We start from the raw sequence: 54,898 nt of genomic DNA, 5'->3' as shown, positions 1-54,898 counted from the left end.
TCGACTGGCGCTGGAACCTCTACATCAACGTCGTGATCGCGGTCGTCGCGGTCATCGGCGCGATCGTCTTCGTGCCGACCATCGACCGGGTCGGCCCGCGCCCGCGGCTCGACGTGCCCGGGACGATCCTCGTCTCGGCCGCCCTCTTCGGACTGGTCTTCGGCTTCGCCAACGCGGAGACCGACGGCTGGGACTCGCCGATGACCTGGGTGCCGCTCGCCGCGGCCGTCGTGCTCCTCGTCGGCTTCGTGCTCCGCCAGCGCAGCACCGAGCACCCGCTGCTGCCGCTGCAGATCGTGCTCGACCGCGACCGCGGCGCCGCGTACCTCTCGGTGCTGATCGCCGGCGCGGGGATGTTCGGGATCTTCCTCTTCGTCACCTACTACCTGCAGGTCTCGCTCGGCTACTCGCCGATCCAGACCGGGCTGTCGTTCCTGCCGATGATCGGGATGCTCGTGCTCGCCGCGCAGCTCTCGACCAACCTGCTGCTGCCGCGCTTCGGACCGAAGATCATGGTGACCTTCGGCATGCTGCTCGGCGTGGTCGGCATGCTGCTGCTCACCCGCCTCGACCTCGACAGCGGCTACGCGGCCGACGTGCTGCCCGCGCTGATGGTGCTCGGCTTCGCGATGGGCTCGATCATGCCCGGCTCGATGCAGACCGCCACCCGCGGAGTCGACATGCGCTTCGCCGGCGTCGCCTCGGCGATGGTCAACACCAGCCAGCAGGTCGGCGGCTCGATCGGCACCGCGCTGCTGAACACGCTCGCGGCGACCGCGGTGACCGACTACCTACTCAGCCACACCCCGACCACGGCGGCGACCGCGGCGGAGGCCGCCGTGCAGAGCTACGCGGTCGCCTACGGCTGGGGCGCGGGCTTCTTCGCCGTCGGCGCGGTGCTCTCGGTGCTGCTGTTCCGCCGCCGCTCGGCGGGCCTGGCGGTCTCGTCCGGGGCGTCCGCGGAGCCGGTGCTCGCGCACTGATCCGCCGAGTCGCGCGGCCCCTTCCACGACCGTCCGACAGGGCGGGCCGGGGGAGGGGCCGCCTCGTCGTGCGGCCGTGATCGGATCGTGAGAACGCCGTCGGCGGGCCGTCGTGCGCGACTGCCAGGATGAGCGGGCCCGCACTTCCGCGGGCGATCGATTCACCGGGGGAACCACATGATCCTGTCCACTCGAGGCCGCCTCGCGGCCGTCGTCCTCGCCACCACCCTGACCTGCGGCGCCGTCGCCGGTCCCGCGCTCGCAGCTCCGCCGGCGCTGCACGCCGAGACCGCCGCCGCGGCCGTCGCGACCGGCGATCGGCTCGCCGTCGGAGCGACGCTGAAGGCCGGTGAGGAGCTCCGGTCGAACCTCGGCAGCCAGGGCGTCTTCCGCTTCGTGATGCAGACCGACGGCAACGCGGTCGTCTACGACCCGAACGGTGGGGCGTTCTGGGTCAGTGGCACCTCGGGTGCCGGCAACTCGCTCACGCTCCAGCGCGACGGCAACATCGTGATCTACTCCGCGCAGGGCGCGGCGCTGTGGGCCAGCGGCAGCAACGGCCGCGGGGAGCCGGCCTTCCTCGCGATCCAGAGCGACGGCAATCTCGTCTCCTACTCCGCCACGGCGGCACCTCTGTGGGCGAGCCGCGGGGAGACCACCCTCGTCGAGGGTCGGCAGCTCGACCGCGGTCAGGCGCTCGCCTCCGCCGATGGCCGCTACCGCGCCGTCTACCAGAACGACGGCAACCTCGTCGTCATCGGGCAGAGCGGGGTCCGCTGGAGTGCCGGGACGAGCGGCGGCACGCGACTCGCCCTCGAGGCGGGCGACCTCGTCAGCTATCAGGGCGGAGCGGCGGTGTGGTTCACCGGCACGTCCGGCTTCAACGGTGCCCAGCTGGTGCTCCAGAACGACGGCAACCTGGTGCTCTACTCGAGCTCGTTCCGCGCTCTCTGGTCGAGCGACGGCGGAAGCCCGGCATACCGCGACTCGCTGGTGCCCGGCGCGCAGCTCTCCGTCGGCCAGTTCCTCCGCTCGCGAGGCGGGGACGTCCGCACGGTGCTGCAAAGCGACGGCAACGTCGTCGTGTACTACGGCAGTCCCTCCGGCGACGTCGCCCTGTGGAGCACGGGGACCTCCGGCGCGGGCAACCGCTTCGTGATGCAGAACGACGGCAACGCGGTCGTCTACAGCGCCTCGGGCCGAGCGCTGTGGTCCTCCGGGACCGGCAGCAATCCGGGATCGGTGCTGACGATGCAGAACGACGGCAACCTCGTGGTGCGCAGCGCCGACGGCCGAGCGCTCTGGGACTGGCAGCCGAACGGGTACGCGGGCATCTCCGGCGCCTGATCCGAGAGGCGTTCGCACGGAGACGGCCGGGGCGCTCCGCAGCAGCGGAGACCTCGGCCGTTCCCCTGCGCAGGGAGATGTCCGCGTGTTGCGCCGTCGGTCGCCCCGGGTCGGGCGCGTGCGTAGCGTCGGGGGATGCCCGAGACCCTCGACATCGTCCACCTGCGCACGCTCGTGGCGATCGCCGACTGCGGCGGATTCGGCCGGGCGGCCGTCGCCCTGCACATCAGCCAGCCGACGGTCTCGCAGCACGTCCGCACCCTCGAGCGGCGGCTCGAGCGCACCTTCATCGAGAAGGTCGGGCGCAGGGCCCGCTTCACGTCGGCCGGCGAGCGCCTCCTGGTGCAGGCCCGCCGAATCCTGGCGGTGCACGACGATGCGCTGGAGCTGCTCGACGCGGCGAGCGAGAACCCGCTCGCCCTCGGCCTGACCGAGCCGGCCGCGGAGCAGCTGCTGCCCCGGCTGCTCGAGACGCTGCACCGCGCCTTCGACGACCGCCCGCTCACCTTCACACTCGACCGCTCCACCCACCTGGCGGAGGCGGTGGCCCGCGGCGTCGTCGATCTCGCGGTCATCCTCGGCGTGGGCGGCGACCTGCCGGGCCGCCAGGTCGCGACGCTGCCGCTCGACTGGTACTCGGCACCCGGCTGGCAGCCGCCGGAGGACGCGCCGATCCCGCTCGTCGCCTACTCCGAGCCGTGCGGGATGCGCCAGCGCGCGCTGCAGCAGCTCGGCGCCTTCGGTCACGAGGTGCGGGTGGCCGCCGAGTCGACGGGGCTGGAGGGCGTGATCGCGGCGGCCCGCGCCGGTGTCGGAGTCGCGGTGCTGCCGACCGCGCACCGCGGCGCGGTCGCCGAGGGACTCGTCGAGCGGCACGACCTGCCGGCGCTCGGCTCGGTCAACCTGCGCCTCGTCTCGCGGCGCGGCCTCGCCCCGGACGTCGAGGACACGGCGCTCGCCGCCCTCGCCGGGGTCTTCGGCACGGTGCGCGCGAGGCCGGTCGCGGTGCCCGCGGGCGCGCGAGTGTGACCTCCGTCGCCGGCCGCCAGCGCGGGTGTGACGAATCGTTACCAACGATCGGGATCGCCGATCGGAACGCATCCGGAATCATCGTTGGACGCCCGGAGCACCCCGGCCGTAGCGTCGGAGCCATGACCTTCCCGCCCGCCCTCACCGCCGCCGCGCCGCTCGGCGCGACCGGTGCAGCGAGCCGCGGGAGCGTCGGCACTCGAATGTCCTCGGACGGGAACCCCCTCGCGCCGGTGCGCGGATGTTCCTGTCCGGTCTCCCGCTGACGCCTCCGCGTCGCCCGACTCCTCCGCCCGACGGCCGGCCCTCGCCGCTCCCGTCCCGGCCTCTGCGCGCCGCCGCCCGCCTCCGCGGCCGCCGCGCGTCCCTCTCTCCGCGCCGTCCCGCGCTCCTCCGGCGTGCCCGCGCGCCTCCGATGCGCCTCCGCACCCTCTCGAAAGGACCTCCCATGACCGTCGAGTTCATCTCCGCGATCAACGTCAACCACTCCAACGAGGTCAACGGCCTGGCCGACCCGGCCATCGACGTCGCCTACCTGCGCCGCTACTCCCGGATCCTCGAGGACGGCGGCTTCGACTACACGCTGGTGCCCTACGGCTCGGCCGGGCACGACCCGTTCACGATCGCCGCCGCGGTCACCCAGTACACCGAGCACCTGAAGCCGATCGTCGCGCTGCGGCCCAACACCGTCTACCCGACCGTCGCGGCGAAGGCGCTCGCCACTCTCGACCAGCTCTCGGGCGGCCGGGCCGTCGTGCACTTCATCGCCGGCGGGAACGACCACGAGCAGGCCCGCGAGGGCGACCGGCTGAGCAAGGCCGAGCGCTACGCGCGGCAGGAGGAGTACCTCCGCATCCTCCGGAAGGTCTGGTCGGCGACCGAGCCGTTCGATCACGAGGGCGAGTACTACCGCTTCGAGGACTTCGTCTCGCGGGTGCGGCCGGTGCGCGGCACCATCCCCATCTCGGTCGGCGGCTCGAGCGACGAGGCCTACCGCCAGGGCGGCGCGCTCGCGGACATCTTCGGCCTGTGGGGCGAGCCGCTGGCCGACACCCAGCAGCAGATCGACCGGATCGCGGACGCGGCGCTCGCCGCCGGCCGCGCCGACACCCCGCGCACCTGGGTCACCTTCCGGCCGATCATCGCGCCGACCGAGGAGCTCGCCTGGGAGAAGGCGCACCGGATCCTCGGCATCCTGCAGAGCCGCGGCGGCACGACGAACCCGCGGAAGGGCGAGAAGGGGCTCTGGGTGCAGACGCCGAGCGCCACCGGCCCGGCGAACGTCGGCTCGCAGCGCCTCCTCGACATCGCGCGGCGGAAGGACCTGCACGATCGGGCGCTCTGGACGCCGACCGCGACCGCCACCGGGGCGGCCGGCGCCTCCACGGCGCTCGTCGGCACGCCGGAGACGGTCGCCGCGGCGATCCTCGACTACGTCGACCTCGGTGCCGACCTGATCTCGATCCGCGGCTACGACAACCTGAACGACGCGGTCGACTACGGCCGGTACGTCATCCCTCTGGTGCGCCAGGAGCTCGCGCACCGCGAGGCGACCGGGCGCCGCGGCGAGATCGTCGCGCAGCCGCCGCTCGAGGCCGAGCTCGCCGGGGCGATCGCGTGACGCTGCTCACGGGACAGGCCGCCACGGTCCGCTCCGCCGCCGCGGTCCTGCCCGCGCCCGATGTCTCCGACCGCGCGCTCGCCCGGGTCACGGCTCGCCTGGCCGAGACCGCCGAGCACTACGACCGCACCGCCGAGTTCCCCTGGCAGGGGATCCAGGCCGTGCACGAGGCGGGACTGCTCGCCCTCGGAGTCGGCACCCGCTACGGCGGCACGCCCGCCTCCACCGTCGACCTCGTGCGCGTCTTCGGCGCGCTCGGCCAGGGCGACCCGGCGGTCGCGCTGATCTCGGCGATGACCGTGCTGCAGCACGCCGCGCAGGACCGCGCCGCGCTCTGGCCGGAGGAGCTCTACCGCTCGGTGCTCGCCGACTCCGCCGAGCGCCCCGTGCTGCTCAACGCGGTGCGCGCCGAGCCCGAGTGGGGCGCTCCGGCCCGGGGCGGCCTGCCCGCAACGACGATCCGCCGCGACGGCGACGGCTGGCTGCTCGAGGGCCGCAAGGGCTTCGCCACCGGCTCGGAGGGGCTGGCGTACCACCTGGTCTGGGCGGTCGATCACGGCGGGGCGTCGGGCGAGCCCGAGCTCGCGCACGCGATCGTGCCCGGCGACGCCCCGGGCGTCCGGATCGAGCGGACCTGGGACCACCTGGGCCAGCGGGCCACGAGCACGCACGACGTGGTCTACGAGCAGGTCCGCCTGCCGCTGGAGCACTTCCGCGGGACGCCCCGCTCGCAGCTCGCGCCCGAGTCCGGGGCGGCCGGCGGCTTCGGTCTCGCGGTCGCGGCGCTCTACGTCGGCGTCGGACGGGCGGCGCAGAGCTTCTTCGTGCGCTTCGCGAACGAGCGGATCCCGACCTCGCTCGGCCGGCCGATCGCCACGACGGAGCGGATCCGCTCGGTCGCCGGCGAGATCCAGGCGCAGCTGGTGCAGGCCGAAGAGGTGCTGCTCTCGCTGGCCGCGCGAGTGGATGCGGGCGATCCGCGCGCCGCCGAGCGCCTCGTCGTCGGCAAGCTTCTCGCCACCCGCTCGGCCGTCACCGCGGTCGAGACGGCCGTCGCCGCGCTCGGCAACCCCGGGCTCACCCGGCACCACCCGCTCGAGCGGCACCTCCGCGACGTCCTCGCCTCCCGGGTGCACCCGCCGCAGGACGACGCCGCCCTCCTGATCGCCGGCACGCGCTCGCTCGCGGCCGCCGCGCTCTGACAGCCCGCACTCCGACACCCCGCACTCCGACACCCCGCACTCCGACTTCTCTGCACGGGAGACCACCGCCATGACGTTCCACCGCTCACGCCCCCTCCGACGATCGGGCACCGCCGCCGCCGCGCTCGCCCTCGCCTCCGCGCTGGCCCTCTCCGCCTGCTCGGGCGCCTCGGGCGCGGGCACGGCCGCCGACGACGCGACCCCCGTCGACGGCGGCCGGCTCTCGCTCGCCTTCTTCCCCGACAACGCCGCGTTCTCCTGCGTCGACCCGTTCCAGACCTACTGGATCGAGCACCGCACGGTGATCCGCAACGTCGCCGACTCGCTCACCGACCAGGATCCGGAGACCGGCGAGATCCAGCCCTGGCTCGCGACCGACTGGAGCGTCAACGACGCGGGCACCGAGTACACCTTCGACCTGCGCACCGACGTCACCTTCTCGGACGGCACGCCCTTCACCGCGGAGAGCGTGAAGACCTCGTTCGACAACGACAAGGCGACCCTCGCGCAGCTGCCCTCGGCCTACGGCGGCGTCTACCTCGCCGGCTACTCGGGCACGGAGGTCGTGGACGCCGACACCGTGAAGGTCGTCTTCTCCACGCCCAACGCCGCGTTCCTGCAGGGCACCTCGACCACCAACCTCGCGATCTTCGCCGCCTCCTCCTACGAGAGGACGCCCGAGGAGCGCTGCCTCGGCGGGATCGTCGGCTCCGGCCCGTTCACGCTGACCGGCTACACCCCCGGCACCGGCATCACGCTGGACAAGCGCGACGGGTACGCCTGGGGCTCGGCCCTGCGCGAGAACACGGGGGAGGCGCACCTCGACGGGATCGACATCAGCTACGTCGCGGAGGACAGCGTCCGCGTCGGGCAGCTGACCAGCGACGAGATCGACATCGCCTGGCCGCGGAACCCGATCTCGGAGAACGACCAGGCCGTGATCACGGGCTCCGGCGACACGGTCGAGAGCCGCTCGCTGCCGGGCCCCGCGAGCAACTACTACCCGAACGTCGCCGAGGGGAAGATCCTCTCGGACGAGAGGGTGCGGCAGGCCGTGCAGAAGGCGATCGACCGCGACACCTACGCGACGACGGTCTTCGGCTCCGGCTACCCGGCCGCGACCAGCATCTACAACACGACGACTCCGTTCTACGAAGACGAGTCGTCGAAGCTCGCCTTCGACGCCGAGGGCGCGGGCGAGCTGCTGGACGAGGCGGGCTGGAAGCTCGGCGACGACGGCTACCGCTCGAAGGACGGGCGGCGGCTCACGCTCTCGGTGCCGATCGTCACCCAGTTCGGTGCCGGCGATCAGCTGATCCAGGACCAGCTGAAGCAGGTCGGCATCGAGCTCGAGCTGAACGTGATCACCAACGCCCAGCGCGCCGACGTGCTGAGCAGCGGCGACTACGACCTGATCTCGACCTACTACACGCGGGCCGACCCGGGAGTGATCCAGTGGATCATCGACTCCCGCTACGCCGGCTCGAAGGCGCAGGCGACGAACGGCCTCGACGCCGAGCAGGCCGCGACCGTGCAGGCCCTGCTCGACGAGGGCGTGCAGACGATCGACACCGCGGCGCGCGCCGAGGTCTACGGCGAGCTGCAGGACTACCTGATCGACAACGCCCTGGTCTTCCCGTTCGCCGAGCGGGTGCAGCTGGCGGGCGTCTCGTCGGCGGTGCACGGCTTCCGCTTCACCTCGGAGGCGTTCGGCGACTTCGCCGACGCCTGGATCCAGCCGTGACCGCGCTCGGCTCGGCTTCGGCCCCGGCTGCGGCACCGGGGATCGCACCGGGGAGGCCGGGCACCCGCTCGGCCCCCTCGGGCCTCGGCCGCTACCTCCTCGGCCGGCTCGGCCAGGCGGTGCTGGTGCTCTGGGCCGCCTACACCGTGACCTTCGCGGTGCTGTGGCTGCTGCCGAGCGACCCGCTGGCGCTCCTCCTCTCGGCCAACAACGTCGAGGTCGACTCGCTCACCCCGCAGCAGCTCGCCGAGGCTCAGGCGCGCTACGGACTGGACCAGCCGGTCTGGCAGCAGTACGCGACGATGCTCGGCAATGCGCTGCGGGGCGACTTCGGCACCTCGATCACCAAGGGGATCCCGGTCACCGACCTGATCGCCGAGAAGCTGCCCGGCACCCTGCAGCTCAGCGCCCTGGCGATCGGCCTCGCGCTGATCGGCGGCACCGCGCTCGCCTCCCTCGCGGCGTACGTCCGCTGGGCGCCGCTGAAGACGGTGCTCGGCCGGCTGCCCTCCGCGGGTGTGGCGTTCCCCGGCTTCTGGATCGGCCTGCTGCTCATCCAGTTCTTCGCCTTCTCGCTGCACCTGCTGCCCTCCACCGGCAGCGCGACCCCGGCGAGCCTGATCCTGCCGGCGGTGACCATGGCGATCCCGACCTCGGCGATGCTCGCCCAGGTGCTGATCCGGAGCTTCGCGGACGTCGAGGCGGAGGCCTACATCACCACGGCCCGCGCCAAGGGCCTCTCCCGCGGCGAGGTGCAGTGGCGGCACGCCTTCCGCAACGCCTCGCTGCCGACGCTGACGATCCTCGGGATCCTGGCCGGCAACACCGTCACGGGAGCGATCGTCGCCGAGACGATCTTCGCCCGGCAGGGCATCGGCACGCTCGCCCAGGAGTCGGTGCTCACCCAGGACGTGCCGGTCGTCCAGGCGATCGTCGTGCTGGCGGCCGTCGTGTTCGTCGGCATCAACCTCCTGGTCGACCTGCTCTACCCCCTCCTCGATCCGCGCATCACCTCGACACCGAAGGCGAGCCGACCATGACTCTCGAACTCACCCGGCCCGAGGCGCTCGTCGTTCCCGAGCCGCTCACCCGCGCGGCGCACGGCCGGGGCGCCCGCCGCGTGCGGATCCTCCGCCTGCTGCTGCGCCGCCCGGGCTTCGTCCTGGCGCTGGTCTTCGTGCTGTTCGTCCTGGCCTCGGCGATCGCTCCCGCGCTCTTCACCGGCGCCGACCCGACCGCGACCGCGCCGGCCGACAAGCTGCAGGCGCCGAGCCTCGTGCACCTCTTCGGGACCGACGAGCTGGGCCGCGACCTGTTCGCGCGGGTCCTGCACGGCGGGGCGCTGACGGTGCAGGCGACGGTGATCGCCCTCGCGATCGCCCTGGTCGGCGGGCTGACGCTCGGCGTGGTCTCCGGCTCCGCGGGCGGAGTGGTGGACGCGGTGATCATGCGGATCGTCGACGTGCTGCTGGCGATCCCGGGGCTGCTGCTCGCCCTGGCGATCGTGACGGCGATCGGCTTCGGCACGCTGCCGGTGGCGCTCGCCGTGGGGATCGGCATCCTGCCCGGCTTCGCGCGCACCACCCGCGCCGAGGTGCTCCGGGTGCGCACGCTGCCCTACGTCGAGGCCGCGCGCACCGGAGGTGCGAGCCGGCTGCGCGTGCTCGTGCGGCACGTGCTGCCCAACTCCTGGGGGCCCGTGGCCGTGCTGGCCGTGCTCGATCTGGGCACCGCGATCATCGCGATCGCCGCGCTGAGCTTCCTCGGCTTCGGCGCGGCGCCGCCCGCAGCGGAGTGGGGGACGCTGATCTCCAGCGGCCGCAACTACCTCGTCACCAGCCCGTGGCTCTCGCTGCTGCCGGGGCTCTTCGTCGGGCTGCTGGTCTTCGCGCTCAACCACGTGGCCAAGAGCCTCGAGGAGGTGCAGCGATGAGCGCCGGCGTGGTCCCCTCCGCAGGGCCCGCCGCGGCCGGCCCGCTCGTGCGGCTCGACCGGCTCAGCGTCGCCTACGGCGAGCGCACCGTCGTGCACGAGGTCTCGCTCGAGATCGCGCCCGGCGAGATCGTCGCCGTGGTCGGCGAGTCCGGCTCGGGCAAGTCGACGACCGCGAACGCTGTGCTCGGCCTGCTGCCCTCCGGCGGCCGGATCACCGGCGGGTCGATCGCGCTCGCCGGCGAGGACGTGACGCACGCGGCGGAGAAGCGGCTCCGGCACCTGCGCGGGCGGTTCGTCGGCCTCGTCCCGCAGGACCCGATGGTCGGGCTGAACCCGACGCTGCGCATCGGCGCCCAGGTGGCGGAGGCGGTGCGCCTGCGCGGCGTCGACCGCCGCTCCGTCGACGCCGAGGTGCTCGAGGCGCTGCGGCAGTCGGGCATCGACGATCCGGAGCTGCGCGCCCGGCAGTACCCGCACGAGCTGTCCGGCGGGCTGCGCCAGCGGGCGCTGATCGCGATCGCGCTGGCCGGCCGGCCGCGGCTGATCATCGCCGACGAGCCGACCTCGGCCCTCGACGTCACCGTGCAGAAGCGCCTGCTCGATCACCTGCAGTCGCTCGGCCGCGAGCAGGGCATCGCGCTGCTGATCATCACCCACGACCTCGCCGTCGCCGCCGACCGGGCCGACCGCGTCCTCGTGCTGCGCGAGGGACGGGTGGTGGAGCAGGGCCCGCCCGCGCAGATCCTGGTCGCGCCGAGGGAGGAGTACACCCGCGAGCTGCTCGCGGCGGCGCCCGGACTCGGCGGCGAGCTCGTGCCGCGCTTCGAGCACGTCGAGCCCGCTCCGGAGATCGTCCGGGTCGAGAACGTCGTCAAGGACTTCGCGCTGCCGGGCCGCCGCCCGCCGTACCGCGCGCTCGACGACGTCTCCTTCTCGATCCGCGCGGGGCAGACCCTCGCGCTGGTGGGGGAGTCGGGCTCGGGCAAGACGACCGCGCTGCGGATCGCTCTCGGCCTCGAGCGGGCGTCGAGCGGCCGGGTGCTCGTGGAGGGGGAGGACCTCACCGCGGCGAGCGACCGGCAGTGGCGGCCGCTGCGCCGGCGGATCCAGCTGGTGCAGCAGAACCCGTTCGCCGCGCTCGACCCGCGCTTCACGGTGCTGGAGTCGGTCGTCGAGCCGCTGGTCTCCTTCCGGATCGGCGACCGCGCCTCGCGGCTGGAGCGCGCCCGCGAGCTGCTCGACCGGGTCGGGCTGCCCGGCTCCTTCCTCTCCCGGCTGCCGGCCGAGCTCTCCGGCGGTCAGCGCCAGCGCGTCGCGATCGCCCGCGCGCTCGCCCTCGGCCCGGACCTCGTGCTCCTCGACGAGCCGGTCTCCGCGCTGGACGTGTCCGTGCAGGCGCAGATCCTCGAGCTCCTGGTCGAGCTGCAGCGCGACCTCGGCGTCGCCTACCTCTTCGTCTCGCACGACCTCGCCGTCGTCGCCGAGGTCTCCCACGAGGTCGTCGTCCTCGACCGCGGGCGGGTGCAGGAGGCGGGCACCACCGCCCGCGTCTTCGGCGCGCCCGCGGCGGAGTACACCCGCACCCTGCTCGCGGCGATCCCCGGGCGAGCGGCGGTGCGCCCGTGAGCGGCCGCTTCCTCGTGATCGGCGGCGGGGCCGTCGGCTCCGTCCTCGCCGCGCAGCTGCATCTGGCCGGGCAGCCGGTCGTGCTCGTGGCGCGCGGGGAGCACCTGCGGCTCCTCCGCGAGAACGGGCTGCGCGTGCGCCGGCCCGCGGGCGACGAGATCGTGCGGCTGCCCGTCGCCGACGGCCCCGCGGAGGCGGCGCCCGCGCGCGGCGACGTCCTCGTGCTCGCGGTGAAGGCGCAGGACGCGGAGGCGGCGCTCGCCGAATGGGCCTGGACCCCGCTCGCCGGGGGCGGGGCCGGCGCCGGGCTGCCGGTGCTGACCCTGCAGAACGGACTCGCCATCGATGACAGCGCGCTGCGCCGCTTCGCCACGGTCTACGGGGTGTCGATCGGCATCGCCGCCAGCTTCCTGGTGCCCGGCGAGGTCGTCTCGCCCTCCTTCCCGACGGTCGGCGTGCTCTGGATCGGCCGGCACCCCGACGCCGCCGACCCGCGGGCGGAGGAGTACGCCGCGATCCTCCGCGGTGCCGGCTTCGCCGCCCGCGCCGTGCCCGACATCGGCGCCTGGAAGGCCCGCAAGCTGCTGGCCAACGCGGCCAACGGCCTCGACCTGTTCGAGGGCCCGGCCGAGCAGCACGCCGCCGCGCGCGAGCTGCTCGTCGCGGAGGCGCGCGCCGCCCTCGCCGCGAACGGCCTCGCGGTCGCTCCCGACGACGGCACCCGCCTCGCCGTCGATCCCGTGCCCGGCCACACCGCCGGCCGGCTGTCGACCTGGCAGAGCGCCGCCCGCGGCACGAGCAGCGAGATCGATCACCTCACCGGCGAGATCGTCCTGCTCGCCCGCCGCGCCGGTGTGCCCGCCCCCGTCAACGAGCGCCTGCAGCTCCTGCTCGGCCTCCACGGCAGCGCCGCGGCCGCCGCGCCCCTCCCGCTCGCGGATCTGCTCGCCCCCGTCCCCGTGCTCGTCGAGTAGCGCCGTCCTCCTGCTGGTCGAGCAGCCCGGTCCTCATGTTGGTCGAGTAGCCCCGCAGGGGCGTATCGAGACCCACCCCCCTCCGAACACTCACCCGCCCGTCCTTCCGCCTTACCAAGGAGCCCCCCCATGCCCCTCACCCACCCGCCCACCGCCGCCCGCGCCTTCGACGAGCCCGAGGGCATCGCCCAGCGCGGCACCCTCGTCGTCCTCGGCGGCCGCGGCGAGACCCCGGCCGTCTACGAGCGCTTCGGCACCCGCATCGCCCGCGACGCCTACCGCGTCCGCGCCTTCGGCGACGCGACGGCCCCCGGCGTCCGCGACGCCGCGCTCGCCGTCCTCCGTGACCCCGCGACCATCGCGCCGCTCGTGCTCGTCGGCTCCGACGCCGGCGCGGCGGTCGCCCTCGAGCTCGCCGCGACGGAGCCGGTCGACGCCGTCGTCCTCGCCGGCCTGCCCGTCCGCGCCGAGGGCGGCGAGGGGATCGGCGAGCGGACCGCCTGCCCGAACCACGCCGGCGTCCTCGAGCGCGAGACCGACTCCGCCGCGCGCAACGCCGCACTGCCGCCCGAGCAGCTCACCGTCGCCGCCAGTGCCATCACCGTCCCGCTGCTCGCGCTGCACGGCGCGGCCGACGCGATCAGCCCGCTCGCGGAGGCGGTCGCCGTCTACCGCACCGCCCCGCGGGCCGAGATCCACGTCCTCGCCGACGGCCGCCACGACGCGCTCAACGACGCGACGCACCGCTCGGCCGCCGCGACGGTGGTCCTCTTCCTCGAGCGGGTGAAGGCGTCGGCCGCCGCCGCGCCGATCATCGAGCGGATCGCGGAGTGAGCGCGCTCGCCCCCGCTGTCGATCCCGCTGTCGACAACGCCGACGCCCCCGCCCTCGACCCCGCCGACGCGCCCGTCGCGATCACCGCCGACGTCCCCACCGCCGACCGGTCCGGCTGGTCACCCGGCGGTACCCCGCTCGGCGTCGTGCGCGCCCGCACGGTCGACGACGTCCGCGCCGCGCTCCGGCACGCCTCCACTCACGGCATCCCCGTCGTCACCCGCGGCGCCGCCTCCGGACTCGCCGGCGGCGCGAGCGCGGGAGAGGGCGTGCTCGTCCTCGACGTCTCGGGCCTGGACCGCATCCTCGAGATCGACCCCGTCGACGGCGTCGCCCGCGTCGAGCCGGGCGTCATCACCGCCGATCTCGATCGCGCCGCCGCCGTGCACGGCCTCCTCTACGCCCCGGACCCGGGCAGCGTCGAGATCGCGACGATCGGCGGCACCATCGCCACCAACGCCGGCGGCCTGCGCGGCGCGAAGTACGGAGTCACGCGCGACGCCGTCCTCGCGCTCGACGTGGTCCTGGCCGACGGCTCGCTGGTCCACCTCGGCCGCGACACCGTGAAGGGCGTCGTCGGCCTCGACCTCACCGCGCTCGTCGTCGGCTCCGAGGGCGGCCTCGGCGTGGTGGTCGGCGCGACCCTCCGCCTGCTGCCCCGGCCGCGGGCGACCGCGACCGCGGCCGCCTTGTTCGCCGACGTCGCCGCGGGCGCCGAGGCCGCCGTCGCCCTCGCCCGCGCCGGCCTGCGCCCGAGCGTTCTCGAGCTGGTCGACGACCGCACGCTCGAGGCCATCGACGCCCTGCGCGGCTCCACCCTGGCCGGCCGCGGCGGCGCCTTCCTCCTGGTGCAGACCGACGGCTTCGGCGCCGCCGAGGAGATCGCCGAGGTGCGCGCGGTGCTCGCCGCGACCGCGCTCAGCGTCGAGACCACCCTCGACCCGGCCGAGGGTCTCGCTCTCGCGAGCGCCCGCCGCGACGCCCTGCCCGCGATCGAGGCCCGCGGCCGCGTGCTGATCGAGGACATCGCCGTGCCTCGCTCCCGCCTCGCCGAGGCGATCCGCCGCGTGCACGCCATCGCCGCGGACACCGGCGCCGACGTCTACGTCTTCGCCCACGCCGGCGACGGCAACCTGCACCCGATCATCCGCCTGCGCGACGACTCGGAGCAGTCCCGCCGCCAGGCCGACGCCGCGGCCGAGGCCGTCTTCGCCCTCGCCCTCGAGCTCGGCGGCACCGTCAGCGGCGAGCACGGCGTCGGCGCCCTCAAGCGCGAGTGGGCCCGCCGCGAGCTCGGCCCCGACGTCGTCGCCCTGCAGCGCGCGGTGCAGCGGGTCTTCGATCCGCAGGGCATCCTGAATCCCGGTACCGCGCTGTGAGCGCACCCCTCGAGAGGACCGACATGACCGCCACCCTCCGCTCCGACGTGCTCGTCACCCCCGACGAGCTGGAGGCGGCGCTCGCGTCGCCCGAGCCGCCGCTCGTCCTCGACGTGCGCTGGCGCCTCGACCGGCCCGACGGCCGCCCCGCGTACCGGGAGGGCCACCTCCCCGGCGCCGTCTACGTCGATCTCGACCACGAGCTCGCCGCGCACGGCGCCCCCGAGGACGGCCGCCACCCCCTGCCTCCGATCGAGGCGCTGCAGGAGTCGGCGCGCCGCTGGGGCCTGCGTCAGGGTCAGGCCGTCGTCGTCTACGACGACCTGAAGAACCTCTCCTCCGCGCGGGCCTGGTGGCTGCTGCGCGCCGCCGGAGTCGCCGACGTGCGCCTCCTCGACGGCTCGCTCCGCGCCTGGACCGGCTCGGGCCGCGCGCTGGAGTCGGGCCCCGTTTCGCCGGTCGTGGGCGACGTCGAGCTGGCCTACGGCGCCCTGCCGGTGCTCGACATCGACGAGGCCGCCGCGCTCCCGTCCACCGGCGTCCTCCTCGACGCCCGCGCCCCCGAGCGCTACCGCGGCGACGTCGAGCCGATCGACCCGCGTGCCGGCCACATCCCCGGCGCTCTGAACGCCCCCGCGACCGGCAACGTCGACGCCGACGGCCGCTTCCTCGACGCCGCCGCCCTGCGCACCCGCTTCGAGTCCCTCGGCGTCCGCCCCGACGCCCCGGTCGGCGTCTACTGCGGCTCCGGAGTCACGGCCGCCGCCGACGCCGTCGCCCTCACCCTCGCCGGCTTCGCCCCGTCCCTCTACCCCGGCTCCTGGTCCCAGTGGTCGAACACAGCCGACCGCCCCGTCGCCACGGGCCCGGGCGCCTAGGGCGCCGCAGGCTGGTCGAGTTGCGTGCAGCGCACCCCATGCTGGTCGAGTAGCGCGCAGCGCACCCCATGCTGGTCGAGTAGCGCGCAGCGCGTATCGAGACCCACCCTCCGCGGGACTACCGACACCCGTGAGCACGTCGACATCGCGACGAGCCGACACGGGATCTCGATACGCGCCCTGCGGGCGCTACTCGATCAGCATGAACTTCCTGCGCGTGGGCGTCGGCGTCGGGCGTCGCGCTTCTACAAGGCCGCGGGCGCCCCGTGCTGGCCGAGGACGCGGCCGCCCCATGCTGGTCGAGTAGCGCTCTGCGCGTATCGAGACCCGCCCCCGACCAGAACATCAGCCGAGAGCCCTGCTCACCGGTCATCACTCCGCAGAACTTGTCGCAGCGGCCGCTCGAGGACGACGACTTCTGCGCACTCGCGGCCGCGGGCGCGGTCAGCGCCGCCGACTCCTCCGAAGTTGCGGTAGTCGCGCCCGGCTACCGCGACTTCTGCGTACTCGCCGGCGCCGCGTGCGCCCGCGTCGAGTCGGCTCCGCCGCTGACTCAGCAGAAGTCGCGGTGGTCGCGCTCGACTACCGCAACTTTTGAGGAGTGGGATGGGGCGGCGCCGCCGGGCGTCAGCCCAGGCGGGAGTGCTCGCCGAGGTGGTGCCACGTCCGGTTGTGGTACACCAGCGGCGCCGTGGCGTCGGAGTCGTCGGGGACGTGCGCCTCGAGGGCGTGCACGGCGACGATCGTCGACGAGCCCGCCTCCATGCGGTTGATGACGGTGCCGCGGATCCACGCGGAGGCGCCGGGGAAGTACGGCTCGCCGGTGGGGAGCCGCGACCAGATCGAGGTGTCGGCGAAGCGGTCGATGCCGCTGGTCGAGCCGAGGCGGGCGAGATCGAGCTGCTCGGCGCCGAGCAGGTGCACGACGAGGGTCTCGGACGCCTGGATGGCCGGCGAGCTCGACGAGGCCGACGACAGCGAGAAGACGAACAGCGGCGGCTCGGCGCTCACGGAGAAGACGGAGGTAGCGGTCAGCGCGACCGGCCCGGTGCCCGGGTCGGCGGTGATCAGCGCCACACCCGCGGCGTGGTTGCGGAACGCGAGCTTGAAGTCCGCGGGCGAGAGCCCGGCGAAGGCGGCGTGCGGCCGGCCGTCGGCAGGTGCGGACGCAGCAGGATCGGACGCGGTGGCGACGTTCTCACGGCTCATCGGAGACTCCAGATCGATCGGGGATGCGGCGCGGAACGGGCCCGTCATCGCGCCGCAGCACGGCCCCTCCAGCCTGTCGCACCGGGCGGAGTCCGTTCGCCTCATTGCGGAGTATGACACTCCCGCCTCCGCCCCCCGGAGCCCACACCGCTCGTCCGATCTGCAGGCGACGCGACGGCGAGAGCCCTCCCACCCGCGCATGGGGACGGCACAGCCCCCGGATCGCCTGCAGATCGAACATCCACCCCCGCGTCCGCTCCCCGCGCAACCCGTGGCACCCCCGCCCGCACGCGCGCAGACTCGAGACCATGGCCCACCGCCCCCGCGAATCGAGCACCCGCCCCGAGAACAAGACCTGCGCCTCCTGCGGCCGCGAGATCGAGTGGCGCGCGAAGTGGGCGCGCGACTGGGAGAACGTCCGCTACTGCTCCGACGCCTGCCGCCGTCGCGGCGTCGGCCCGGAGGAGGCGCGCCTCGAGGAGGAGATCCGCACCGTCCTCCTCGCCCGCGCCGCGTCGTCCACCGCGTGCCCGTCCGAGGTCGCCCGCCGCGTCGGGGGAGAGGAGTGGCGGCCGCTGATGGAGCCGGTCCGCCGCGCCGCCCGCCGCCTCGTCGACCGCGGCGAGATCGACATCGTCCAGGGCGGGCAGATCGTCGATCCGTCCCGCGCGAAGGGCCCGATCCGCCTGCGCCGCCGACCCGGGGGACCGCTGTCGCCCGACGGCGGCGCCCGCTAGCCTCGCTGACATGCCCAGCAGCGACGCCGTCGTCCTCACCGTCCCCGGACCGCACGGCGACCGGGAGGTGCGCGTCTCCAGCCCGGGCCGCGTGCTGTTCCCGGAGCCGGGCATCACCAAGCGCGAGGTGGCGGAGTACTTGATCGCGGTCGGCGAGGCCTTCGTCGCCGCCAACGGCGACCGGCCGATCTCGCTGCAGCGCTTCTCCTCCGGCATCGACGGCGACCAGTTCTTCTCCAAGAACCCGCCCAAGGGCCCGCCGGAGTACGTCCGCTCCGTCCCCGTCACCTACCCGAGCGGCCGCGTGCACCCGCAGCTCGTGATCGACGAGCCCGCCGTCGCCGTCTGGGCCGCGCAGATGAACACCCTCGTCTTCCACCCGTGGGCGTCCCGTGCCGAGGACTCCGACCGGCCCGATCAGCTCCGCATCGACCTCGACCCGCAGCCGGGCACCGATGTCGCCGACGCGGTCGTCGCGGCGCACGCGCTCCGCGAGGTGCTGCGCGGGGCGGGCCTGGAGTCGTTCGTGAAGACCTCCGGCAACCGCGGGCTGCACGTGTTCGCGCCGATCGTGGCCGAGCACGAGTTCCTCGACGTGCGGCACGCGGTGATCGCCGCCGGCCGCGAGCTCGAGCGCCGGATGCCCGAGCAGGTCACGACGGCGTGGTGGAAGGAGGAGCGCGGCGAGCGGATCTTCGTCGACTTCAACCAGGCCAACCGCGATCGCACGATGGCCGGCGCCTACAGTCCGCGTCCGCTCGCGCACGCTCCGGTCTCCTGCCCGGTGGAGTGGGAGGAGCTCGACGGGATCGATCCGACCGCGTTCACGATCCGCACCGTTCCCGAGCGCCTGAGCACGACCGGCGACCCCTGGGCGCGGATGCACGACGCCCCCGGCCAACTCGACGCGCTGCTCGGCTGGTGGGAGCGCGACCTCTCCGCGGGCCTCGGCGAGCTACCCTTCCCGCCCGACTTCCCGAAGATGCCGGGCGAGCCGCCCCGCGTCCAGCCCAGCCGCGCGAGGAAGCCGGCGGCGGCGTCCGCGGAGGACGCCGCCGAGTAGCGTCAGCCCAGCACGTCGCCCAGGTCGTACGCCGTCGGCTGCTCCAGCTGCTCGAAGGTGCACGAGCCGGCGTCGCGGTCCGGCCGCCAGCGCTCGAACTGCACGGTGTGCCGGAACCTCGATCCCTCCATCTGGTCGTAGCGCACCTCGAGCACCGTCCCCGGCCGCAGCCGGACGAACGAGGTGTCGCGGCTCCCGGAGAAGCGACTGCGCTCGCCGTCGCCGCGCACCGTCTCGCCGTCCGCGTCCCGCTCCACGACGGCGGCGAGCTCGTCGATCAGCTCGACCCGCCGGGCGTCGGTGAAGGCGGAGGCGCCGCCCACCTGCCGCAGCGTCCCGTCGGTGTCGTACAGGCCGAGCAGCAGCGAGCCGAGCCCGGGCTTCGAGGTGTGCTCGCGGTAGCCGATCGCGATCACGTCGGCCGTGCGGTGGTGCTTGATCTTGAGCATCGTCCGCTTGCCCGGCGCGTAGGGCGCGGCCAGCGGCTTGGCGATCACGCCGTCCAGCCCCGCGCCCTCGAACCGCTCCAGCCAGTCGCGGGCGAGCGCCTCGTCGTCGGTGGTCCGGCCCAGGTGCACCGGCGGAGTCACTCCGTCCAGCAGTGCGGCGAGCGCCTCGCGCCGCGCCGAGTACGGCTCGTCGAGCAGGCTCCGGCCGTCCACGGCGAGCAGGTCGAAGGCGACGAGCATCGCCGGGGTCTCGGCCGCGAGCATCGCGACGCGGCTGGCCGCCGGATGGATGCGCTGCGAGAGCAGCTCCCAGTCGAGCCGCTGCGCGCCGCCGGGCCCGGTCGCCAGCACGATCTCGCCGTCGAGGACGCAGCCGTCGGGCAGCAGCCGGAGGAACGCCTCGACCAGCTCGGGGAAGTAGCGGGTGAGCGGCTTGGAGCCGCGGCTGCCGATCTCGCAGACTCCGCCGGAGACGGAGACGATGGCGCGGAAGCCGTCCCACTTCGGCTCGTAGGAGTAGCCGCCGTCGACCGCGTCCTGCGCGGGCACGGCGGCGACCGCCTTGGCGAGCATCGGGGCGAGGGGGAGGGGGAACGGGAGGTCCATCCTGCGATCATCCTCGCCGCGGCCGCCCCGGCGCACCCCTCCCGCAGAGGCTCCTCCCCAGGGTCGAGCGCGTGACGAACAGATCACAAGCGCCACTCCCGGTACCTTTCGCGCCAGCGGATACGGAAGACTGCGCCTCATGAGCATGTGGGGACAGCACTCCGGAACGCGCGCCAGACCAGACCGATCGGCGCGTCCGCTCCGAAGAGGAGCTGTGACCCTCGAATGTCGGAACGACGCCGGACGGAGCCGCCGCTGATGGCGCGCACCGCCGTCTCGGCCGCCCGGCAGCTGTTCTCGCGCTCGCGGCGCAGCGACTCCCCCGGGGAAGGGGAACCCCCGTACGGAGTCGAACCCGACGTGACCGAGTACCTGCCGGCTCCGGCGCGCGACGAGGAGGCTCCCCGCCGGGACGCCCTCCTCGAGCAGCACGCCCCTCCGGCGCACGCGGATGCCGGGTTCGTCTTCGACGTGCCTGCGCCCGCGATCGGCGAGTACTGCGAACTCGACGCGGATGCTCTCGAATTCCCCCATCCGGGGGTCGCCTCCTTCGTCCCCGATCTCTCGCGCCCGGTCCGCGGCGGAGGATCGCACAGTGCGTTCCGCAGCCCGCCGCCGCCCGCCCCGGCGCCCGCTGCGCCGTCGCCGATGATCGACCTCCCGCGCGACTTCGCGCCCTCCGAGGAGATCGAGGAGTCGCACACCCGCGAGCAGCAGGCCGAGGAGTTCGCGCCGCCGGCCCCGCCGTCGCGCTTCGAGCCGCAGCCCGTCGACGCGCAGGTCTTCGACGCGCCGCCGGCGCCGCCCGCACCCCCGGCCCCGCCCGTCCTCGCCCCGCCGCTCGCCGAGCAGCCGGTCGAGCCCGCCGCGGAGGAGACCGACGAGACCGAGTGGTCCGGGGCCGAGGAGCCCGCGGACCTCGAGTTCGACGGCACCCGTCTCGCCGCGCCCCGGCCGCCCGCGGCTCCGCCCGCCGACGCGCAGCCGGTCGACGCGCAGTTCTTCGAGCCGCCGACCTCCGCGCCGTCCGCCCTCCAGCCGCCGGCCCCCGTCGATGCCGCGCCGCCCGTCGCGCCTCCGCTTCCGCCGGTGCCGCCCGTCGCGCCGCCGCTCCCGCCGGCACCGATCGTCGACGCCGCGCTCCTCCGCGGCTTCGCCCTCGCGCCGACCGACACCGACGGCCCCGCCCTCGCGCCCGTCATCGGCGAGGTCTGTGAGCTCGACACCGAGCACCTCGAGTTCCCGCACCCGAACGCCGCCTCCTTCGTCCCGGTCCAGGGCCGCAGCCGCGGCGCCTTCGGACTGCTCCTGCCCGATCCGGCCCGCCGCTCCGCGCCCGTCGAGCCCGAGCGGTACGACGAGCCCGAGCGGTACGACGAGCCCGAGCAGTACGACGAGCCCGAGCAGTACGACGAGCCCGAGCAGTACGTCGAGCCGCAGCAGTACGTCGAGCCGGACCAGTACGACGCACCGCCGCAGTACGACGCACACGAGCGGTTCGCGCAGGAACCCGAGCAGCACACCGCCACGCAGCACCGCACCGAGGACCCCGCCCAGGACCTGTTCAGCGAGCGCTTCCTCGCTCCCGCGCCGTTCCCCGGCCGCAGCGACTCCGACGGCGACACCCGCGACGACGACGACGCCCCCGGCTTCCTCGCGCCGCCCGTGCCCGCCACAGCGCACCAGTGGCACGGCGCTCCCGTCTCCGCCGAGGCCGCGGACGACGAGGGCAGCCCCCGCCCCCGCCGGAAGACCGTCCTGATCGTCGCCGGCATCGGCGCCGCCGTGCTGCTCATCGGCGGCGCGCTCGTCGCCGTCCCGCTGATCACGAACGGCGGCGGAGACGGCGGCAGCGCGACCGGCCCCGTCGCGGCCGCCGCTCCCGGCACCACCGAGGCCGCCGTCGCCTGGGTCGCGGACACGATCGACCCCGCCTCGGTGCTCCTGGTGCAGGACGACCTCGTCGGCGACGTCACCGACGCCGGCTTCCCCGGCGACACCGTCGTGTCGGAGTCGACGCTCTCCGCGGCGGCACCCGACTCGGCCTGGCGCGCGGCCGACTACATCCTCGTCACGCCGAGCCTGCGGGCGAGCGCGACCGGCGAGACCGAGACGGCGCTCGACAACTCGGAGGCCGTCGCGAGCTTCGGCAGCGGCGACACCGCGGTGGAGGTGCGCCGCGTCCTCGACCAGGGCACCGACCAGGCCGCCGCCGCGGCCACCGTCCTGACCGCCGCGCGCGCCTCGGCCGGCGGCCAGCTCGCGGCCAACCCCGCGCTGACCACGACCGACGCCGCCCGCGCCCTGCTCGAGGGGGGCCGCGTCGACTCGCGGCTCCTCCTCCTGCTCGGCCAGCAGCTCGCCTTCACCCCGCTCTCGGTCGCCGACTTCCCCGTCGGCACCAGCGAGGTCGACGGCGTCCGCCACCGGATGATCCTGTCCGGCTACAACGGCGCCGCGCTCCCGGCCGACGCCGCCGCGCTGCAGAGCGCGACCACCTGGCTCGGCAGCCAGTCGGGCGACTTCGTCCCGACCTCCGTCGAGTCGACCTCCGAGGGTCTCCTCGTCACCCTCGACCTCGATGAGCCGACCGGGCTGCTCCCGGGCGCTCAGTAGCACGACCCACCCGAAGGACCCGCCATGAACCCGATCCGCCCCCTCCGTCTCGCGCGCGCCGCGCTCGCCCTCGCCGCGGTGTCCGCGCTCGCCGCCCTCGGCGCCGCGCCCGCCTCGGCGGCCGAGGCGCCGCCGGCCACCGGCTGGGTGCGGGTCGCGCACCTCTCTCCCGACACCAAGTCGGTCGACGTCACCCTGACCGCCCTCGGCGGCGGCGGGGCGAGCTTCGAGCTCGACGGCGTCGCCTACGGCGCGGTCTCGCCCTACTGGACGCTGCAGCCGGGCACCTACGTCGTCGCGATGGTCCCCTCCGACGCCCCCGAGGGCACCGCCCCGGTCATCGAGCAGTCCGTCGACGTCTCGGCCGGCACCCCGCTGACCGTCGCCGCCCTCGGCCGCAACGCCGTGCTGCGCACCACGGTCTTCACCGACGACCTCACCCCGCCCGCCGACGGCCAGGCCCGGGTCCGCGTCGTCCAGGCCTCGACCACCGCGAGCCAGGTGGACGTCGCCACGACGACCGGCACGCTGCTCGCGACCGGCGCCGCGCAGGGCACCGCCACCGGCTACACCAGCGTCCCCGCCGGCCCGTGGAGCCTCGACCTCTCGGCCGGCGCCGTGACCGCGAAGGCCGACCTCGACCTCGCGCCCGGCTCCGTCGCCTCGCTCTTCGTCCTCGACGACGCCTCGAACGGCCTCGTCGTCTCGCCCGTGCTCGACTCGGCCGCCATCGGCGACCTGCCCACGGGCGGCATCCAGACCGGAGGCGGCGCCACCGCCGTGCACGTCGCCTCCACCACGTCCGCCGCAGCGCCGCTCGTCGACGGACTCCTCGGCGTGCTCTCGGTCCTCGGCGTCTTCGCCGCGGTCGCCGGTGCCCTCGCCCTGATCGCGCGCCGCTCCTCGGTCGGCACCGGCCGAGCGAGCTGATGCGCCGCCTCGCCGGAGCGGGAGCCGCCCTCGCGGTGCTCCTGCTCCTGGTCGGCTGCGCCACCGCGGGGGAGGAGGCCGCCCCCGCGGCGACGCCCGCCGCCTCCGCCGCCCCCGCGACCACGGCGCCGGCCACCCCGTCCCCGGGTGACGCGGGCGCGCTGCAGAACCCGGTCGCCGCCGCCGCTCCCGCCCGCTCGGCGGTCACACCGGTCCGCGTCGTGATCCCCGCGATCGGCGTCGACTCCACCCTCGAGTCACTGACCCGCGACGACACCGGGTGGATCCAGCCGCCCGTCCAGGTCGACGAGGCCGGCTGGTACCGTGACGGCGTCGTCCCCGGCGACGTCGGCCCCTCCGTCATCGCGGGGCACGTGGACTCGCGGATCGGCCCCGGCGTCTTCCTGGACCTCACGGCCCTCGTCCCCGGCGACACGGTCGACGTGATCCTGTCCGACGGCAGCACGCGCACCTTCTCCGTCACCGGCTCCGTCTCGGTGCCCAAGGAGGACTTCCCGACCGAGGACGTCTACGGCCCGAGCCCCACTCCGCAGCTGCGGCTGATCACCTGCGGGGGAGTGTTCGACGACTCCTACGGCCACTACGTCGACAACGTCGTCGTCTCGGCCGACCGCATCGCCTGACGGTCCGCCGTGACGGCGCCCGACTCGGAGGCGCCGCGCCGTTTCGAGGCGTAGCGTCGAGGACCATGAGCACCTCTTGGAAGCGCTGGGTCCCCGCCGCCGCCGTCCCCCTGGTCGTCGTCGCCGCGGCCGTCACCCTGCCCCTGTCCGCGAGCGCGGCCGGGGACCTCCCGGAGAAGTCCGCCGCCGACCTCCTGACCTTCGTCGCCGAGAGCGACACCACCGCCTTCTCGGGCGAAGTCCAGCAGACCTCCGCCCTCGGACTCCCCGACCTCTCCGCGCTCGGCAGCACCGGCTCGGGTGCGCAGGGCGCGGACGACGCCTCGGCGACGAGCGCGCTGATGGAGCTCGCGACCGGCTCGCACCAGGCCCGCGTCTTCGTCGACGCCGAGCACGGCGCGCGCCTGCAGGTCCTCGACCGCCTCGCCGAGCGCGACGTCGTCGCCACGAAGGCCGACGGCGTCTGGATCTACGACTCCGCCGAGAACTCCGCGACCCACCTGCTGCCGCCCACCGGCGACACGTCCGCTCCGCCGACCGAGGCTCCCGCCGGCGAGATCCCGACCCCGTCCTCGGTCGCCGAGCAGCTGCTCGCCTCGATCGACCCGACCACCACGGTCGCCGTCGGCTCCGACGTCCGCGTCGCCGGCCGTGACGCCTACGAGCTCGTGCTCACTCCGCGCGACAGCAGCACCCTCGTCGGCTCGGTCACCGTCTCGATCGACGGCGCGACCGGCCTGCCCCTCGGCGTGGCCGTCACTCCCGTCGGCGGCACCGCGCCCGCCTTCAGCGTCGCCTACACGAGCATCGACGTCTCGGCGCCCGACGCTGCGATGTTCTCCTTCACGCCGCCCGTCGGCGCGGAGGTCACCGAGAAGGCCGCACCGACGCACGAGCAGGACGCGTCCACCGACGCCACCGACGTCCCGGCCGCGCCCGAGGGCGACTCCGGCGTCACCACCACGGGCACCGGCTGGGGCTCGATCGTCGAGCTGCCGGCCGGCGACGCCGAGTCGCTCGCCCAGCTGAACGCCGTGACCACGGCCGTCGACGGCGGCCGGGTGCTCTCCTCCGCGCTGTTCACGGTCCTCTTCACGGACGACGGACGCGTCCTCGCGGGCGCCGTCCCTGTCGACGCGCTGACCGCCGCCGCCGGTCGGTGACGACCGGAGAGCTCGCGGTCGAGACCCGGGGCCTCACCAAGCGCTTCGGGCGCCAGGAGGCGGTGTCGGGTCTCGACCTCGCCGTCCCGCGCGGCGCGGTCTTCGGCTTCCTCGGGCCCAACGGCTCGGGTAAGACCACGACCATCCGGATGCTCCTCGCCCTGGCCGCGCCGACCGAGGGCGACATCACCGTCCTCGGCACGGCGATGCCGCGCGGCGCCGCCGAGGTGCTGCCGCGGGTCGGCGCGCTCGTCGAGGGGCCGGGCTTCTACCCGTTCCTCTCCGGCCGCGCCAACCTCCGCCGGTTCGACGCCGCCGAGGCCGGCACCTCCGCGCGCAGCCGCGACAGCCGGGCGGAGGAGGCGCTCGCCCGCGTCGGCCTCTCCGCCGCGGCGGGCAAGAAGGTCGGCTCCTACTCGCTCGGGATGAAGCAGCGCCTCGGCATCGCCGTCGCCCTGCTCTCGCCGCGCGACCTGATCGTCCTGGACGAGCCGACCAACGGGCTCGACCCGCAGGGCACCCGCGAGGTCCGCTCGCTCGTGCGCAGCCTCAACGCCGACGGCACGACGGTCCTCGTCTCCAGCCACCTGCTCGCTGAGATCGAGCAGCTCTGCACCCACGCCGCCGTGATGCGCACCGGCCGCCTCGTCGCGCAGGGCGGGCTCGACGAGCTCCGCGGCGACGCGGCCTCGCTCGAGCTGCTGACGCCCGATGTCGTCGACGCCCAGCGCGCCCTCGTCGAGCTGGGGCTCGCACCTCGGCTCGTCCCCGCCGAGCACCCGATCGATCCGCCGCTGGTCGTCGCCGCGATGCCGACGACCGCCGCTCCGGAGTCCGTCGTCGCATCCCTCGTCACCGCGGGCGTCCGCGTGCGCGGCTTCTCCGTCCGCCGCCCCTCGCTCGAGGAGCGCTTCGTCCAGCTCACCGGGGAGGGCTTCGATGTCGAGCGCTGAGACCACCGCCACCACCGCCGCCGCCCCCGCCCGCACCGGGCGCCGCCTCGGCATCGGCTCGCTCCTCGTCTCCGAGCTGGCGCTGCTCTTCCGGCGCCGCCGCACCTGGGCGCTGCTCGCCGCCCTCGCGGCCATCCCGATCCTGCTGGCGGTCGCCGTCCGGCTGTCCGGCGGCGACGGCGGCGGGCCCTCCTTCGTCGGCGCGATCGCCGGCAACGGCCTCTTCACCGGCTTCGCGGCGATCACGGTCGCCGTCCCGCTCTTCCTGCCGCTGACCGTCGGCGTCGTCGCGGGCGACGCGATCGCGGGGGAGGCGTCGCTCGGCACCCTGCGCTACCTGCTGGTCAGTCCGGTCGGCCGGATCCGGCTGCTCGCGGTCAAGTTCGCCGCCGCGATCGCGTTCTGCCTCGCCGCGGCGCTGACCGTGATGGTCGTCGGCATCCTGATCGGCCTGGCGCTCTTCCCGGCCGGCCCGGTCACCCTGCTCTCGGGCACGACCGTCCCGCTCGCGGACGCCGTCGGCCGCGCGCTCGCGATCGCGGTCTACGCGGCGCTCTCGCTGGTCGGCCTCGCGGCGATCGGCCTGTTCGTCTCGACGCTCACCGACGTCCCGGTCGGCGCGATGGCCGCCACGGTGGTCGTCTCGATCGCGGCGCAGATCGTCGGCTCGCTCTCGCAGCTCGACGCCCTGCACCCGTTCCTGTTCACCGACCGCTGGTTCGACTTCGCCGATCTGCTGCGCGATCCGATCGCCTGGAGCTCGTTCGGCGAGAACGCGCTCCTGCAGCTCGCCTACGTCGCCGTCTTCGGCTCGCTGGCCATCGCGCGCTTCACCACCCGCGACGTCCTGTCCTGAGCCGCCCGGAACGACGGAGGCCGCCCTCCCCGCAGCAGCGGGAGGGCGGCCTCCATCGTTCGAGTGGCTGGGCGTCAGCCCTGCGGCGTGATGCCGAAGGTGACGGAGCCGCCCTCGTCCACCTGCGCGTCGAGCACCTTGTCGCCGAGGGCCACGGAGGCGGCGACGTCGAGGAAGACCCGCGCGCCGTCCTGCTCCACGACCGCATCGGTGGTCTCCGGGGCCGGCGCGACGGCGACGGCGAAGTTGCGGGCGTCGAGGTCGTCGCCGCTGATGCGGAGTCCGCCCTCGACGGGGGTCTCGGTCTGACCGGTGATGGTCTTGACGACGGTGCTGGCGTTGTCGGTGAGCGTGAGCATCGGGTCGTTCCTTCCGTCCGTGATCGATGAGGGAGCCACGATGCCGAGATCCCCGGCCCGTCTCAACCCGGAGCCGCGGACGTGGAGGGGATGCACACCTCCGCGTCCCTCGCCGCAAGCCGCGGCAAGGTTTGCCTTGACGCGGAAAGTTGCCGCAAGCTACCGTGGCCGTCACGCGCACCCGCGCTCTCGACGACGAGAAGAGGACGACCCCGATGAGCTTCCCCGCCCGCCGCGTCACTCTCAGCGACGTCGCCGCGGCGACCGGCGTCTCGGTCGGCACCGTCTCGAAGGCGCTGAACAACCGCGGCCAGCTGAGCGGCGACACCCGCGGGCGGATCCTCGCCGCCGCCGCCGAGCTCGGCTTCGCGCTGCCGACCGCCGCGAGCGGGCCGGCCCCGGAGCAGCGGGTGCTCACCATCGGCCTGGTGACCTCCGACGACATCGGCCGCTTCAGCATCCCGGTGATGTGGGGCCTCGAGGACGCCTTCCCCGCCGAGCAGGCCTCGGTGCTGCTCAGCAACTCCCGCGGCGACCGGGTCCGCGAGCGGCACTGCGTCGAGATCCTCGCGGCCCGCGGCGTCGACGCGATCGTGGTGATGACCAACCTCACCGGCCCGCGCCCGGCGCTGCCCGCGACCAGCGTGCCGATCGTCTACGTGATGGGCTCCTCCGACGACCCGGCCGACATGTCGGTCGTCGTCGACCAGACCCAGGGCATCCTGCTCGCTCTCGAGCACGTCGCCGCGCTCGGGCGCCGCGACATCGCCTACGTCGCCGGGCCCCGCCTCGACTACTCCGCCCGGATCCGCGCCGAGGCGGTCCAGGAGCACGCGCCCTCCTTCGGCCTGCGCCTGGTCGGCGACCGCTCGCTCTACGGCAACTGGACCGAGACCTGGGGCCGCCAGGCCGCGCAGATGCTGCGCCAGCGGGTCGAGCCGGTCGACGCGGTGCTCTGCGGCAGCGACGAGATCGCCCGCGGCGTCGCCGACGGCCTCCGCGAGGCCGGGGTCGGTGTCCCGCACGACGTCGCGATCGTCGGCTTCGACAACTGGGCCGCCGCGGCGATGAACTCCCGTCCCGCGCTCACCACGGTCGACATGAACCTCGAGGAGCTCGGCCGGGCGGCCGGCGCCCGCGCGCTCGAGGCGATCGACGGCCGCGCGCGTGCCGGGATCGAGGCGCACCCCTGCCAGCTGATCGTCCGCGACTCCACCTGATCCGGAGCCCGCCCGACCGCACGCACCCCACCGCGCACACCCGCCCGCACGCACCCGACCGCCCGCACCGACCGAACGACGAGGGATCGACGATGCACTCTCCTCTCCGCCTGCTCGACCCGCACCTGCCCGACCTGACCCGCCGGCGCGCGCTCGCCCTCGGCGGCGCGGGTCTCGCGGCCGCGCTCGGCCTGACCGGCTGCTCCGCCGTGCTGCCCGAGGCCGACGTCTCGGCGCCCTCGTTCGCCGCCGCTCCGAGCGGCACGATCCGGTTCTGGTGCCGCAGCGTCGCCTTCACGCCGGCCCAGCTGATCGTCGAGAAGTACCACGCGGCGCAGAGCGCGGTCCGGGTCGAGCTGACCGTGCTGCCCGAGGGGCAGATGGTCACCAAGCTCGCCACGGCGATCCGCGCGGACGCCGTGCCCGACGTCGTCGCCCCCGACTCGGTCACCACGCCGGTCTTCAGCTCCCGCGAGGCTCTGACCGACCTCACCCCGCTGATCCAGGCGCTGCCCTACGCCGACCGCCTCAACCGGCCGCTGCTCGACGTCGCCTCCTACGACGGCAAGGTCTACGGCCTGCCCGCCCTCTCCAACGTGTCGCAGCTGTTCTGGAACAAGCGCCTCTACGAGCAGGCCGGCCTCGACCCGGAGCAGGGACCGACCGACTTCGACCAGTACCTGACCCACGCCCGGGCACTCCAGCGGCTCGACGGTGTCTCCGGGGTGACCTTCACCGGCAACTCCGCCGGCATCCTCGGCTACGTGATCCAGCCGCACTTCTGGGCCGACGAGAGTCCCTTCTACGACGGCGTCGTCGGCCGCCAGAGCGCGACCGTCGCGGGCAACGAGCCGCTGCGGCGCACCCTGGAGCTCTACCGCATCTTCGAGCAGGAGGGCCTCGCCCAGCCCGGCGCCTCGGCCGACAGCGGCACGGCCTGGGGCAAGGACTTCCTCGACGGCACCGTCGGTCTCTTCCCCGGCTCCTACGACCTGATCGTCGGCGGAGCCACCCCCGAGTTCCTCGGCGACCTCGGCGTCAGCGCGTTCCCCGGCCCCGACGGCGGCGTCTCGCAGTTCTCCGGCGGCGCGGTGCTCTCCATCCCGCGCGGCGCGAGGAACCCCGAGGCGGCCTGGGACTTCATGCGCTTCGTCACCGAGCTCGAGCAGCAGTCCGAGCTCGCCGCGCTCGGCTGGTACCCGGTGCGCGACGACGTGCTCGAGACCGGCTTCGTCGACGACTTCCCGCTGATGGTCCCCGGGATGGAGCGGATGAACGAGGGCTTCGCGGCCCCGACCACCCTGTACACCCAGCTCACCAACACCGTGCAGTCCCCGTGGCTCGCGATGTTCCGCGGCGCGGTCTTCGGCGACGACGACCTCGACGCGGTCCTCGACCGCGGCCAGGAGGAGACGGCCCGCGTCCTGGAGGTGAACCAGGCATGAGCGTCGCCCTCGGAAAGAAGGACGCCCGCACCGGGCTCCTGATGATCCTGCCCGCCCTCGTGCTCGTCGTCGTCTTCGTCGTCGTACCGCTGATCTTCGCGGTGGTGATCTCGGTGACGGACTGGCCGCTGGTCGGCACCGTCGGCTTCGTCGGGTTCGACAACTACGCGACCGCCTTCTCGGACACCACCTTCTGGGCGTCCGTGCTCTTCACGCTCGGCTTCGCCGTCGTCTCGACGCTGCTCGGCATCGTCGTCGGCTACCTGCTCGCCGTGCTGGTGCGCTCGAACCGCCGCGGGGCGGGGATCATCCGCACCGCCGTCTTCGTGCCCTACGTGATCGGACTCACCTCGCTGAGCTTCGTCGCGCTGCTCGAATTCCGTCCCGACAGCGGCGCGCTCGACCAGGTGCTGATGGCCGTCGGGCTGACCGATGCGCCCACCGCCTGGCTGCTCGACGCGACGAGCGCGACGACGCTGATCGTCCTCCTGGGCGCCTACGTCGGCTCCGGCTTCACGATGATCGTCCTGATGTCGGGCATGCAGGGCATCGACGACGCGCTCTACGAGTCCGCGGCGATCGACGGCGCGGGCCGCTGGAAGCAGGAGTTCCTGGTGACGGTGCCGCTGGTGAAGCGCTACCTCGGCCTGCTCAGCGTGCTCGGCTTCGTCGGCGCGATCCTCGCCTTCACCCAGTTCTACGTGATCACGGGCGGCGGGCCGGGCACCGGCACCCTCACCGTCATGCTCTACGTCTACAACAAGGCCTTCGGCGATCTGCAGGTCGGCTACGCGACCGCGCTGTCGTTCGTGGTCGTCGTCATCGCGGCCGCGCTGACGCTGCTCCAGTTCCGCGTGATGAAGGACGACTGATGCCCCCTCGCACTCCGACGCCCACCCGCCCGCTGGCGCCCGCCGCCGCCCCGGTGCCGGCGTGTCGCCGCAGCACCCCCGCCGCCCGGCTCCGCACCGTCCTCTACGTCGTGCTCGGCACGCTCGTCTCGGTCGCGTTCGTCGCGCCGGTCGCCTGGTCGATCCTGCGCTCGTTCCAGCCCGGCGCGCAGATCGTCGCGCCCGCCGCCGAGCAGTCCTTCTCGAACCTCACGCTGGACAACTACACCGGCCTGCTCGGCTCGATCGGCGCGGGCACCTACATCGTCAACTCGCTGATCATCGCGCTCGGCACCGCCGTGCTCAGCGTGGTGGTGACCACCCTCGCCGCCTACGCGCTGGTGCTCTTCCCGTTCCGCGGCTCGAACGTCGCGTTCGGCCTGATCCTGCTGACGATGATGGTGCCGTTCCAGGCGGTGCTCACGCCGCTCTTCCTCGAGATGAACGCACTCGGCCTGACCGATACGCACCTCGGGATCATCCTCTTCTACCTCACCTTCAACCTGCCGTTCGGGGTGTTCCTGATGCGCAACTCCTTCGCGCAGATCCCGCGCGAGGTGACCGAGGCCGCACGGATCGACGGGGCCGGGCCGTTCCGCATCCTCTTCTCGGTGCTGCGGCCGATGATCGTCCCGGGGGTCGCCACGGTCTTCCTCTTCGCCTTCCTCGGCGCCTGGAGCGACTTCCTCGGCGCGCTGACCTTCCTCACCCGGCAGGACCTCTTCACGCTGCCGGTCGCCATCCAGAACATCTCCTCCGGCGCCTTCGGCCAGACCGACTTCGGCTACGTCATCGCCGGCGCGGTGCTGCTGATGATCCCGTGCCTGCTGCTCTACGCCGCCATCCAGAAGTACTACGTCCGCGGTCTCGTCGCGGGCGCCGTCAAGGGCTGAGAGGTCTCCCGTTGCCCCGCACCGTCCCCGCTGTCCGCCCCGCCCGCCGCTTCCCGCTGCGCTCCGTCCGCCTGCTGCCGAGCGCCTTCGCCGACGCCCAGGCCACGGGCCTGCGCTACCTCCTCGCGCTCGACCCCGACCGCCTGCTCGCGCCGTTCCTGCGCGAGGCCGGCCTGCCCGCGGGGGAGGGCTACGGCAACTGGGAGTCGGGCGGGCTGGACGGGCACGTCGGCGGTCACGCGCTCTCGGCGAGCGCGCTGATGCTCGCGGCGACCGGCGAGGAGGCCGCGCGCGAGCGGATGGAGATCCTGCTCGACGGGTTCCAGCGTGCCCAGGACGCGGTCGGCACCGGCTACCTCGGCGGCGTCCCCGGCGGGCGCGCGCTCGGGGAGGAGCTCGCCCGCGGCGAGGTCGACGCCGACCTCTTCACCCTCAACGGCCGCTGGGTGCCGCTGTACAACCTGCACAAGACGCTCTCGGGGCTGCTCGACGCCGCGTCCGCCGGCGGCTCGGAGCGGGCGCTCGCGATGGCCGTGCGCCTCGCGGACTGGTGGCTCGGCGTCTCCGCCGGGCTCGACGACGACGCCTTCGAGGCGATGCTGCACGCCGAGTTCGGCGGGATGAACGAGGCGTTCGCCGATCTCGCGGAGCAGGTGGCCGCCGCGGACCCCGGCGACTCCGAGCGCGCCGCCGCCTACCGCGCCGAGGCCGCGCGCTTCTCGCACCGCGCCCTGCTCGACCCGCTGCTCGCGCAGCGCGACGCGCTCGACGGGCTGCACGCGAACACGCAGATCCCCAAGGCCGTCGGCTACGCGCGCCTCGGCGGCGAGCAGCTGCCGGCCGCGCGCTTCTTCTGGGAGCAGGTCACCGGCGAGCGCACGGTCGCGATCGGCGGCAACAGCGTGCGCGAGCACTTCCACCGCTCGAGCGACTTCACGCCGATGATCCTCGACCGCGAGGGCCCCGAGACCTGCAACACCGCCAACATGATCGAGCTGAGCGGCGTCCTCTTCGAGTCGGGCGGCGACGAGCGCTACCTCGACTACGTCGAGCGCGCGCAGTACAACCATCTGCTCTCCTCGCAGCACCCCGACGGCGGCTTCGTCTACTTCACGCCGCTGCGCCCGGCGCACTACCGGGTCTACTCCGCGCCGCACGAGGGCATGTGGTGCTGCGTCGGCACCGGGCTCGAGAACCACGCCCGCTACGGCGAGCTGGTCTACGCCCTCGTCGGCGACGAGGCGAGCGACGGTGACCGCCCACGGACCGGCGACGACCTGCTGATCGCCCTCTACCTGCCCTCGACCCTCGATGCCCCGGAGCACGGGCTGCGCGCGCGGATCGACACCGCCTTCCCGCAGGCGGACGACGTGACCATCACCGTGGACCTGGAGCGCGCCGCCGCCGTGCGGCTCCGCCGGCCGTCGTGGGCGGAGTCGATGACCGTGACGGTCGACGGCGCAGCGCTGGACACCCCGGCCGTCGAGGGCTTCGTCCGCACCGCCGTCCTGGAGCCCGGCCGCCACGAGGTCCGGGTCGTCTTCGCGCTCGGCTTCCGCGCCGAGCCGCTGCCCGACGGCTCCGCCTGGTCCGCGTTCTCCTACGGCCCCGTCGTGCTCGCGGCGCGGACCGACGACGCCGACCTCGACGGACTGATCGCCGACGGCCGGCGGATGGCGCACGTCGCCGCGGGCCCGCTCCGCGACCTCGCCGCGACCCCGGTCGTGACCGGGGGAGTCGGCGCCGTCGCCCTCCTCGACCGCGCGACCCTGACCGCGGAGCTCCGCACCGACGCCGGCCCGGTCCGCCTCGAGCCGTTCTCCGCACTGCACGACAGCCGCTACACGCTCTACTGGCCCACCGGCTCCGACGCCGCCGCGCGCCGGGCCGAGCTCGCCGCGCTCGACCGCGAGGCCGCCTCCGCAGCCGCGGTGATCGACTCCGTGACCGCGGGCGAGCAGCAGCCCGAGTCGGACCACGCCTTCGTCGGGCACCGCAGCCGCGCGGGCGGCGCCGACGGCGTGCACTGGCGCAGCGCCGAGGGCCCGGACGGCTGGTTCGGCTACACCCTCGTCGATCCGTCGCAGCGCGCCGCGGTGTTGCGGGTCCTGCTCCGCGACCGCGACGGCGGCGGCGAGCACGAGCTCCGGATCGACGGCCGCCCGCTGGGTGAGCCGCTCGCCGTCCGGACGCTCGACGACGCCGTCGAGGTGGAGTACGCGATCACCCCGTCGACGGGTGAGGACGGCGTCGTCGAGGTCACCCTGCACGCCGTCGGACCCGGGCCGACGGGAGCGCTGCTCGCGGTGTCCCTGCTGGCGGGGTCTGCGCCAGCGGGGGAGTAGAGCGATCCGGCGCGTCCGCGCCCTGCGAGACTGTCCGGATGCACCCCGCCGACGCCTGCCCCTGCGGAAGCCGCCGCCACTACGCCGACTGCTGCCGCCCCGCCCACCTCGGCGAGACGCCCTCGCCGACCGCGGAGCGCCTGATGCGCAGCCGCTACAGCGCGAACGTCCTCGGCAGCGCTGGCTACCTGCTGTCCAGCTGGCACCCGTCCACCCGGCCGAAGCGCGTCGACCTCGACGACGACGTCCGCTGGCGGCGCCTGCAGATCGTCGATACCTCGTTCGGCGGCGAGGACGACGCGGAGGGGCTCGTCGAGTTCCGCGCCTCCTACCGCTCGTCCGAGGGGCCGGGGCTCGTGCACGAGCGCAGCCGCTTCCTCCGCGAGGACGGCCGCTGGTACTACGTCGACGGCGAGCTCCTCGACGACGAATCCTGACCACCCCGGCCACTCGGAGCGCGAGCGGCCTACCCTGGGGAGATGGCCAAGGACTTCCGCCGGGCGGACCACGCGTCCCGCTACGAGCTGCATCAGGACGGCGCGCTCGTCGGTGTCCTCGACTTCCACGAGAACGACGAGAGCGTCTCGCTCGTGCGCTCCTTCACCTCGCCGCCGCACCGCGGCCAGGGGCTGGCCGGCGAGCTGGTCGCCTTCGCCGTCGACGACATCGAGGCGACGAGCGGCCGCAGCATCGTGCCGATGTGCTGGTACGTCGGGCAGTGGTTCGACCAGCACCCCGAGCGGGCGCACCTGCTCACCCGCGGCGCGCAGGCGTAGGCCGAGGCTCTAGGTCCTGACGATCGGCTCGACGCCGGCGAGGTCGGGCCCGAGCCCGATGTCCACGAGCCGGATCCGGCCGACGTAGGAGCGCGCGGGCTCGAGCAGCAGCCCCGCCTTGATCGCCCCGAAGGTCACGGTCACGTCGGCGGGCAGGACGGTCTCGTCCGGCACCGCGCCGTCGTCGGGCCCGATCCCGCTCGGCAGATCGACGGCGACCACGACGGGCGCGTCCTCGCGTCGTCCGAGCGCCTCGATCACCGTCGCCACCACCTCGCGCGGTCGCCCGCGCAGCGCGGGCTCCGCCGTGCCGATGCCGAGGATGCCGTCCACGATCACGTCCGCGCGGGCGACCGCCGCCGCGAGGGCGGCCGGGTCGTCGGCGGCCACGCGGCCGCAGCCGTCGTCCAGCGCGACGGCGAGTCCGCGCTGGTGCGCTCGGTCGGCGGTCAGCACGAGCGACACGTCGCTGCCGGAGGAGGAGATCTCGGCCGCCGCGTACAGCGCGTCCCCGCCGTTGTTCCCCGGCCCGACCAGCACGAGCACGCTGCCCGCGCCGCGCCGGTCCTTGCGCGCGGCGAGCGCGGCCCGCAGCTCGCGCGCGAGCCCGTCCGCTGCCCGCTGCATCAGCGGCTCTCGACGCGCCAGATGCGGCGCCTCGGCGGCCCGCACCTGCGCGGAGGAGTATCCCTCGGCCATCCCTCCACTCTGCGCCCCGCCGGCCCCCACGGCAACCGCCCTCACCTGATTCGGAGCCCCACCCGAGGCGCGCAGGGTGTCAGCCTCACGCTGGTCGACCAGCCCGACCCATGCTGGTCGAGTAGCCCCGCAGGGGCGTATCGAGACCCACCGTCACCCGAAGGACGGGTCTGCAGACAGGCCGACTGACGCTGGTGGATCCACTGGGAAGAGGCGCCCGCGGACATGCTGGTCGAGTAGCCCCGCGGGGGCGTATCGAGACCCACCGTCACCCGAAGGACGGGTCTGCAGACAGGCCGTTTGACGCTGGTGGATCTCGATACGCCCGCCCCGGCTACTCGATCAGCATGCAGAGTGCGCACCTCTCTCAGACGCGTCCTCCTCTGCTGGTCGAGCAGCCCGCAGGGCGTATCGAGACCCGCCCGCCGCGACCCGCCCCCGCAGTCACCCCGCCTGCACCGCCCGGTCCGCCTCCTCGACGATCGCGCGCATCGCCGCCTCCGCCGCCTCGCCGTCGCCCTCCGCCACCGCGGCGGCGACCGAGCGATGCAGCCGCACCGCCTCCGAGTCCGCCTCGCGCGGCATCAGCGCGTGCCGCGTGCGCCCGGCGAGCACTTCCGCGACGAGGTCGCCGAGCTGCGCGAGCATCGGATTCCCCGACGCCGCCAGCAGCGTCCGGTGGAAGACGACGTCGGCGGCGAGGTACGCCGCCTGATCGGCCGCCCGAGCATGCCCCGACATCCCGCCCGCCGCCTCGGCGAGCGCGAGCCGCTGCCCGGCCGTCGCGTGCTCCGCCGCGAGCCGCGCCGCCAGCGGCTCGACACCGAGGCGCAGCTGACTCAGCCGGTGCAGCTGCGCCTGCCGGTCCGGCCCGTCGAGGCTCCAGCCGATCACCCGCGGATCCAGCGCGTTCCAGCACTCCGGCGGCTGCACCCGCGTCCCCGCCCGCCGCCGCGAGACCACCAGCCCGAGCGACTCCAGCACCCGCACCGCCTCGCGCATCACCGAGCGGGAGACCCCGCGGCGCTCCGCCCGCTCGTCCGCGCTGAAGGCGCTCCCGGGCGCCAGTGCGCCCTGCACGATCTGCGCCCCGAGCTCGTCGAGCACCGCCTCGTGCAGCGAGCGCGGTCCGTCCATGCCCTCAGTATTCCTGCGCACGCCTCGCCCGACCAGCTATTCGTCGGACATAATCGAGGTCATGACCGCATCGGCCAGTCCCTCCGCCACTCCCGTCCGCGCCCTCGTCGTGATGGGCGTCTCCGGCAGCGGCAAGTCCACGATCGCCACCCTGCTGGCCGACCGCCTCGGCTGGACCTTCGTCGAGGGCGACGAGCTCCACCCCGCTGCCAACGTCGCGAAGATGGCCGAGGGCGTCCCGCTCGACGACGAGGACCGCGCCCCCTGGCTGGCGACGATCGCGGCCCGCGTGGACGCCCTCGTGAGCGGCGGCGACTCCGTCGTCGTCACCTGCTCCGCCCTGCGGCGGCGCTACCGCGACGTGCTCCGCCGCGACGACCTCGTCTTCGTGCACCTCGCCGGCACCCGCGAGCTGATCGCCGACCGTCTCGGCGCGCGCACCGGCCACTTCATGCCGCCCGCCCTGCTCGACTCGCAGTTCGAGGCCCTGGAGCCGCTCGGCGACGACGAGCGGCACGTCACCGTCGACCTCGCGGCCGCCCCCGAGGACGAGATCGCGCAGATCGTCGAGACCCTCGGCCTGCGGGCCGCCTAGCCCAGCAGCGCCTCGAGGCTCGCCGCCGGCAGCCCGAACGCCTCGGCGACCGCCGCGTTCACGACCTGCCCGTCGTGCGTGCTGAGCCCCTTCGCGAGCGCCGGATCCGCCGCGAGCGCCGCCTTCCAGCCGCGGTCGGCCAGTGCGACGACGTAGGGGAGCGTCGCGTTCGTCAGCGCCCGAGTCGACGTCTCCGGCACCGCGCCGGGCATGTTGGCGACGCAGTAGTAGACGCTGTCGTGCACCGCGAAGACCGGGTCGTCGTGCGTCGTCGGCCGCGATCCCTCGAAGCAGCCGCCCTGGTCGATCGCGATGTCGACCAGCACCGAGCCCGGCTTCATCGTCGCCACCATCTCGTCCGTGACGAGCTTCGGCGCCCGCGCACCGGGGATGAGCACCGACCCGATCACCAGGTCCGCCTCCGCCATCTGCGCCGCGATCTCGTAGGTCGAGGACGCGCGCGTCTGGATCCGCCCGTCGAAGCGCGCCTCGAGCTCGCGCAGCCGCGGGATCGACAGGTCCACCACGGTCACGTCGGCGCCCATGCCGAGCGCGTTCGCCGCGGCGTGCTCACCCGCCACGCCGCCCCCGATCACGACGACCTTCGCCTTCGGCGTCCCGGGCACTCCGCCGAGGAGGGTGCCTCGCCCGCCGGCCGCCCGCATCAGGTGGTAGCCGCCGACGGTGATCGAGAGCCGCCCGGCGACCTCGCTCATCGGCGAGAGGAGGGGCAGGTGGCGATCGGGGAGCTGCACCGTCTCGTAGGCGATGGCGGTGGTGCCGGCGGCGAGCAGCGCTTCGGTGCACGCGCGGGAGGCGGCGAGGTGCAGGTAGGTGAAGAGGATCTGCCCGGAGCGCATCCGCGGGTACTCCGCCTCGATCGGCTCCTTGACCTTGACCACGAGGTCGGCCTCGCCCCAGACCTCGTCCGGCCCCGCGACGATGCGGGCGCCGGCGGCGGCGAAGTCCTCGTCCGAGACGCGCGAGCCCAACCCGGCACCCGCCTCGACCAGCACCTCGTGCCCGCGCCGCACCAGCTCGTGCACTCCGGCGGGCGTCGCCGCCACGCGGTTCTCGTTGTTCTTGATCTCGGTGGGGATGCCGATGCGCATGACTGCTCCTTCGCGGTGGACTGCCCCTATCGTGCGAAGATCGTGTTTCGAACGGGAGAACATCCGCAGGATCATCGAGAATCGTAGTGTTCACCGCAGGATCCGCGATCAGAAGGAGCCGTGCCGCCATGAGACCGCAGGATCTGCACGACCTCGGCGACCTCGATCCGATCGACCGCACCCTCGTCCGCCTGCTCCGCGCCGACGCCCGCACGCCGAACAGCCGCCTCGCCGAGCAGGCGGGCATCGCGCCCTCCACCTGCGTCTCGCGGGTGCGCTCCCTCGTGGAACGCGGCATCATCACCGGCTTCACCGCCGAGCTCGACCCCGCGGCCCTCGGACTGACCCTGCAGGCACTGATCAGCGTCAACATCCGCGCCGGTCAGCGGCAGGCGATCACCCGGTTCGCCGAGGAGATCCGCGCGCTGCCCGAGGTCGTGCAGCTGTTCTTCCTCGGCGGCTCGGAGGACTTCCTCCTCCACGTCGCCGTGCGCGACTCGAACGACATCCGCGACTTCGTGGTGTCGAACCTCTCGGCGCATCCGGCGGTCGCCTCGACCCGGACGAGCCTGGTCTTCGACCACCACCGGAAGGGTCCGGCGCTGCCGGAGTGACGCGGTGCGCTCAGCGCGCTCCGGGACTCAGTGCGTGCCGGGACGCAGTGCGCGCCGTGCCTCGGTGTGCGTGGGACTCAGTGCGCGCCGGGGCTCAGGTCACCGCCGCCGCGCTGCGTCAGCCCGGGGATCCGCCGCGCGAGCCCGGCGATGTGCTCCTCCGCGATCTCGATGCGGGTGTCGCGCAGACGCTGACGCAGCAGGGCCTCGACGTCCTCCTCGGGCCGGAGCTCGGCATCGCCGGCGACCTGCAGCAGGATGCCGCGGAGCTTCTCGTCCAGGGGTGCGTCGTCGCTGCCGTGCTGAATCGGGTGGTCCTGCGATGCGTTCGTCATGTCCCCATGCTGCCACCGTCCGCGCGGCCCGCACGGCAGGATGGCCGCATGCCGTTCTCCCGCGCCGAGCTCGCCTCGTACCGCGACCGCACCGTCGAGGACCTGCTCGACGGCGACGTCCGCCTCCTCTTCGTCGGCATCAACCCCGGCCTCTGGACCGCCGCGACCGGCGCGCACTTCGCGCACCCGGGCAACCGCTTCTACCCGGCCCTCGCCGCCGCCGGCATCCTCGACCGCGTGCTCCGCGTCTCCGACGGGATGACCGCCGAGGACCGCCTCGCCCTCACCGACCGCGGCGTCGGCATCACCAACCTCGCGCCCCGCGCCACCGCCCGCGCCGACGAGCTCACGCCGGAGGAGCTCCGCGCCGGCGCCGAGCGCCTGGTCCGCACCGTCGAGCGCGTCCGCCCCGCCGCCGTCGCGATGGTCGGCATCACCGCCTACCGCGCCGCCTTCGGGCGGACCAAGGCGCGCCAGGGCAGGCAGGAGGAGCCGATCGCCGGCGCTCCGCTCTGGGTGCTGCCCAACCCCAGCGGACTCAACGCGCACGACACCGTCGCGTCGCTGGGGCTGGCCTACCGCGAGCCGGCCGTCGCCGCCGGAATAGTCCCCGACCCTCGGAGGTTGCAAAGTCCATGAGTACGCATGAAATCAAGTTCGGTGTCGACACCTTCGGCGACGTCACGACCGCCCCCGACGGCTCGCTCCAGTCGCACGGCCAGGTCCTGCGCGACGTGGTGGAGGAGGGCGTCCTCGCCGACGAGGTCGGCCTCGACTTCTTCGGCGTCGGCGAGCACCACCGCGCCGACTTCGCCGTCAGCGCCCCGGACGTCGTGCTCGCCGCGATCGCCGCGAAGACCGAGCGCATCCACCTCGGCTCCGCGGTCACCGTCCTCTCCTCCGACGACCCCGTGCGCGTCTACCAGCGCTTCGCCACCCTCGACGGCCTCTCGAACGGCCGCGCCGAGGTCATCCTCGGCCGCGGCTCCTTCACCGAGTCCTTCCCGCTCTTCGGCCTCGACCTCTCCCAGTACGAGGTCCTCTTCGAGGAGAAGCTGGAGCTGTTCCACGAGCTCGTGCAGGGCGGCCCGGTCACCTGGCAGGGCACGGTCCGCCCGGCCCTGACCGAGCAGAGCGTCTACCCGACGATGGAGGGCGTCCGCCGCCTGCGCACCTGGATCGGCGTCGGCGGCAGCCCCGAGTCGGTCGTCCGCGCCGCGCGCTTCGGCTTCCCGCTGGTCCTCGCGATCATCGGCGGCGCCCCCGCCCGCTTCCGCCCCTACGTCGACCTCTTCGGCCGTGCCCTCGACCAGCTCGAGCAGCCGCGCCTGCCCGTCGCCGTGCACTCGCCCGGCTTCATCGCCGACACCGACGAGGAGGCGCACGAGCTGTACTTCGGCCACTACAAGGGCATGCTCGACTCGATCGGACGCGAGCGCGGCTGGGCCCCGCTCACCCGCGAGCGCTTCGCCGAGGAGGCGGGCCCCGAGGGCGCGCTGCACCTCGGCTCTCCCGAGACGGTCGCCCGGAAGATCGCGAACACCGTCAGCGCCCTGGGGATCGACCGCTTCGACCTCAAGTACAGCGCCGGCACCCTGCCGCACGCCGCGATCATGCGGAACATCGAGCTCTACGGCACCCAGGTGATCCCGCGCGTCCGCGAGCTGCTCGCGGATCGCTGACCGGAGTCCGGTCGCCGACCCGCATCCGGGCGCCGTGGAGCGTGCGCACTGCGCGCTCCCACCGGGCGCCCGGGCGGCGTCGATATGCTCGGAGACCGGGCGTTCACCCGCCGCCCCCGACCCTCCGGAAGCACATGCCAGACAGCCACGCCGCCCGCACCCCCTACGAGGTGCTGGGCGTCCCCGCGAGCGCGTCGGAGGACGAGCTCAAGCGCGCCTACCGCCGCCTGCTCCGCGAGACCCACCCGGACACCGGGGGAGACGCGGCCTCGTTCCACGCCGTGCAGGTCGCCTGGGAGCGGATCGGCAGCGCCGGCGCCCGCGTCGACTACGACCGTGGAGCGCCCGCCCCCGGAGCCTCCTCGCACGCGCCGTACACCGGCTCGCCCCGCCAGCAGACCGCGTCCTCGGTGCGCGCTCGCTCCTACGGCCACCCGGGCGGCGCCGCCCGTGAGTACTACCTCCGCCTCGTCCGCGAGTGGGTCGGCCGCGGCGTCGAGATCGACGACCCGTTCGATCCCGCCCTGGTGCGCTCCGCCCCCCGCGAGGTCCGCTCCTGGCTGGCCAAGGCCCACGCGGAGGAGGCGACGGCCTCCCTGGTCGGCGCCCTCGGCATCGCCTTCACGATCTGGAACGACGTCGCGGTCGGCGACGGCGGAGTCAAGATCGACCACCTCGTGCTCGGCCCGTCCGGTCTCCTCGCCCTGACCTCGGCCGACTGGGGCGAGCCCGTCCGCCTGCGCAAGGGCGAGGTCGAGGGTGCCGGCCTGGCCGAGGACGAGAAGCCGCTCGCCTCGCTCTCGAAGGCCGCCCGCCGCCTCGGCCGCGAGCTCGGCGTGCGCTTCTCCGCGAGCGTGATCGTCGTCCCCGACGACGCCCTCGAGCAGCCCTACGAGCAGGTCGAGCGGGGCCGCCACGCGGGCGACGTGCTCATCCGCCGCTCCCTCCTCCCGCAGCTGCTGCGCTCCGGCACCGACGACCCGCGCCTCGGCGGCTACGGCGAGTCCTTCGAGGTCCGCACCCGCATCCAGAACCGCGTCCGCTTCGTCTGACGCGCGGCGCGCCAGCGGCTTCGCGGTTCGGCCGCTGTCGCGTATTCTCGAAACGCACGCTGCAGTAGCGGTGTGAAGTGGACTCGGCAGCCTTCCGGACGGTGGGTGAGCCGAGTCTCGCGGTTAACGCGGGCCTTCGTCGAGCAGGGCAGCGATGCTTCGCCGCCAGTTCCCGCCGCGAGTCCAGCACCAGGCGACCGCATCGGGTATCCACAGCAGCGGCTCGCGGTGCGGATCCTCATGGCGGTACTCGACGTGATCGCGGAGCCCCCGCGTGCTCAGTTCGCGATAGAGGATCCGGTGATCGGAGCGCTCGATCGAGGCGTCCCGCTCGAGGACCAGGCCGATGGCGGTTCGGGCTCGAAGTCCGCCGATCAGTGTCACCAAGCAGTCCTCGCGAGCAGGAGCTTCCCTCTTCACGGTCGATTCGATGACGTGGACGCGCACTCCGAGCCGGGTGAGAGCGGTCAGGATGGCGCGGCGTCGAGGGTCGCTCTCCTTGGCGAAGTGCAGGCGGCGCTGCCCGGGAAGGACGAGCGAGCGCAGTTCGGCGCGGTGCGCCGCGAAGTCCTCACGGGAGACCTCCGCCGCCGCTAGGACGTAGTGACGGCTCTTACTCTCATCGATGACCAGCGTCGTCCGCCCGGTGGGTGCTGACGCGCGTGATGGGGAGTGAGGCGGGGAGGGCACTGCGCGAAGGTACTCGATCGGCCCGGCCCGTCTCGTGGTGTCGTCCAGTGAACGGAGGCCGACCGCTAGCCCGCCTCCGCCCGGCGGGCAAGGGGCTGTCGGTGCCACCCGTCCCCGCCCGACGATGGAGCCGAACGATGGACGCCTGCCCTCCGGCCGGCGACGACGACGAGCGGAACGAGGCGGACGATGGTGCGATTCGGCTACACCCTGATGACCGAGCAGAGCGGCCCGAAGCAGCTGGTGGGCTACGCGGTCGATGCCGAGAGGCACGGCTTCGAGTTCGCGGTCTCGAGCGACCACTACTCGCCCTGGCTGACCGAGCAGGGGCACGCCTCCTACGCCTGGACGATGCTCGGCGCGGTCGCGCAGGCGACCTCGACCATCGAGCTCGCCACCTACGTGACGGCGCCGACCATCCGCTACCACCCCGCCGTGATCGCGCAGAAGGCGGCGACCCTCGCGATCCTCTCCGACGACCGCTTCCTCCTCGGCCTCGGCTCGGGCGAGAACCTGAACGAGCACGTGGTCGGCGAGGGCTGGCCCGCCGTCTCCGCGCGCCAGGACATGCTAGAGGAGGCGGTGCACATCATCCGCGCGCTGCACACCGGCGAGCTGGTCACCTGGGAGGGCGACTACTTCCGCGTCGACTCCGCCCGGATCTGGGACCTCCCGGACAAGCCCGTGCCGATCGGCCTCGCCGTCTCGGGCGAGAAGTCGATCGAGCGCTTCGCCCCGCTCGGCGACCACCTGATCACCACCGAGCCCGAGGCCGAGCTGATCTCGCAGTGGACCGCCGTCCGCGGGGCCGACGCCGCTCCGTCGCGCTCGATCGGGCAGATCCCGATCTGCTGGGCGCCGGACAAGGAGCAGGGGATCGCCCTGGCGCACGAGCAGTTCCGCTGGTTCGCGGGCGGCTGGTCCGTCAACGCCGACCTGCCCACCCCGGCCGGCTTCGCGGGCGCCAGCCAGTTCGTGCGCCCGGAGGATGTCGCCGAGTCGATCGCCTGCGGCCCCGACCTCGACGAGCTCGCCCAGAGCGTCGTCCCCTTCATCGAGGCCGGCTTCACCGACATCGCCTTCGTCCAGGTCGGCGACGCCCTGCAGCAGCGCTTCCTCGACGAGGTCGCCGAGGACCTCCTCGAGAGGGCGCGCGCCCTCGCTCCCTGAGGCGCAGAGCCGGCCGTCAGAAGCCGCGCAGCCGCTCGATCTCGCGCCGATCGCGCTTGGTCGGGCGGCCGGCGCCGCGGTCGCGCTCGATGATCGCGGGTGCCGCCTCGCGCGGCGGCGGCGGGGGAGTGCGGTCCTCGAAGCACTCCGCCGCGACGGGCGCGCCGACCCGCTTCACGATCAGGCCGCGGACCACGAGCTCGCGGTCGAAGCCGCCGATGCGGGCGCGGACCTCGTCGCCGACCTTCACGGTCTGCGCGGCCTTGGCCCGCTCGCCGTTCACCCGGACGTGACCGGCCCGGGCGGCAGTCGTGGCGGCCGAGCGGGTCTTGTACACGCGGACCGCCCACAGCCAGGCGTCCACGCGGACGGAGCCGGTCACCGGGATCTGCATCCGTCCAGTCTACGAAGCCATGATGGGGGTGGTCCCATCGACGAGGGATCCGCGGCCCCACCGGCCGCCGACCGAGGAGGTTCACCATGAGCACGTACCACAGCTACGGCGAGGACACCGGCGAGGGCGTCCCCACCCGCGGGGCGCCCGAGCACAGCGGCTCGCCGTCCGAGCTGCGCGAGAGCCCCTTCCCGCACGCCGGACTCGAGTTCACCCTGGTCCCGTCGGGCCACGAGGAGTGGCAGGTCCGCCACCCCGAGGGCCGCGCGGTCGGCGTCCTCGCGATCATCTCGCACAGCGGCGAGGAGGGCGAGGCGGTCTTCGTCACCCGCCGTGTCGGCTCCGACGAGGCCGTCGCCGAGGGCACCGACTGGCGCGGCATCGTCACCGCCGTGATCAACGACGAGGCGGCCGACGAGCGCGTCCAGGGCAGCCCCGACCCCGCCCTGGACTACACCCGCGGCGGTCTCATGCACCACGGCACGGCCGACATCGAGGACCAGGTCTGAGCGGTCCCGCCTGACCGGGCCGGTCCGAGCGACCGCCCCTAGCGCGCGAGGAGCGCCGCGTTGATCCGGGCTGTGAGCTCGTGGTCGACGCGGCGCTCCTGCGCGTCCACCGCGCGGATCGGCGCGGCGTTCCGCGCGCTGGAGACCAGCCAGGCGGCCTCGGCCGCCGCGAGGTCCTCGGCCCGCAGCGGGCGCTCCGCTGTGCCGAGCCCGAGCCCGCCTGCCAGCGCGAAGAGGTCCGCCTGCGTCGTCCCCGGCAGCAGCCCCAGGCTCGGCGGCGGAGTGACCAGCTCGCCGCCCGCGAGCAGCACCAGGTTCGAGGTCGGCCCCTCCAGCAGGAAGCCGTCGCTGGAGACGAACAGCGCGTCGTCCGCCCCGCGCCGCAGCGCCTCGCGCGAGGCCGCCCGGTTGACCGCGTAGGAGAGCGTCTTCGCGCCGGCGAGCAGCCACGGCGACGTGTGCTGCACGTCGGAGCGCAGTCCGCGGTCGAGCAGCACCACCCGCACGCCGTCCCGGCGGGCCGGCCCGAAGTCCGGGCTCGTCTGCACGAAGACGACGCCGGTCGGCCGCCCGTCGCCCTCGACCCCGCGGCTCAGGATCGTCTTCACCATCGCCTCGGGCACCCGCGGGTGGGCGGCGACCGCCTCGTCGATCGCCGTCCGCCAGGCGGCGCGGTCCGGGTGGGGAAGGTCCAGCATCCGCGCCGAGTTCTCGAACCGGTCGAGGTGCGCGTCGAGCGCCTGCAGCCGCCCGTCGACCAGGTTGATCGTCTCGAAGACCCCGTCGCCGCGGGTGAAGCCGAGGTCGGTGACGTCCAGCCCGCCCCGACCGGTCGCATCGAGCACGGATGCGGAGCCCGCGTCGTGCGCCGGAGTGTCGAGCGAGGGGCGGCCGAGGACGACGAGGGTGTCAGCGGGCATGGGCGGTGCGGTCCTTCCGGGGGCGGAGCGGGAGACGGGCGAGCACGACGACCAGCAGCGCACCGAGGAGCGCTCCCGTGCCGTTCGAGACGAGGTCGCGCACGTCCGCGACGCGCGAGGGCAGTGCGAGCAGCTGGATCGTCTCGACGAGCACCGAGACGCCGAGGCCGATCGGCGCGGCGAGCAGCCGGCGCCGCCGCGGCAGCTGCAGCGCGATCAGCGCGCCGAGCGGCACGAACATCAGCACGTTGGCGACGAACTCGGCGACGTCGAAGGTGAACCAGGCGGTCAGCGGCGTGGAGGCGAGGAACGCGATGATCCCGCGGACGAGCGCCGAGGGCTGACCGGCCGGGTACGGCGCCGGTGTCAGGGTTATCAGCGCGATCACGCCGAGCCAGGCGAGCGTCGCGGGCAGGAGGATCCTCGAGCGGCGCATCCGTCGATTCTGCCAGGTGCTCGATTCCAGCCGGTGAGCGACTCGGCGCTGGGCGGCGGGCGGTCCGGGGCGGTCGGCGCGATGTGGAAGGCTGGAGCGCATGACGAGCGACGGCCCGGCCGACGGCGGAGCGCTTCCGCGCCACCCCTTCGACGCCGCGCTCGGCGACGGCTGGGTCGAGATCGGCGACGGGCGCCGCTTCTGGGGCCGCTTCGGCGCCGCCGGGCTGCTGCTGCGCGACTCGGACGGCCGCGTCCTGCTCCAGCACCGCGCCACCTGGAGCCACTTCGGCGACACCTGGGGACTCCCGGGCGGCGCCCGCCACCCCGAGGAGACCGCTTTCGAGGGCGCCCTGCGCGAGTCGGTCGAGGAGGCCGGAGTGCCCGACGGGATCGTCGTGCCCGTCCTCTCCCGCGTCGTCACCATCGGCCCCTGGAGCTACACCACCGTCGTCGCCCGGGCGCTCGAGCACTTCACCCCGCGGATCGCCGACGCCGAGAGCCAGGAGCTGCGCTGGGTCCCGCCGGCCGAGGTCGACGCGCTCCCGCTGCACCCGGGCTTCGAGGCCTCCTGGCGCGAGCTGCGCGCCCTCGACACCGAGCCGTGTGTCCTCGTCGTCGACGCGGCCAACGTCGTCGGCTCGCGTCCGGACGGCTGGTGGCGCGACCGCGCCGGCGCGGCGGAGCGCCTCGTCGCGGCGCTCGGGCGCCTCGCGACAGCCGGTGTCCCCGGCTCCTTGTTCGCCGTCGAGGCCGACACGGTCTGGCCGCGGATCGCCGTCGTCCTCGAGGGCGACGCCCGGGCGGCACGCACCGCCGACGCGGTCGGCGCGGCTCCGCGCGGGCGGCTGAGCGTCGAGAGCGCCGCCGGCTCGGGAGACGACGCGATCGTCGAGCACGTCGCGGCGATCGGATCGACCGCCCGCGTGGTGACCGCCGACCGCGGCCTCGTCGCCCGGATCGAGGAGCTCGGCGCCACGGCTCTGGGCCCGCGCACCCTGCTCGATCTGCTGGACTCCGCGGCGCCGACAACCCCTCCGGCAGCCCGGGAATAGCGCGCGGATCGGGTCGGTTGCATCCCTCATGGCCACGACAGCGATGACTCTCGACACTCACGACCAGACCGTCTCCGACGGCATCGTCCTCATCGACTTCTGGGCGGAGTGGTGCGGCCCGTGCCGCCAGTTCGCCCCCGTCTTCGAGGCGACCAGCGAGAAGAACCCCGATGTCACCTTCGCGAAGGTGGACACCGAGGACCAGCAGCAGCTCGCAGGCAGCTACGGCATCTCGTCGATCCCCACCCTCGTCGTCTACCGCGACGGCATCCCGCTGATGGCGCAGCCCGGCGCCCTCCCCGCCCCGGCCCTCGACTCCCTGCTCGAGCAGGTCCGCGGCCTCGACATGGTCGCCGTCCGCAAGCAGTACGAGGAGGCGAAGGCCGCGCAGGAGTCCGGCGCCCCGCAGAAGTTCGACCACGGCGCGCAGATCTGATCCGCACCACCCGCACGACGACGGAACCCCCGGCAGCCGCTCAGGCCGCCGGGGGTTCCGTCGTTCTCGGGAGTCCCGCGGCGAGCGGGATCAGCCCGTGTTCTGGAGGCCGGCGGCCACGCCGTTCACGGCCAGCAGCAGCAGCCGCTGGTTCTGCTCGGTGCCCGAGCCTCCCGGGTCCGTGCGCAGCGCCCGGAGCGCGCGCAGCTGCAGCAGCGACAGCGCGTTGACGTAGGGAGTGCGCAGCCGCACGGCCCGCCCGAGCACGCGGTGCCCGGTGAGCAGGCTCTCCTCGCCGGTGATCGAGAGCACCCAGCGGCGGGTGAGCTCCATCTCGTCGAGCACGAGACCGGCGAGGTCGTCGCGGGAGTCGAGCGCCAGGTAGCGGCGGGCGATGCCCTCGTCGGTCTTCGCCAGCGACATCTCGACGTTGTCGATCATCGTGGTGAACAGCGGCCAGGTCTCGTAGGCGGTGCGCAGCTCGTCCAGGTCGCCGACCGCCTCGAGGGCGCTGCCGAGTCCGAACCAGCCGGTCAGGTTGACGCGGGCCTGGGTCCAGGCGAAGACCCACGGGATCGCGCGCAGGTCCTCGAGCGACTCGACCGAGAGGCCGCGGCGGGCCGGCCGCGAGCCGAGCGCGAGCAGGCCGACCTCCTCCTGCGGGGTGACCCGGGCGAACCAGGGCGCGAAGCCGTCGGCCTTGACCAGCTCGAAGAAGCGGCGGCGCGACTCGCGGTCCATCGTCGCGGCGACGTCGCGGAAGCGGTCCGCGGCGCCGGCGTTGCGCTCGCCGATCGAGGGCGAGGAGGCCAGCAGCGTGGCACCCGCGACCTGCTCGATGTGCCGAGTGGCGATGTCCGGGTTGCCGTAGCGGGCGAAGATGACCTCGCCCTGCTCCGTCAGCTTGAAGCGGCCGTCGACCGAGCCGGGCGGCTGCGCGAGCACCGCGCGGTTCGCCGGTCCGCCGCCGCGGCCGAGAGCGCCGCCGCGGCCGTGGAAGAGCGTGAGCACGATGCCCTCGTCCTCGGCCCACTTCGCGATGCGCGCCTGCGCGTCGTAGAGCGCGAGCGTCGCCGAGACCGGGCCGACGTCCTTGGAGGAGTCGGAGTAGCCGAGCATGACCTCGAGCCGGTTCCCGGTCGCCGCGAGGCGCGCGCGCACCTGGGGCAGCTCGATCATCTCGGCCAGGATGTCCGTCGACGCGTCGAGGTCGGCGAAGGTCTCGAAGAGCGGGACCGCGTCGATGATCGGCGGGTTCCCGTCGGTCGCCGCCTCGGCCAGGTCGAAGACCGTCTTGAGGTCCTCGGCCGACTGGGTGAACGACACGACGTAGCGGCGGGCCGCGTCGGTGCCGAAGCGCTCCTGGATCGTCGCGATGGCGCGGTAGACCGAGAGAACCTCGATGCTGCGCTCGTCGAGCTCGCCGCCGGCGCGGACCGCCGCGAGGGTCTCGCGGTGCACCTTCGAGTGCTGCCGCACCTCGATCTCGGCGAGGTGGAAGCCGAAGGTCTCCACCTGCCAGAGCAGGTCCTGCAGGTCGCCGTAGGCCGAGCGGACGTCGCCCGCCTCGATCAGCGAGTCCTGCAGGGTCCGCAGGTCGGCGAGCAGCTCGGCGGCGGAACCGTAGGCGAGCGCGCCGCCGGAGCGGGTCGCCGCGAGCCTGTCCGCCGTGAAGAGCAGGACGCGGCGGTGGGTCTCGCTCGGCGAGCGCTCGGCGATGACCACGGCGAGCTCGGGCGCCTTCTCGACCCCTGCGGCCCAGAGCGCCTCGACGGCCGCCGACGGGGGAGTGGTGCCGGCGTCCAGCGTGAGGGAGCGGCCGACCCGGCGGGCGACGCGCTCGAGCCCGATCAGGACGTGCTCGGCGGCGATGTCGACGGCCTCGAGGGTCGTCTCGGCGGTGACGAACGGGTTGCCGTCGCGGTCGCCGCCGATCCAGGTGCCCAGGCGCACGAACGCGGGGGCGATCGGCTTCCGGGTGCCGGAGGCGTCGCCGAGCAGCGCGTCGTCGAGCCGGCGGTAGACCCGCGGCAGGACGGAGAACAGCGACTCGTCGAACACGCTCATCGCGGTCCGGACCTCGTCGAGCGGGCTGGGCTTCGACTCGCGCAGCGGCGCCGTGCGCCAGAGCGTGTCGACCTCGGCGAGCAGGCGCCGGCGGTTCTCGACCAGCACGACGCCGCCCGTGCGCGGGTCGTCCCGCTGCTCGAGCAGGGCGCTGATCCGGCGGATGGTGGAGGAGACGGCGCGGCGGCGCGCCTCCGTCGGGTGCGCGGTGAGGACCGGGCGGAACTCCAGGCGCGAGAGGCGCTCGAACGCCTCCTCCTCGCCCAGCTCGTCGGTGAGGGTCGCCATCGACGCGATGATCGAGTCCTCGGGCCGCTGGGCGCCGGCGTCGGCGTCGCGGCGGCGCAGGACCCGCACGCGGTGGAACTCCTCCGCCACGTTCACGAGGTGGAAGTAGCAGGTGAACGCCCGCGCCACCTCCTCGGCGCGCTCGGCGGTCAGCGACGCGACGAACTCCTCCGCCGCGGCCAGCTCGTCCGGGTGCCCGCTGTCGTAGGCGCCGATCGTCAGGGCGCGGAGCCGCTCGACGTCCGTGTAGAGGCTGTCGTCGCCCGATTCCCGCAGGACCTGGCCGAGGAGCTCGCCCAGCAGATGGACGTCGCCGCGGATGCGGTCGTCCATCGGCGGCGCGACGGTCCCGTCGGCGGAGGAGGCGGAGGAGGCGGGTGCTGCGGTCGCGGCTGGCGCGTCGGAGATCGGAGGCACGGCACGACCTTAGCGGCGGCGCGTGTCCGGCGGATGACGCCACTGTCACGCGGCGGAATGGAATGATCGAGGGGTGACCGTGACCGCTGCACCTCCCGCCCCCGCCGTCCAGACCGAGCAGGCCGCCCCTCACGTCGTCGTCCTCTTCGGGGCCGTGGGCGACCTGTCCCGCCGCAAGCTCATCCCGGGCATGGCGCACCTGGCGCTGTCCTCGCTCGCGCCCGACCTGCAGATCGTCGGCACCTCGCTCGAGGAGCACGACGACGAGTCCTTCCGCGCCTTCGCCAAGCTCGCCTACGACGAGTTCGGCAGCCGCTCGCTGACCCCCGCCCAGTGGGACGAGTTCGCCTCCAAGCTCCGCTACGTCCCGCAGTCCGCCGGCCCCGCCGCGCTGGCGAAGGCGGTCACCGACGCGGAGAAGGTGCTCGGCCCGGACGTCAGCCGCCTGCACTACCTCAGCGTCCCGCCGCGCGCCGCCCTCTCGGTCGTCCGCATGCTCGCGGAGGCCGGCCTCGTCGAGCGCTCGCGGATCATCATGGAGAAGCCCTTCGGCGTCGACCTCGAGAGCGCCGTCGTCCTCAACGCCGAGCTGCACGAGACGTTCGACGAGGAGCAGATCTTCCGGATCGACCACTTCCTCGGCAAGGAGCCGGCGCAGAACATCCTCGCCTTCCGCTTCGCCAACGGCCTCTTCGAGCCGATCTGGAACCGCAACTTCATCGACCACGTCCAGATCGACATCCCCGAGAAGCTCACCCTCGACCGCCGCGCCGAGTTCTACGAGTCGACCGGCGCGTACAAGGACATGGTCGTCACCCACCTCTTCCAGGTCCTCGCCTTCATGGCGATGGAGCCGCCGACCGCCCTCGAGCCGAAGGCGATCAGCGAGGAGAAGAACAAGGTCTTCCGCTCGATGCGGCTGCTGAACCCCGAGAACGTCGTCCGCGGCCAGTACATCGGCTACCGCGAGGAGCCGGGCGTCGCGCCCGACTCCGAGACCGACACCTTCGTCGCCCTCAAGTGCGAGATCGACAACTGGCGCTGGGCCGGGGTGCCGTTCTACCTGCGCACCGGCAAGCGGATGGCGGAGGGGCAGCGGATCATCTCCATCGCCTTCCGCGAGCCGCCGAAGAGCATGTTCCCGCAGGGCTCCGGCGTCGGCGCGCACGGCCCCGACCACCTCACCTTCGACCTGGCCGACGCCTCCAAGGTGTCGCTGTCCTTCTACGGCAAGCGCCCCGGCCCGGGCATGCGGCTCGACAAGCTGAGCATGCAGTTCGCGCTGCAGGAGACCGATCGCGCCGGCGACGCCCTCGAGGCCTACGAGCGGCTGATCCTCGACGCGATGCGCGGCGACCACACGCTCTTCACCACCGCCGAGGGCATCGAGCGCCTCTGGGAGGTGTCGGCGCCGCTCCTGCAGGACCCGCCGCCCGTGCGTCTCTACGCACCGGGCTCCTGGGGTCCGAACGCGATCCACCAGCTGATCGCCCCGCACGCCTGGCGGCTCCCCTTCGAGCGGGTCTGGCGCGACAAGCGCTGACGAGGCTCACGGCATGGCGCGCGCGGCGGAGGACCGCATCTGGACGGTCCCGAACATCCTCAGCATGGTGCGGCTCGCACTGGTGCCGGTGTTCCTCGTGCTCATCATCGAGGGCGAGGACGCGCTCGCCCTGCTGACACTCGTCCTCTCAAGCCTCACCGACTACCTCGACGGCTGGATCGCGCGCCGCTTCGACCAGATCACGCGCCTCGGCGCCGTCCTCGATCCGGCCGCCGACCGCCTCTACATCTTCGCGACGGTGATCGGCCTCGCCGTCCGCGAGCTGGTGCCGTGGTGGCTGGTGGCCGTGCTGGTGGCGCGGGATCTGATGCTCGTCGTGCTCGCGGTCGTCCTCGCGAACCACGGCTACGGACCGCTGCCGGTGCACCACCTGGGCAAGTTCGCCACGTTCTGCCTCTTCTACGCGCTGCCGCTGATCATGCTCGGGCAGGCCTTCCCGGCGCTGGCCCCGGCGTCCCTCCCCGTCGCCTGGGCCTTCGCGCTCTGGGGCGCGTTCCTCTACTGGTGGGCGGGGATCGTCTACGCGGTGCAGACCCGAGGCCTCGTCCTGGGGGTCGACGGAGCGTCAGGGGCGACCGGCGGGCCCTCCGATTCCGATACGCTGAGGGGATAGCGAGGAGGTACGTCTTGGTCGAGTCCGTGCGCGGAGCGTCATCCGCAGATCCGTCCGTTCCCGTCGAGCCGTCGACGGAGACGACCCTCACGTTCACCGACGACATCGGCGCCCAGCTGGCGGCGCTCGACAACCGGGCGTCCCGCGAGGAGGCCGAGGCCGTCGGCGCTCTGCCCTCCGGCTCCGCCCTGCTCGTCGTCCGTCGGGGCCCCAACACCGGGGCCCGCTTCCTGCTCGACATCGACTCGACGACTGTCGGCCGACACCCGGATGCGGGCATCTTCCTCGACGACGTCACCGTCTCACGCCGGCACGCCGAGTTCGTGCGCCGCGGCACCTCGTTCGAGGTCCGCGACCTGGGCTCGCTGAACGGCACCTACTTCGACGGTGTCCGGATCGAGTCCGCGATCCTCACCGACGGCTCCGAGGTGCAGGTCGGCAAGTTCCGCCTCACCTTCTACGCGTCCCGCGCCGACCTCGTCGCCGCTCCGGACGCGTAGCCGTGGGTCGTTCGACCGCTCGCGCACTCCCGTCCGGCCCGGCCGCTCTCCTGAGCATCGGCCAGGTCCTCTCGCACCTCACCACCGAGTTCCCCGACGTCACGCCGTCGAAGCTGCGGTTCCTCGAGGAGCAGGGGCTCGTCTCGCCCGCCCGCACCGACTCGGGCTACCGCAAGTTCTCCACCGGCGACGTCGAGCGCCTGCGGATGATCCTCGCGCTTCAGCGCGACCACTACCTGCCGCTCAAGGTGATCCGCGGCTACCTCGACGACGTCGACGCCGGGCGTGAGCCGTCCCTCCCCGCCGGCGCCGGCGGCGCCGCACCCTCGCTGCTGGCTCCCGCCACCCGGCTCACCCGCGACGGTCTCGCGAGCGAGTCGGGAGCGAGCCCGGCGCTCGTGCGCGAGGCGATCGCCGCCGGGCTGGTCCGCGGCGGGGACGTCTTCGGCGAGGAGGCGGTCACGACGCTCAAGGCGCTCGTCGACCTCGGCCGCTCGGGGATCGAGCCGCGGCACCTCCGTCCGCTCCGCATCGCCGTGGAGCGCGAGATGTCGCTGATCGAGAGCGTCGTCGCCTCGAGCACCCGCCGCGGCGACGCGTCCGGCTCGGCCGGCGCCGCCGAGAACGCGATCGGCCTCGCCGCGCACCTCGGCACCATCCGCGAGGCGATGGTGCGCAGCGCGCTCTCGCGGCTCGCTCGCTCGTGATCGGCGGGCCGCGACGACGACACGCCCTCCCGGAAGAGCGGATGTCGTTTACTCGGCATCCCCGGGTCGGTAGCTTAGGGAGCGCGTTCGGAGCGACCGGCGTTCGTATCCGGAAGGCACAGGGATGAGAGAAGTCAGCCGCGACGTCAGCGGCCAGCGCGACCTCGTCCTCTTCACCGACGGACTGCCCGACCTCGACGCCGACGCGGGCTACCGCGGAGCCGTCGCAGCGCGAGCCGCGGGCATCACCTACCGCCAGCTCGACTACTGGGCCCGCACCGAGCTCGTCGAGCCCACCGTGCGCGGCGCCTCCGGCTCCGGCACTCAGCGCCTCTACGGCTTCCGCGACATCCTCGTGCTGAAGCTCGTCAAGCGCCTCCTCGACACCGGCATCTCCCTCCAGCAGATCCGCACCGCCGTGAACCAGCTCCGCGAGTCCGGCGTCGACGACCTCGCACAGACCACGCTGATGAGCGACGGCGCGAGCGTCTACCTCTGCACCTCGAACGACGAGGTCATCGACCTCCTCAGCCGCGGCCAGGGCGTCTTCGGCATCGCCGTCGGCAAGGTCCTCCGCGAGGTCGAGACCAGCCTCGTCGAGCTCGACCACCAGTCCGTCGACCCCTCCGACGAGCTCGCCCGCCGCCGCGCCTCCCGCAAGGTCGGCTGACCCGCCCAGGTCGAGCGCTCCCTGCCGCGCGGCGCCCGCACCACATGTTGGTCGAGTAGCCCCGAAGGGGCGTATCGAGACCCACCGCCGCACGCAGCTACGGCGCCGCAGCCGAGGCTGCGACGCCGTGCGCGGACCTCGCCGGGCTAGCTCGTCGCCGCCGGAACCGCCTGCTCGCCGATGCGACCGGTGCGGATGACGCGGTCGAGCAGCAGGTCGAAGTTGTGCGCCATCTCCTGCGCGCTCTCGCCCGGCCAGACGTGCACCGGCTTCGCGGCGCCCTGCGCCTGCTGGAGCGAGGTGCGCTCGGGCAGCTGCGGGCTGAGGACCAGCGGGCCGAACATGTCGCGCAGCTCCTTGATCCGGAACTGGTGCTCGAGCGACTGCACGCGCGCGCGGTTGACGATGATGCCGAGCGGCTGCAGGCGCGGGCTGAGACCGCGGCGGATCTCCTCGATCGCGCGCAGCGCGCGGTCGGCGGCGGCGACCGAGAACAGGCCCGGCTCGGTGACCACGGCGACCCGGTCGCTC

55 protein-coding genes (2 of these 55 cut by a window edge) are annotated in these 54,898 nt (G+C 73.9%); 42 read left to right on the top strand and 13 right to left on the bottom strand.

Features of this window, described 5'->3' with window-relative positions; all coding sequences use genetic code 11:
• The 13 genes from C1I64_RS09230 to C1I64_RS09170 form a co-directional block, all read left to right on the top strand.
• Positions 1-983: the 3' portion of an MFS transporter gene (locus C1I64_RS09230; protein WP_244209435.1), read on the top strand. The gene continues 526 nt to the left of window position 1, outside the view; the window shows 983 of its 1,509 coding nt (coding positions 527-1,509); its start codon lies beyond the left edge, outside the window; its stop codon occupies positions 981-983.
• Positions 984-1,160: 177 nt separating this feature from the next.
• Positions 1,161-2,330, top strand: coding sequence for a hypothetical protein (locus C1I64_RS09225; protein ID WP_127886994.1), 1,170 nt, complete (start codon positions 1,161-1,163; stop codon positions 2,328-2,330).
• A 135-nt stretch (positions 2,331-2,465) separates the two neighbouring features.
• Positions 2,466-3,359 carry a LysR substrate-binding domain-containing protein gene (locus C1I64_RS09220; RefSeq protein WP_127886993.1) on the top strand — a complete coding sequence of 298 codons (894 nt, stop codon included), beginning with the start codon at positions 2,466-2,468 and terminating at the stop codon, positions 3,357-3,359.
• A 448-nt stretch (positions 3,360-3,807) separates the two neighbouring features.
• Complete coding sequence (locus C1I64_RS09215) at positions 3,808-4,980, top strand: LLM class flavin-dependent oxidoreductase (RefSeq protein WP_127886992.1); 1,173 nt, start codon at positions 3,808-3,810, stop codon at positions 4,978-4,980.
• Positions 4,977-6,182, top strand: coding sequence for an acyl-CoA dehydrogenase family protein (locus C1I64_RS09210; RefSeq protein WP_127886991.1), 1,206 nt, complete (start codon positions 4,977-4,979; stop codon positions 6,180-6,182). Before C1I64_RS09215 ends, C1I64_RS09210 begins: the two co-directional genes overlap by 4 nt.
• A gap of 70 nt (positions 6,183-6,252) precedes the next feature.
• Positions 6,253-7,926 carry an ABC transporter substrate-binding protein gene (locus tag C1I64_RS09205; protein ID WP_127886990.1) on the top strand — a complete coding sequence of 558 codons (1,674 nt, stop codon included), beginning with the start codon at positions 6,253-6,255 and terminating at the stop codon, positions 7,924-7,926.
• Positions 7,923-8,966 carry an ABC transporter permease gene (locus C1I64_RS09200; RefSeq protein WP_244209434.1) on the top strand — a complete coding sequence of 348 codons (1,044 nt, stop codon included), beginning with the start codon at positions 7,923-7,925 and terminating at the stop codon, positions 8,964-8,966. Before C1I64_RS09205 ends, C1I64_RS09200 begins: the two co-directional genes overlap by 4 nt.
• The gene (locus tag C1I64_RS09195) at positions 8,963-9,859 is read left to right on the top strand and encodes an ABC transporter permease (protein WP_127886989.1); all 897 of its coding nucleotides are present in this window, start codon (positions 8,963-8,965) and stop codon (positions 9,857-9,859) included. Before C1I64_RS09200 ends, C1I64_RS09195 begins: the two co-directional genes overlap by 4 nt.
• Positions 9,856-11,487, top strand: a complete 1,632-nt coding sequence (locus C1I64_RS09190; protein ID WP_127886988.1) for a dipeptide ABC transporter ATP-binding protein — start codon at positions 9,856-9,858, stop codon at positions 11,485-11,487. Before C1I64_RS09195 ends, C1I64_RS09190 begins: the two co-directional genes overlap by 4 nt.
• On the top strand, positions 11,484-12,461 hold the full coding sequence (locus C1I64_RS09185; RefSeq protein WP_127886987.1) for a ketopantoate reductase family protein: 978 nt from the start codon (positions 11,484-11,486) through the stop codon (positions 12,459-12,461). The genes C1I64_RS09190 and C1I64_RS09185 overlap by 4 nt, the downstream gene beginning before the upstream one ends.
• Positions 12,462-12,590: 129 nt before the next feature.
• Positions 12,591-13,295: an alpha/beta hydrolase gene (locus C1I64_RS09180; RefSeq protein ID WP_127886986.1), complete on the top strand. Its 705-nt coding sequence runs from the start codon at positions 12,591-12,593 to the stop codon at positions 13,293-13,295.
• Complete coding sequence (locus C1I64_RS09175; RefSeq protein WP_127886985.1) at positions 13,292-14,674, top strand: FAD-binding oxidoreductase; 1,383 nt, start codon at positions 13,292-13,294, stop codon at positions 14,672-14,674. The genes C1I64_RS09180 and C1I64_RS09175 overlap by 4 nt, the downstream gene beginning before the upstream one ends.
• Positions 14,675-14,697: 23 nt before the next feature.
• On the top strand, positions 14,698-15,552 hold the full coding sequence (locus C1I64_RS09170; RefSeq protein ID WP_127886984.1) for a sulfurtransferase: 855 nt from the start codon (positions 14,698-14,700) through the stop codon (positions 15,550-15,552).
• Between the two features lie 627 nt (positions 15,553-16,179).
• On the opposite strand, the gene C1I64_RS09165 is transcribed toward C1I64_RS09170, so the two are convergent.
• Positions 16,180-16,761, bottom strand: a complete 582-nt coding sequence (locus tag C1I64_RS09165; protein WP_127886983.1) for a flavin reductase family protein — start codon at positions 16,759-16,761, stop codon at positions 16,180-16,182.
• A gap of 308 nt (positions 16,762-17,069) precedes the next feature.
• Here C1I64_RS09165 and C1I64_RS09160 point away from each other — a divergent pair, with 308 nt between their 5' ends.
• Both C1I64_RS09160 and ligD read left to right on the top strand, forming a co-directional pair.
• A complete protein-coding gene (locus C1I64_RS09160; RefSeq protein ID WP_123446088.1) occupies positions 17,070-17,498 on the top strand; it encodes a DUF2256 and DUF3253 domain-containing protein in 429 nt (142 codons plus the stop codon).
• 10 nt (positions 17,499-17,508) lie between these two features.
• Positions 17,509-18,561, top strand: coding sequence for a non-homologous end-joining DNA ligase (gene ligD / locus C1I64_RS09155; protein WP_208645107.1), 1,053 nt, complete (start codon positions 17,509-17,511; stop codon positions 18,559-18,561).
• Positions 18,562-18,563: 2 nt separating this feature from the next.
• Here the strand turns inward: ligD and C1I64_RS09150 are convergent, their stop codons facing one another.
• Positions 18,564-19,616 carry an ATP-dependent DNA ligase gene (locus C1I64_RS09150; protein ID WP_127886982.1) on the bottom strand — a complete coding sequence of 351 codons (1,053 nt, stop codon included), beginning with the start codon at positions 19,614-19,616 and terminating at the stop codon, positions 18,564-18,566.
• 258 nt (positions 19,617-19,874) lie between these two features.
• Here C1I64_RS09150 and C1I64_RS09145 point away from each other — a divergent pair, with 258 nt between their 5' ends.
• The 6 genes from C1I64_RS09145 to C1I64_RS09120 all read left to right on the top strand — a co-directional run bounded on the left by C1I64_RS09145 (position 19,875) and on the right by C1I64_RS09120 (position 26,778).
• The gene (locus C1I64_RS09145) at positions 19,875-22,232 is read left to right on the top strand and encodes a hypothetical protein (protein ID WP_164874494.1); all 2,358 of its coding nucleotides are present in this window, start codon (positions 19,875-19,877) and stop codon (positions 22,230-22,232) included.
• A gap of 24 nt (positions 22,233-22,256) precedes the next feature.
• Entirely contained in the window at positions 22,257-23,162 is a 906-nt protein-coding gene (locus C1I64_RS09140) for a DUF4397 domain-containing protein (RefSeq protein ID WP_123446091.1), read from the top strand.
• Positions 23,162-23,806: a class F sortase gene (locus C1I64_RS09135; protein ID WP_127886980.1), complete on the top strand. Its 645-nt coding sequence runs from the start codon at positions 23,162-23,164 to the stop codon at positions 23,804-23,806. Before C1I64_RS09140 ends, C1I64_RS09135 begins: the two co-directional genes overlap by 1 nt.
• A gap of 65 nt (positions 23,807-23,871) precedes the next feature.
• On the top strand, positions 23,872-24,969 hold the full coding sequence (locus C1I64_RS09130; RefSeq protein ID WP_127886979.1) for a LolA family protein: 1,098 nt from the start codon (positions 23,872-23,874) through the stop codon (positions 24,967-24,969).
• The gene (locus C1I64_RS09125; protein ID WP_123446094.1) at positions 24,966-25,922 is read left to right on the top strand and encodes an ABC transporter ATP-binding protein; all 957 of its coding nucleotides are present in this window, start codon (positions 24,966-24,968) and stop codon (positions 25,920-25,922) included. The genes C1I64_RS09130 and C1I64_RS09125 overlap by 4 nt, the downstream gene beginning before the upstream one ends.
• Entirely contained in the window at positions 25,909-26,778 is an 870-nt protein-coding gene (locus C1I64_RS09120; protein ID WP_127886978.1) for an ABC transporter permease, read from the top strand. Before C1I64_RS09125 ends, C1I64_RS09120 begins: the two co-directional genes overlap by 14 nt.
• 74 nt (positions 26,779-26,852) lie before the next feature.
• On the opposite strand, the gene C1I64_RS09115 is transcribed toward C1I64_RS09120, so the two are convergent.
• Positions 26,853-27,137 (bottom strand): hypothetical protein, encoded by a 285-nt coding sequence (locus C1I64_RS09115; RefSeq protein WP_123446096.1) that lies wholly within the window; start codon positions 27,135-27,137, stop codon positions 26,853-26,855.
• A gap of 215 nt (positions 27,138-27,352) precedes the next feature.
• Between C1I64_RS09115 and C1I64_RS09110 the strand changes: the two genes are divergently transcribed.
• The 7 genes from C1I64_RS09110 (at position 27,353) to C1I64_RS09080 (ending at position 34,706) form a co-directional block, all read left to right on the top strand.
• Positions 27,353-28,357, top strand: a complete 1,005-nt coding sequence (locus C1I64_RS09110) for a LacI family DNA-binding transcriptional regulator (protein WP_127886977.1) — start codon at positions 27,353-27,355, stop codon at positions 28,355-28,357.
• 92 nt (positions 28,358-28,449) lie between these two features.
• On the top strand, positions 28,450-29,802 hold the full coding sequence (locus C1I64_RS09105; protein WP_127886976.1) for an ABC transporter substrate-binding protein: 1,353 nt from the start codon (positions 28,450-28,452) through the stop codon (positions 29,800-29,802).
• Positions 29,799-30,674, top strand: a complete 876-nt coding sequence (locus C1I64_RS09100) for a carbohydrate ABC transporter permease (protein WP_127886975.1) — start codon at positions 29,799-29,801, stop codon at positions 30,672-30,674. Before C1I64_RS09105 ends, C1I64_RS09100 begins: the two co-directional genes overlap by 4 nt.
• Complete coding sequence (locus tag C1I64_RS09095; RefSeq protein WP_127886974.1) at positions 30,674-31,585, top strand: carbohydrate ABC transporter permease; 912 nt, start codon at positions 30,674-30,676, stop codon at positions 31,583-31,585. Before C1I64_RS09100 ends, C1I64_RS09095 begins: the two co-directional genes overlap by 1 nt.
• Positions 31,586-31,596: 11 nt before the next feature.
• Positions 31,597-33,930, top strand: a complete 2,334-nt coding sequence (locus tag C1I64_RS09090) for a beta-L-arabinofuranosidase domain-containing protein (protein WP_127886973.1) — start codon at positions 31,597-31,599, stop codon at positions 33,928-33,930.
• Between the two features lie 38 nt (positions 33,931-33,968).
• A complete protein-coding gene (locus tag C1I64_RS09085; RefSeq protein WP_127886972.1) occupies positions 33,969-34,367 on the top strand; it encodes a YchJ family protein in 399 nt (132 codons plus the stop codon).
• A 42-nt stretch (positions 34,368-34,409) separates the two neighbouring features.
• Positions 34,410-34,706 carry a GNAT family N-acetyltransferase gene (locus tag C1I64_RS09080; protein WP_123706542.1) on the top strand — a complete coding sequence of 99 codons (297 nt, stop codon included), beginning with the start codon at positions 34,410-34,412 and terminating at the stop codon, positions 34,704-34,706.
• Positions 34,707-34,715: 9 nt separating this feature from the next.
• Here C1I64_RS09080 and C1I64_RS09075 read toward each other — a convergent pair whose 3' ends face one another.
• Positions 34,716-35,405 carry an NAD(P)H-hydrate epimerase gene (locus tag C1I64_RS09075; protein WP_127886971.1) on the bottom strand — a complete coding sequence of 230 codons (690 nt, stop codon included), beginning with the start codon at positions 35,403-35,405 and terminating at the stop codon, positions 34,716-34,718.
• 444 nt (positions 35,406-35,849) lie between these two features.
• Positions 35,850-36,542: a FadR/GntR family transcriptional regulator gene (locus C1I64_RS09070; protein ID WP_127886970.1), complete on the bottom strand. Its 693-nt coding sequence runs from the start codon at positions 36,540-36,542 to the stop codon at positions 35,850-35,852.
• A gap of 61 nt (positions 36,543-36,603) precedes the next feature.
• On the opposite strand from C1I64_RS09070, the gene C1I64_RS09065 reads away from it, so the two are divergent.
• Positions 36,604-37,137 carry a gluconokinase gene (locus tag C1I64_RS09065; RefSeq protein ID WP_127886969.1) on the top strand — a complete coding sequence of 178 codons (534 nt, stop codon included), beginning with the start codon at positions 36,604-36,606 and terminating at the stop codon, positions 37,135-37,137.
• Here the strand turns inward: C1I64_RS09065 and ald are convergent.
• The gene (ald, locus tag C1I64_RS09060) at positions 37,134-38,249 is read right to left on the bottom strand and encodes an alanine dehydrogenase (protein ID WP_127886968.1); all 1,116 of its coding nucleotides are present in this window, start codon (positions 38,247-38,249) and stop codon (positions 37,134-37,136) included. The two genes, C1I64_RS09065 and ald, sit on opposite strands and share 4 nt — an antisense overlap.
• A gap of 128 nt (positions 38,250-38,377) precedes the next feature.
• On the opposite strand from ald, the gene C1I64_RS09055 reads away from it, so the two are divergent.
• Positions 38,378-38,863 carry an Lrp/AsnC family transcriptional regulator gene (locus C1I64_RS09055; RefSeq protein ID WP_123446107.1) on the top strand — a complete coding sequence of 162 codons (486 nt, stop codon included), beginning with the start codon at positions 38,378-38,380 and terminating at the stop codon, positions 38,861-38,863.
• Positions 38,864-38,940: 77 nt separating this feature from the next.
• Here the strand turns inward: C1I64_RS09055 and C1I64_RS09050 are convergent, their stop codons facing one another.
• Positions 38,941-39,198 (bottom strand): hypothetical protein, encoded by a 258-nt coding sequence (locus tag C1I64_RS09050; protein WP_123446108.1) that lies wholly within the window; start codon positions 39,196-39,198, stop codon positions 38,941-38,943.
• A 48-nt stretch (positions 39,199-39,246) separates the two neighbouring features.
• On the opposite strand from C1I64_RS09050, the gene C1I64_RS09045 reads away from it, so the two are divergent.
• The 3 genes from C1I64_RS09045 (at position 39,247) to C1I64_RS09035 (ending at position 41,932) form a co-directional block, all read left to right on the top strand.
• Positions 39,247-39,837, top strand: coding sequence for a mismatch-specific DNA-glycosylase (locus C1I64_RS09045; RefSeq protein WP_127886967.1), 591 nt, complete (start codon positions 39,247-39,249; stop codon positions 39,835-39,837).
• A complete protein-coding gene (locus C1I64_RS09040) occupies positions 39,834-40,880 on the top strand; it encodes an LLM class flavin-dependent oxidoreductase (protein WP_127886966.1) in 1,047 nt (348 codons plus the stop codon). Before C1I64_RS09045 ends, C1I64_RS09040 begins: the two co-directional genes overlap by 4 nt.
• A 134-nt stretch (positions 40,881-41,014) precedes the next feature.
• Positions 41,015-41,932, top strand: coding sequence for a J domain-containing protein (locus C1I64_RS09035; protein ID WP_127886965.1), 918 nt, complete (start codon positions 41,015-41,017; stop codon positions 41,930-41,932).
• A 123-nt stretch (positions 41,933-42,055) separates the two neighbouring features.
• Here C1I64_RS09035 and C1I64_RS09030 read toward each other — a convergent pair whose 3' ends face one another.
• The gene (locus C1I64_RS09030; protein WP_127886964.1) at positions 42,056-42,622 is read right to left on the bottom strand and encodes a hypothetical protein; all 567 of its coding nucleotides are present in this window, start codon (positions 42,620-42,622) and stop codon (positions 42,056-42,058) included.
• A gap of 189 nt (positions 42,623-42,811) precedes the next feature.
• Between C1I64_RS09030 and C1I64_RS09025 the strand changes: the two genes are divergently transcribed.
• On the top strand, positions 42,812-43,792 hold the full coding sequence (locus C1I64_RS09025) for a TIGR03557 family F420-dependent LLM class oxidoreductase (protein ID WP_123446112.1): 981 nt from the start codon (positions 42,812-42,814) through the stop codon (positions 43,790-43,792).
• A gap of 16 nt (positions 43,793-43,808) precedes the next feature.
• On the opposite strand, the gene C1I64_RS09020 is transcribed toward C1I64_RS09025, so the two are convergent.
• Positions 43,809-44,186, bottom strand: coding sequence for an RNA-binding S4 domain-containing protein (locus tag C1I64_RS09020; RefSeq protein WP_123446113.1), 378 nt, complete (start codon positions 44,184-44,186; stop codon positions 43,809-43,811).
• Positions 44,187-44,272: 86 nt separating this feature from the next.
• On the opposite strand from C1I64_RS09020, the gene C1I64_RS09015 reads away from it, so the two are divergent.
• Complete coding sequence (locus C1I64_RS09015; RefSeq protein ID WP_123446114.1) at positions 44,273-44,695, top strand: hypothetical protein; 423 nt, start codon at positions 44,273-44,275, stop codon at positions 44,693-44,695.
• A gap of 38 nt (positions 44,696-44,733) precedes the next feature.
• Here the strand turns inward: C1I64_RS09015 and C1I64_RS09010 are convergent, their stop codons facing one another.
• Together C1I64_RS09010 and C1I64_RS09005 are read right to left on the bottom strand one after the other, a co-directional pair.
• Entirely contained in the window at positions 44,734-45,615 is an 882-nt protein-coding gene (locus C1I64_RS09010; protein ID WP_127886963.1) for an aminotransferase class IV, read from the bottom strand.
• Positions 45,605-46,051: a VanZ family protein gene (locus C1I64_RS09005; protein WP_164874493.1), complete on the bottom strand. Its 447-nt coding sequence runs from the start codon at positions 46,049-46,051 to the stop codon at positions 45,605-45,607. Before C1I64_RS09005 ends, C1I64_RS09010 begins: the two co-directional genes overlap by 11 nt.
• A 100-nt stretch (positions 46,052-46,151) precedes the next feature.
• On the opposite strand from C1I64_RS09005, the gene C1I64_RS09000 reads away from it, so the two are divergent.
• Positions 46,152-47,105, top strand: coding sequence for an NUDIX hydrolase (locus C1I64_RS09000; protein ID WP_127886961.1), 954 nt, complete (start codon positions 46,152-46,154; stop codon positions 47,103-47,105).
• A 28-nt stretch (positions 47,106-47,133) separates the two neighbouring features.
• Complete coding sequence (trxA, locus tag C1I64_RS08995; protein ID WP_123446118.1) at positions 47,134-47,541, top strand: thioredoxin; 408 nt, start codon at positions 47,134-47,136, stop codon at positions 47,539-47,541.
• Between the two features lie 90 nt (positions 47,542-47,631).
• Here trxA and C1I64_RS08990 read toward each other — a convergent pair whose 3' ends face one another.
• The gene (locus tag C1I64_RS08990; RefSeq protein ID WP_127888509.1) at positions 47,632-50,229 is read right to left on the bottom strand and encodes a phosphoenolpyruvate carboxylase; all 2,598 of its coding nucleotides are present in this window, start codon (positions 50,227-50,229) and stop codon (positions 47,632-47,634) included.
• Between the two features lie 163 nt (positions 50,230-50,392).
• Here C1I64_RS08990 and zwf point away from each other — a divergent pair, with 163 nt between their 5' ends.
• From zwf to C1I64_RS08965, 5 genes are all read left to right on the top strand, one after another.
• Positions 50,393-51,856: a glucose-6-phosphate dehydrogenase gene (zwf, locus tag C1I64_RS08985; protein ID WP_123446544.1), complete on the top strand. Its 1,464-nt coding sequence runs from the start codon at positions 50,393-50,395 to the stop codon at positions 51,854-51,856.
• Between the two features lie 13 nt (positions 51,857-51,869).
• On the top strand, positions 51,870-52,490 hold the full coding sequence (locus C1I64_RS08980) for a CDP-alcohol phosphatidyltransferase family protein (protein ID WP_123446119.1): 621 nt from the start codon (positions 51,870-51,872) through the stop codon (positions 52,488-52,490).
• A gap of 14 nt (positions 52,491-52,504) precedes the next feature.
• Entirely contained in the window at positions 52,505-52,990 is a 486-nt protein-coding gene (locus C1I64_RS08975) for an FHA domain-containing protein (protein ID WP_279392406.1), read from the top strand.
• A 2-nt stretch (positions 52,991-52,992) separates the two neighbouring features.
• Positions 52,993-53,697, top strand: a complete 705-nt coding sequence (gene ftsR / locus C1I64_RS08970; protein ID WP_127886960.1) for a transcriptional regulator FtsR — start codon at positions 52,993-52,995, stop codon at positions 53,695-53,697.
• Positions 53,698-53,821: 124 nt separating this feature from the next.
• A complete protein-coding gene (locus C1I64_RS08965; RefSeq protein WP_123446121.1) occupies positions 53,822-54,367 on the top strand; it encodes a MerR family transcriptional regulator in 546 nt (181 codons plus the stop codon).
• Between the two features lie 146 nt (positions 54,368-54,513).
• Here C1I64_RS08965 and C1I64_RS08960 read toward each other — a convergent pair whose 3' ends face one another.
• On the bottom strand, positions 54,514-54,898 hold the final stretch of the coding sequence (locus C1I64_RS08960) for a ParA family protein (protein WP_123446122.1). 431 nt of this gene lie beyond the right edge of the window; the window shows 385 of its 816 coding nt (coding positions 432-816); the start codon falls outside the window, past its right edge; its stop codon occupies positions 54,514-54,516.

This window comes from Rathayibacter festucae DSM 15932, from assembly GCF_004011135.1.
Classification (GTDB): Bacteria; Actinomycetota; Actinomycetes; order Actinomycetales; family Microbacteriaceae; genus Rathayibacter; species Rathayibacter festucae.
Note: the sequence above shows the minus strand (reverse complement) of the source record. Positions and strands in the feature narration are given on the sequence as shown.

What these genes read in the sequence shown, in the direction of transcription:
- C1I64_RS09170 (WP_127886984.1), top strand. Translation starts at nt 14,698, where the DNA reads ATGACCGCCACCCTCCGCTCCGACGTGCTCGTCACCCCCGACGAGCTG.
- C1I64_RS09160 (WP_123446088.1), top strand. Translation starts at nt 17,070, where the DNA reads ATGGCCCACCGCCCCCGCGAATCGAGCACCCGCCCCGAGAACAAGACC.
- C1I64_RS08990 (WP_127888509.1), bottom strand. Translation starts at nt 50,229, where the DNA reads ATGGACGACCGCATCCGCGGCGACGTCCATCTGCTGGGCGAGCTCCTC.
- C1I64_RS09195 (WP_127886989.1), top strand. Translation starts at nt 8,963, where the DNA reads ATGACTCTCGAACTCACCCGGCCCGAGGCGCTCGTCGTTCCCGAGCCG.
- C1I64_RS09055 (WP_123446107.1), top strand. Translation starts at nt 38,378, where the DNA reads ATGAGACCGCAGGATCTGCACGACCTCGGCGACCTCGATCCGATCGAC.
- C1I64_RS09135 (WP_127886980.1), top strand. Translation starts at nt 23,162, where the DNA reads ATGCGCCGCCTCGCCGGAGCGGGAGCCGCCCTCGCGGTGCTCCTGCTC.
- C1I64_RS09110 (WP_127886977.1), top strand. Translation starts at nt 27,353, where the DNA reads ATGAGCTTCCCCGCCCGCCGCGTCACTCTCAGCGACGTCGCCGCGGCG.
- C1I64_RS09015 (WP_123446114.1), top strand. Translation starts at nt 44,273, where the DNA reads ATGAGCACGTACCACAGCTACGGCGAGGACACCGGCGAGGGCGTCCCC.
- C1I64_RS08980 (WP_123446119.1), top strand. Translation starts at nt 51,870, where the DNA reads ATGGCGCGCGCGGCGGAGGACCGCATCTGGACGGTCCCGAACATCCTC.
- C1I64_RS09130 (WP_127886979.1), top strand. Translation starts at nt 23,872, where the DNA reads ATGAGCACCTCTTGGAAGCGCTGGGTCCCCGCCGCCGCCGTCCCCCTG.
- trxA (WP_123446118.1), top strand. Translation starts at nt 47,134, where the DNA reads ATGGCCACGACAGCGATGACTCTCGACACTCACGACCAGACCGTCTCC.
- C1I64_RS09100 (WP_127886975.1), top strand. Translation starts at nt 29,799, where the DNA reads ATGAGCGTCGCCCTCGGAAAGAAGGACGCCCGCACCGGGCTCCTGATG.
- C1I64_RS09215 (WP_127886992.1), top strand. Translation starts at nt 3,808, where the DNA reads ATGACCGTCGAGTTCATCTCCGCGATCAACGTCAACCACTCCAACGAG.
- C1I64_RS09075 (WP_127886971.1), bottom strand. Translation starts at nt 35,405, where the DNA reads ATGGCCGAGGGATACTCCTCCGCGCAGGTGCGGGCCGCCGAGGCGCCG.
- C1I64_RS09225 (WP_127886994.1), top strand. Translation starts at nt 1,161, where the DNA reads ATGATCCTGTCCACTCGAGGCCGCCTCGCGGCCGTCGTCCTCGCCACC.
- C1I64_RS09085 (WP_127886972.1), top strand. Translation starts at nt 33,969, where the DNA reads ATGCACCCCGCCGACGCCTGCCCCTGCGGAAGCCGCCGCCACTACGCC.
- C1I64_RS09115 (WP_123446096.1), bottom strand. Translation starts at nt 27,137, where the DNA reads ATGCTCACGCTCACCGACAACGCCAGCACCGTCGTCAAGACCATCACC.
- C1I64_RS09020 (WP_123446113.1), bottom strand. Translation starts at nt 44,186, where the DNA reads ATGCAGATCCCGGTGACCGGCTCCGTCCGCGTGGACGCCTGGCTGTGG.
- ligD (WP_208645107.1), top strand. Translation starts at nt 17,509, where the DNA reads ATGCCCAGCAGCGACGCCGTCGTCCTCACCGTCCCCGGACCGCACGGC.
- C1I64_RS09040 (WP_127886966.1), top strand. Translation starts at nt 39,834, where the DNA reads ATGAGTACGCATGAAATCAAGTTCGGTGTCGACACCTTCGGCGACGTC.
- C1I64_RS09145 (WP_164874494.1), top strand. Translation starts at nt 19,875, where the DNA reads ATGGCGCGCACCGCCGTCTCGGCCGCCCGGCAGCTGTTCTCGCGCTCG.
- C1I64_RS09190 (WP_127886988.1), top strand. Translation starts at nt 9,856, where the DNA reads ATGAGCGCCGGCGTGGTCCCCTCCGCAGGGCCCGCCGCGGCCGGCCCG.
- C1I64_RS09150 (WP_127886982.1), bottom strand. Translation starts at nt 19,616, where the DNA reads ATGGACCTCCCGTTCCCCCTCCCCCTCGCCCCGATGCTCGCCAAGGCG.
- C1I64_RS09080 (WP_123706542.1), top strand. Translation starts at nt 34,410, where the DNA reads ATGGCCAAGGACTTCCGCCGGGCGGACCACGCGTCCCGCTACGAGCTG.
- C1I64_RS09120 (WP_127886978.1), top strand. Translation starts at nt 25,909, where the DNA reads ATGTCGAGCGCTGAGACCACCGCCACCACCGCCGCCGCCCCCGCCCGC.
- C1I64_RS09065 (WP_127886969.1), top strand. Translation starts at nt 36,604, where the DNA reads ATGACCGCATCGGCCAGTCCCTCCGCCACTCCCGTCCGCGCCCTCGTC.
- C1I64_RS09025 (WP_123446112.1), top strand. Translation starts at nt 42,812, where the DNA reads ATGGTGCGATTCGGCTACACCCTGATGACCGAGCAGAGCGGCCCGAAG.
- ald (WP_127886968.1), bottom strand. Translation starts at nt 38,249, where the DNA reads ATGCGCATCGGCATCCCCACCGAGATCAAGAACAACGAGAACCGCGTG.
- C1I64_RS09010 (WP_127886963.1), bottom strand. Translation starts at nt 45,615, where the DNA reads ATGCCCGCTGACACCCTCGTCGTCCTCGGCCGCCCCTCGCTCGACACT.
- C1I64_RS09000 (WP_127886961.1), top strand. Translation starts at nt 46,152, where the DNA reads ATGACGAGCGACGGCCCGGCCGACGGCGGAGCGCTTCCGCGCCACCCC.
- C1I64_RS09165 (WP_127886983.1), bottom strand. Translation starts at nt 16,761, where the DNA reads ATGAGCCGTGAGAACGTCGCCACCGCGTCCGATCCTGCTGCGTCCGCA.
- C1I64_RS09140 (WP_123446091.1), top strand. Translation starts at nt 22,257, where the DNA reads ATGAACCCGATCCGCCCCCTCCGTCTCGCGCGCGCCGCGCTCGCCCTC.
- C1I64_RS09105 (WP_127886976.1), top strand. Translation starts at nt 28,450, where the DNA reads ATGCACTCTCCTCTCCGCCTGCTCGACCCGCACCTGCCCGACCTGACC.
- C1I64_RS09005 (WP_164874493.1), bottom strand. Translation starts at nt 46,051, where the DNA reads ATGCGCCGCTCGAGGATCCTCCTGCCCGCGACGCTCGCCTGGCTCGGC.
- C1I64_RS09070 (WP_127886970.1), bottom strand. Translation starts at nt 36,542, where the DNA reads ATGGACGGACCGCGCTCGCTGCACGAGGCGGTGCTCGACGAGCTCGGG.
- C1I64_RS09035 (WP_127886965.1), top strand. Translation starts at nt 41,015, where the DNA reads ATGCCAGACAGCCACGCCGCCCGCACCCCCTACGAGGTGCTGGGCGTC.
- C1I64_RS09050 (WP_123446108.1), bottom strand. Translation starts at nt 39,198, where the DNA reads ATGACGAACGCATCGCAGGACCACCCGATTCAGCACGGCAGCGACGAC.
- C1I64_RS09095 (WP_127886974.1), top strand. Translation starts at nt 30,674, where the DNA reads ATGCCCCCTCGCACTCCGACGCCCACCCGCCCGCTGGCGCCCGCCGCC.
- C1I64_RS09180 (WP_127886986.1), top strand. Translation starts at nt 12,591, where the DNA reads ATGCCCCTCACCCACCCGCCCACCGCCGCCCGCGCCTTCGACGAGCCC.
- C1I64_RS08965 (WP_123446121.1), top strand. Translation starts at nt 53,822, where the DNA reads ATGAGAGAAGTCAGCCGCGACGTCAGCGGCCAGCGCGACCTCGTCCTC.
- C1I64_RS09045 (WP_127886967.1), top strand. Translation starts at nt 39,247, where the DNA reads ATGCCGTTCTCCCGCGCCGAGCTCGCCTCGTACCGCGACCGCACCGTC.
- C1I64_RS09205 (WP_127886990.1), top strand. Translation starts at nt 6,253, where the DNA reads ATGACGTTCCACCGCTCACGCCCCCTCCGACGATCGGGCACCGCCGCC.
- C1I64_RS09220 (WP_127886993.1), top strand. Translation starts at nt 2,466, where the DNA reads ATGCCCGAGACCCTCGACATCGTCCACCTGCGCACGCTCGTGGCGATC.